The sequence below is a fragment of the Moorena sp. SIO2C4 genome (genome assembly GCF_010672485.1).
In the GTDB taxonomy this organism is placed as follows: Bacteria; Cyanobacteriota; Cyanobacteriia; order Cyanobacteriales; family Coleofasciculaceae; genus Moorena; species Moorena producens.
This window is the reverse complement of record NZ_JAAHGN010000002.1, coordinates 1-57671: the sequence shown is the minus strand read 5'-3', so window position 1 is coordinate 57671 and position 57671 is coordinate 1. Positions and strand designations below refer to the sequence as shown.

60 protein-coding genes, 1 tRNA gene and 3 pseudogenes (1 of these 64 running past the window's edge) are annotated in these 57671 nt (G+C 43.1%); 27 read left to right on the top strand and 37 right to left on the bottom strand.

Going from position 1 to position 57671, the window contains the following annotated elements:
- The 6 genes from lpdA to ftsE form a co-directional block, all read left to right on the top strand.
- On the top strand, window positions 1-1056 hold the 3' portion of the coding sequence (gene lpdA, locus F6K20_RS00430) for a dihydrolipoyl dehydrogenase (protein WP_287265420.1). The gene continues 375 nt to the left of window position 1, outside the view; 1056 of the gene's 1431 nt are visible here — the last part of the coding sequence; its start codon lies beyond the left edge, outside the window; its stop codon occupies window positions 1054-1056.
- Between the two features lie 140 nt (window positions 1057-1196).
- Window positions 1197-2084, top strand: a complete 888-nt coding sequence (gene trpC / locus F6K20_RS00425; protein ID WP_009149054.1) for an indole-3-glycerol phosphate synthase TrpC — start codon at window positions 1197-1199, stop codon at window positions 2082-2084.
- Window positions 2085-2150: 66 nt separating this feature from the next.
- A complete protein-coding gene (locus F6K20_RS00420) occupies window positions 2151-2435 on the top strand; it encodes a DUF5340 domain-containing protein (RefSeq protein ID WP_009149053.1) in 285 nt (94 codons plus the stop codon).
- Between the two features lie 411 nt (window positions 2436-2846).
- Window positions 2847-4001 carry a pyridoxal-phosphate-dependent aminotransferase family protein gene (locus F6K20_RS00415; protein ID WP_009149052.1) on the top strand — a complete coding sequence of 385 codons (1155 nt, stop codon included), beginning with the start codon at window positions 2847-2849 and terminating at the stop codon, window positions 3999-4001.
- Between the two features lie 517 nt (window positions 4002-4518).
- Window positions 4519-5298, top strand: a complete 780-nt coding sequence (locus F6K20_RS00410) for a WecB/TagA/CpsF family glycosyltransferase (RefSeq protein ID WP_044494355.1) — start codon at window positions 4519-4521, stop codon at window positions 5296-5298.
- 242 nt (window positions 5299-5540) lie between these two features.
- Window positions 5541-6212 carry a cell division ATP-binding protein FtsE gene (gene ftsE, locus F6K20_RS00405; RefSeq protein ID WP_009149044.1) on the top strand — a complete coding sequence of 224 codons (672 nt, stop codon included), beginning with the start codon at window positions 5541-5543 and terminating at the stop codon, window positions 6210-6212.
- Window positions 6213-6386: 174 nt separating this feature from the next.
- Here ftsE and F6K20_RS00400 read toward each other — a convergent pair whose 3' ends face one another.
- From F6K20_RS00400 to F6K20_RS00385, 4 genes and pseudogenes are all read right to left on the bottom strand, one after another.
- Window positions 6387-11615, bottom strand: a complete 5229-nt coding sequence (locus tag F6K20_RS00400; RefSeq protein ID WP_287293334.1) for a PAS domain S-box protein — start codon at window positions 11613-11615, stop codon at window positions 6387-6389.
- A gap of 488 nt (window positions 11616-12103) precedes the next feature.
- Complete coding sequence (locus F6K20_RS00395) at window positions 12104-12925, bottom strand: aminotransferase class IV (protein ID WP_009149041.1); 822 nt, start codon at window positions 12923-12925, stop codon at window positions 12104-12106.
- Window positions 12926-13082: 157 nt separating this feature from the next.
- On the bottom strand, window positions 13083-13304 hold the full coding sequence (nrtS, locus tag F6K20_RS00390; RefSeq protein WP_044494320.1) for a nitrate/nitrite transporter NrtS: 222 nt from the start codon (window positions 13302-13304) through the stop codon (window positions 13083-13085).
- Between the two features lie 205 nt (window positions 13305-13509).
- A pseudogene (locus F6K20_RS00385) lies at window positions 13510-14553 on the bottom strand (chloride channel protein); the annotation flags it as partial.
- Between F6K20_RS00385 and F6K20_RS00380 the strand changes: the two are divergent.
- Window positions 14515-15963 (top strand): thioesterase domain-containing protein, encoded by a 1449-nt coding sequence (locus F6K20_RS00380; RefSeq protein ID WP_287293330.1) that lies wholly within the window; start codon window positions 14515-14517, stop codon window positions 15961-15963. The pseudogene F6K20_RS00385 and the gene F6K20_RS00380 overlap by 39 nt on opposite strands.
- Window positions 15964-16230: 267 nt before the next feature.
- Here the strand turns inward: F6K20_RS00380 and F6K20_RS00375 are convergent, their stop codons facing one another.
- Together F6K20_RS00375 and F6K20_RS00370 are read right to left on the bottom strand one after the other, a co-directional pair.
- Window positions 16231-16437 carry a hypothetical protein gene (locus F6K20_RS00375; protein WP_071106566.1) on the bottom strand — a complete coding sequence of 69 codons (207 nt, stop codon included), beginning with the start codon at window positions 16435-16437 and terminating at the stop codon, window positions 16231-16233.
- A 4-nt stretch (window positions 16438-16441) separates the two neighbouring features.
- Complete coding sequence (locus F6K20_RS00370; protein WP_293019023.1) at window positions 16442-16819, bottom strand: GIY-YIG nuclease family protein; 378 nt, start codon at window positions 16817-16819, stop codon at window positions 16442-16444.
- A 399-nt stretch (window positions 16820-17218) separates the two neighbouring features.
- On the opposite strand from F6K20_RS00370, the gene F6K20_RS00365 reads away from it, so the two are divergent.
- From F6K20_RS00365 to F6K20_RS00355, 3 genes are read left to right on the top strand one after another with little or no spacing between them, the layout of a single operon-like run.
- On the top strand, window positions 17219-17473 hold the full coding sequence (locus F6K20_RS00365) for a type II toxin-antitoxin system Phd/YefM family antitoxin (protein WP_287293326.1): 255 nt from the start codon (window positions 17219-17221) through the stop codon (window positions 17471-17473).
- The gene (locus F6K20_RS00360) at window positions 17470-17730 is read left to right on the top strand and encodes a Txe/YoeB family addiction module toxin (protein WP_287293324.1); all 261 of its coding nucleotides are present in this window, start codon (window positions 17470-17472) and stop codon (window positions 17728-17730) included. The genes F6K20_RS00365 and F6K20_RS00360 overlap by 4 nt, the downstream gene beginning before the upstream one ends.
- Entirely contained in the window at window positions 17731-17886 is a 156-nt protein-coding gene (locus F6K20_RS00355; RefSeq protein ID WP_287293322.1) for a hypothetical protein, read from the top strand.
- 21 nt (window positions 17887-17907) lie between these two features.
- Here the strand turns inward: F6K20_RS00355 and F6K20_RS00350 are convergent, their stop codons facing one another.
- Complete coding sequence (locus F6K20_RS00350; protein WP_287293320.1) at window positions 17908-18444, bottom strand: Uma2 family endonuclease; 537 nt, start codon at window positions 18442-18444, stop codon at window positions 17908-17910.
- On the opposite strand from F6K20_RS00350, the gene F6K20_RS00345 reads away from it, so the two are divergent.
- From F6K20_RS00345 to F6K20_RS00335, 3 genes are all read left to right on the top strand, one after another.
- A complete protein-coding gene (locus F6K20_RS00345; protein WP_287293318.1) occupies window positions 18419-19402 on the top strand; it encodes an FAD-binding oxidoreductase in 984 nt (327 codons plus the stop codon). The two genes, F6K20_RS00350 and F6K20_RS00345, sit on opposite strands and share 26 nt — an antisense overlap.
- 279 nt (window positions 19403-19681) lie before the next feature.
- Window positions 19682-20497: an SDR family oxidoreductase gene (locus F6K20_RS00340; RefSeq protein ID WP_287265464.1), complete on the top strand. Its 816-nt coding sequence runs from the start codon at window positions 19682-19684 to the stop codon at window positions 20495-20497.
- Between the two features lie 87 nt (window positions 20498-20584).
- Window positions 20585-21112 carry a DNA-binding protein gene (locus F6K20_RS00335; protein WP_287293316.1) on the top strand — a complete coding sequence of 176 codons (528 nt, stop codon included), beginning with the start codon at window positions 20585-20587 and terminating at the stop codon, window positions 21110-21112.
- Window positions 21113-21361: 249 nt separating this feature from the next.
- Here the strand turns inward: F6K20_RS00335 and gltX are convergent, their stop codons facing one another.
- From gltX to F6K20_RS00320, 3 genes are all read right to left on the bottom strand, one after another.
- Complete coding sequence (gene gltX / locus F6K20_RS00330) at window positions 21362-22810, bottom strand: glutamate--tRNA ligase (protein WP_287293314.1); 1449 nt, start codon at window positions 22808-22810, stop codon at window positions 21362-21364.
- 130 nt (window positions 22811-22940) lie between these two features.
- Window positions 22941-23014, bottom strand: a tRNA-Asp gene (locus F6K20_RS00325).
- A 747-nt stretch (window positions 23015-23761) separates the two neighbouring features.
- Entirely contained in the window at window positions 23762-25306 is a 1545-nt protein-coding gene (locus F6K20_RS00320) for a TM0106 family RecB-like putative nuclease (RefSeq protein WP_287293357.1), read from the bottom strand.
- Window positions 25307-26140: 834 nt separating this feature from the next.
- Here F6K20_RS00320 and psaK point away from each other — a divergent pair.
- Window positions 26141-26410, top strand: coding sequence for a photosystem I reaction center subunit PsaK (gene psaK / locus F6K20_RS00315; RefSeq protein ID WP_044491752.1), 270 nt, complete (start codon window positions 26141-26143; stop codon window positions 26408-26410).
- A gap of 128 nt (window positions 26411-26538) precedes the next feature.
- Here psaK and F6K20_RS00310 read toward each other — a convergent pair whose 3' ends face one another.
- The 4 genes from F6K20_RS00310 to uvrA form a co-directional block, all read right to left on the bottom strand.
- Window positions 26539-27831, bottom strand: a complete 1293-nt coding sequence (locus F6K20_RS00310) for an FGGY-family carbohydrate kinase (RefSeq protein ID WP_287293312.1) — start codon at window positions 27829-27831, stop codon at window positions 26539-26541.
- 110 nt (window positions 27832-27941) lie between these two features.
- Window positions 27942-28280, bottom strand: coding sequence for a XisI protein (locus F6K20_RS00305; protein WP_008177547.1), 339 nt, complete (start codon window positions 28278-28280; stop codon window positions 27942-27944).
- Window positions 28265-28684, bottom strand: a complete 420-nt coding sequence (locus F6K20_RS00300) for an element excision factor XisH family protein (protein WP_008177549.1) — start codon at window positions 28682-28684, stop codon at window positions 28265-28267. Before F6K20_RS00300 ends, F6K20_RS00305 begins: the two co-directional genes overlap by 16 nt.
- Window positions 28685-28792: 108 nt before the next feature.
- The gene (gene uvrA / locus F6K20_RS00295; RefSeq protein WP_008177551.1) at window positions 28793-31777 is read right to left on the bottom strand and encodes an excinuclease ABC subunit UvrA; all 2985 of its coding nucleotides are present in this window, start codon (window positions 31775-31777) and stop codon (window positions 28793-28795) included.
- Here uvrA and F6K20_RS00290 point away from each other — a divergent pair.
- Together F6K20_RS00290 and F6K20_RS00285 are read left to right on the top strand one after the other, a co-directional pair.
- A complete protein-coding gene (locus F6K20_RS00290; protein WP_154659628.1) occupies window positions 31776-31913 on the top strand; it encodes a hypothetical protein in 138 nt (45 codons plus the stop codon). The genes uvrA and F6K20_RS00290 overlap by 2 nt on opposite strands.
- Before the next feature lie 230 nt (window positions 31914-32143).
- Window positions 32144-33145, top strand: a complete 1002-nt coding sequence (locus tag F6K20_RS00285) for a potassium channel family protein (protein ID WP_287262790.1) — start codon at window positions 32144-32146, stop codon at window positions 33143-33145.
- Between the two features lie 352 nt (window positions 33146-33497).
- On the opposite strand, the gene F6K20_RS00280 is transcribed toward F6K20_RS00285, so the two are convergent.
- Window positions 33498-33647 (bottom strand): hypothetical protein, encoded by a 150-nt coding sequence (locus F6K20_RS00280; protein WP_165691804.1) that lies wholly within the window; start codon window positions 33645-33647, stop codon window positions 33498-33500.
- Window positions 33648-33796: 149 nt separating this feature from the next.
- Here F6K20_RS00280 and F6K20_RS00275 point away from each other — a divergent pair, with 149 nt between their 5' ends.
- From F6K20_RS00275 to F6K20_RS00265, 3 genes are all read left to right on the top strand, one after another.
- A complete protein-coding gene (locus F6K20_RS00275) occupies window positions 33797-34609 on the top strand; it encodes a spondin domain-containing protein (RefSeq protein ID WP_044491755.1) in 813 nt (270 codons plus the stop codon).
- Between the two features lie 128 nt (window positions 34610-34737).
- Window positions 34738-34965 (top strand): hypothetical protein, encoded by a 228-nt coding sequence (locus tag F6K20_RS00270; protein WP_287293310.1) that lies wholly within the window; start codon window positions 34738-34740, stop codon window positions 34963-34965.
- Window positions 34966-34985: 20 nt separating this feature from the next.
- Window positions 34986-36761 carry an ABC1 kinase family protein gene (locus tag F6K20_RS00265; RefSeq protein WP_008177568.1) on the top strand — a complete coding sequence of 592 codons (1776 nt, stop codon included), beginning with the start codon at window positions 34986-34988 and terminating at the stop codon, window positions 36759-36761.
- Here the strand turns inward: F6K20_RS00265 and F6K20_RS00260 are convergent.
- The 10 genes from F6K20_RS00260 to F6K20_RS00220 form a co-directional block, all read right to left on the bottom strand.
- On the bottom strand, window positions 36756-37943 hold the full coding sequence (locus F6K20_RS00260) for a hybrid sensor histidine kinase/response regulator (RefSeq protein ID WP_008177570.1): 1188 nt from the start codon (window positions 37941-37943) through the stop codon (window positions 36756-36758). The two genes, F6K20_RS00265 and F6K20_RS00260, sit on opposite strands and share 6 nt — an antisense overlap.
- Window positions 37944-38052: 109 nt before the next feature.
- On the bottom strand, window positions 38053-39654 hold the full coding sequence (locus F6K20_RS40425; protein WP_502708798.1) for a baseplate wedge protein: 1602 nt from the start codon (window positions 39652-39654) through the stop codon (window positions 38053-38055).
- A gap of 221 nt (window positions 39655-39875) precedes the next feature.
- A complete protein-coding gene (locus F6K20_RS00255) occupies window positions 39876-40211 on the bottom strand; it encodes a DUF5615 family PIN-like protein (protein ID WP_009149585.1) in 336 nt (111 codons plus the stop codon).
- Window positions 40212-40214: 3 nt separating this feature from the next.
- Window positions 40215-40556 carry a DUF433 domain-containing protein gene (locus tag F6K20_RS00250; RefSeq protein ID WP_009149587.1) on the bottom strand — a complete coding sequence of 114 codons (342 nt, stop codon included), beginning with the start codon at window positions 40554-40556 and terminating at the stop codon, window positions 40215-40217.
- 198 nt (window positions 40557-40754) lie between these two features.
- The gene (locus F6K20_RS00245) at window positions 40755-40952 is read right to left on the bottom strand and encodes a hypothetical protein (RefSeq protein ID WP_044494489.1); all 198 of its coding nucleotides are present in this window, start codon (window positions 40950-40952) and stop codon (window positions 40755-40757) included.
- A gap of 124 nt (window positions 40953-41076) precedes the next feature.
- Complete coding sequence (locus F6K20_RS00240) at window positions 41077-41319, bottom strand: hypothetical protein (protein ID WP_009149589.1); 243 nt, start codon at window positions 41317-41319, stop codon at window positions 41077-41079.
- A gap of 244 nt (window positions 41320-41563) precedes the next feature.
- A complete protein-coding gene (locus F6K20_RS00235; protein WP_009149590.1) occupies window positions 41564-41860 on the bottom strand; it encodes a hypothetical protein in 297 nt (98 codons plus the stop codon).
- Window positions 41847-42152, bottom strand: coding sequence for a BrnT family toxin (locus F6K20_RS00230; RefSeq protein ID WP_009149592.1), 306 nt, complete (start codon window positions 42150-42152; stop codon window positions 41847-41849). Before F6K20_RS00230 ends, F6K20_RS00235 begins: the two co-directional genes overlap by 14 nt.
- 4 nt (window positions 42153-42156) lie before the next feature.
- Window positions 42157-42288, bottom strand: coding sequence for a hypothetical protein (locus tag F6K20_RS00225; RefSeq protein ID WP_009149594.1), 132 nt, complete (start codon window positions 42286-42288; stop codon window positions 42157-42159).
- A gap of 148 nt (window positions 42289-42436) precedes the next feature.
- Complete coding sequence (locus tag F6K20_RS00220; protein WP_009149596.1) at window positions 42437-43045, bottom strand: Uma2 family endonuclease; 609 nt, start codon at window positions 43043-43045, stop codon at window positions 42437-42439.
- Window positions 43046-43307: 262 nt separating this feature from the next.
- On the opposite strand from F6K20_RS00220, the gene F6K20_RS00215 reads away from it, so the two are divergent.
- The gene (locus F6K20_RS00215; RefSeq protein ID WP_154659889.1) at window positions 43308-43484 is read left to right on the top strand and encodes a hypothetical protein; all 177 of its coding nucleotides are present in this window, start codon (window positions 43308-43310) and stop codon (window positions 43482-43484) included.
- Between the two features lie 62 nt (window positions 43485-43546).
- Here the strand turns inward: F6K20_RS00215 and F6K20_RS00210 are convergent.
- The 9 genes and pseudogenes from F6K20_RS00210 to F6K20_RS00170 all read right to left on the bottom strand — a co-directional run bounded on the left by F6K20_RS00210 (window position 43547) and on the right by F6K20_RS00170 (window position 54087).
- A pseudogene (locus tag F6K20_RS00210) lies at window positions 43547-44224 on the bottom strand (Uma2 family endonuclease).
- Window positions 44225-44367: 143 nt separating this feature from the next.
- Entirely contained in the window at window positions 44368-44826 is a 459-nt protein-coding gene (locus tag F6K20_RS00205) for a type II toxin-antitoxin system VapC family toxin (protein WP_009149601.1), read from the bottom strand.
- A complete protein-coding gene (locus tag F6K20_RS00200) occupies window positions 44813-45052 on the bottom strand; it encodes a hypothetical protein (protein ID WP_009149603.1) in 240 nt (79 codons plus the stop codon). The genes F6K20_RS00205 and F6K20_RS00200 overlap by 14 nt, the downstream gene beginning before the upstream one ends.
- Before the next feature lie 233 nt (window positions 45053-45285).
- Window positions 45286-45837: a Uma2 family endonuclease gene (locus F6K20_RS00195; RefSeq protein ID WP_009149605.1), complete on the bottom strand. Its 552-nt coding sequence runs from the start codon at window positions 45835-45837 to the stop codon at window positions 45286-45288.
- Between the two features lie 190 nt (window positions 45838-46027).
- Window positions 46028-48919, bottom strand: coding sequence for a hypothetical protein (locus F6K20_RS00190; protein WP_009149607.1), 2892 nt, complete (start codon window positions 48917-48919; stop codon window positions 46028-46030).
- A 15-nt stretch (window positions 48920-48934) separates the two neighbouring features.
- On the bottom strand, window positions 48935-53098 hold the full coding sequence (locus F6K20_RS00185) for a baseplate J/gp47 family protein (RefSeq protein ID WP_287263410.1): 4164 nt from the start codon (window positions 53096-53098) through the stop codon (window positions 48935-48937).
- A gap of 165 nt (window positions 53099-53263) precedes the next feature.
- Complete coding sequence (locus F6K20_RS00180; RefSeq protein ID WP_154659890.1) at window positions 53264-53416, bottom strand: hypothetical protein; 153 nt, start codon at window positions 53414-53416, stop codon at window positions 53264-53266.
- Window positions 53417-53494: 78 nt separating this feature from the next.
- Window positions 53495-53776, bottom strand: coding sequence for a YgiT-type zinc finger protein (locus tag F6K20_RS00175; RefSeq protein ID WP_287264990.1), 282 nt, complete (start codon window positions 53774-53776; stop codon window positions 53495-53497).
- A 2-nt stretch (window positions 53777-53778) separates the two neighbouring features.
- Complete coding sequence (locus F6K20_RS00170; protein WP_287264988.1) at window positions 53779-54087, bottom strand: DUF4258 domain-containing protein; 309 nt, start codon at window positions 54085-54087, stop codon at window positions 53779-53781.
- 250 nt (window positions 54088-54337) lie between these two features.
- Between F6K20_RS00170 and F6K20_RS39765 the strand changes: the two are divergent.
- From F6K20_RS39765 to F6K20_RS00135, 6 genes and pseudogenes are all read left to right on the top strand, one after another.
- Window positions 54338-54753 (top strand): annotated as a pseudogene (locus F6K20_RS39765) (element excision factor XisH family protein).
- Window positions 54741-55076: a XisI protein gene (locus tag F6K20_RS00155; RefSeq protein WP_071102561.1), complete on the top strand. Its 336-nt coding sequence runs from the start codon at window positions 54741-54743 to the stop codon at window positions 55074-55076. Before F6K20_RS39765 ends, F6K20_RS00155 begins: the two are co-directional and overlap by 13 nt.
- Before the next feature lie 251 nt (window positions 55077-55327).
- Complete coding sequence (locus F6K20_RS00150) at window positions 55328-55645, top strand: DUF433 domain-containing protein (RefSeq protein ID WP_287264984.1); 318 nt, start codon at window positions 55328-55330, stop codon at window positions 55643-55645.
- Entirely contained in the window at window positions 55638-55811 is a 174-nt protein-coding gene (locus tag F6K20_RS00145) for a hypothetical protein (RefSeq protein WP_287251688.1), read from the top strand. The genes F6K20_RS00150 and F6K20_RS00145 overlap by 8 nt, the downstream gene beginning before the upstream one ends.
- Before the next feature lie 133 nt (window positions 55812-55944).
- Window positions 55945-56175: a hypothetical protein gene (locus F6K20_RS00140; protein WP_009149621.1), complete on the top strand. Its 231-nt coding sequence runs from the start codon at window positions 55945-55947 to the stop codon at window positions 56173-56175.
- Between the two features lie 29 nt (window positions 56176-56204).
- Window positions 56205-56327: a hypothetical protein gene (locus tag F6K20_RS00135; protein ID WP_267872082.1), complete on the top strand. Its 123-nt coding sequence runs from the start codon at window positions 56205-56207 to the stop codon at window positions 56325-56327.
- A 22-nt stretch (window positions 56328-56349) separates the two neighbouring features.
- On the opposite strand, the gene F6K20_RS00130 is transcribed toward F6K20_RS00135, so the two are convergent.
- From F6K20_RS00130 to F6K20_RS00120, 3 genes are read right to left on the bottom strand one after another with little or no spacing between them, the layout of a single operon-like run.
- Window positions 56350-56661, bottom strand: a complete 312-nt coding sequence (locus tag F6K20_RS00130) for a hypothetical protein (RefSeq protein WP_287263412.1) — start codon at window positions 56659-56661, stop codon at window positions 56350-56352.
- 59 nt (window positions 56662-56720) lie between these two features.
- A complete protein-coding gene (locus tag F6K20_RS00125) occupies window positions 56721-56981 on the bottom strand; it encodes a ParE family toxin-like protein (RefSeq protein WP_287251686.1) in 261 nt (86 codons plus the stop codon).
- The gene (locus F6K20_RS00120) at window positions 56978-57184 is read right to left on the bottom strand and encodes a hypothetical protein (RefSeq protein ID WP_008186276.1); all 207 of its coding nucleotides are present in this window, start codon (window positions 57182-57184) and stop codon (window positions 56978-56980) included. Before F6K20_RS00120 ends, F6K20_RS00125 begins: the two co-directional genes overlap by 4 nt.
- A gap of 11 nt (window positions 57185-57195) precedes the next feature.
- On the opposite strand from F6K20_RS00120, the gene F6K20_RS00115 reads away from it, so the two are divergent.
- A complete protein-coding gene (locus F6K20_RS00115; protein ID WP_287293304.1) occupies window positions 57196-57333 on the top strand; it encodes a hypothetical protein in 138 nt (45 codons plus the stop codon).
- The last annotated feature ends 338 nt before the right edge of the window (window positions 57334-57671 follow it).

Genomic DNA, 57671 nt, shown 5'->3' with positions numbered 1-57671 from the left:
AAAGTAACCGTTGTTACAGACAATGGTGAAAAAACGATCACAGCTAAAGACATTATGATATCCGCTGGTTCAATTCCCTTTGTACCCCCAGGAATTGAGATTGATGGCAAAACCGTATTTACCAGTGATGATGCCATAAAACTAGAATGGCTGCCAGATTGGGTAGCAATCGTGGGCAGTGGTTACATTGGTCTAGAGTTTGCCGATGTCTACACAGCACTAGGATGTGAAATCACCATGATCGAAGCCCTAGACAACCTGATGCCAACCTTTGACCCTGATATTGCCAAACTAGCCACACGAATACTGATCAAACCTCGGGACATTGAAACCCACACTGGGGTGCTAGCGATGAAAGTAACTCCCGGTTCCCCTGTGGTAATTGAACTAGCAGATGCCAAAACTAAGGAAGTAGTCGATGTGCTCGAAGTCGATGCTTGTCTGGTCGCTACAGGTCGGATTCCCGCCACCAAAGACCTAGGACTAGATGCCGTAGGTGTGGAAACAAACCGGCGCGGTTTTATTCCCGTAGATGACACCATGGCAGTACTTTCAGCAGGGGAACCCGTGCCCCATCTTTGGGCAATTGGTGATGCCACTGGGAAAATGATGTTAGCCCATGCCGCATCCGCTCAAGGTATTGTCGCAGTAGAGAATATCTGTGGACGTCAGCGCACCGTAGACTATCGCAGCATACCCGCAGCCGCCTTTACCCATCCAGAAATCAGCTACGTCGGCCTGAGCGAACCACAAGCCAAACAATTGGCCTCCGAAGAAGGCTTTGAAGTATCCGTTGTAAGATCTTACTTTAAGGGGAATTCTAAAGCGATCGCAGAAGGAGAAGCAGATGGGGTAGCGAAAGTGATCTACCGTAAAGATACCGGGGAAGTGCTAGGAGTCCACATCCTAGGTATCCACGCCTCCGACTTAATTCACGAAGCCTCAAATGCGATCGCAAACAGACAATCCGTCAACTCCCTCGCCTACCTAGTCCATGCTCACCCCACTCTCTCAGAAGTACTCGACGAAGCTTACAAACGAGCTGTAACTCATTAGTCATAATCCTTTGTTAATTGCTAATTAACAAAGGATTATGAAACTGACGCACTGAGGGACTGACGCACTGAGGGACTGACGCACTGAGAGACTGACGCACTGAGGGACTGACGCCAAACACGGACTATATAAAACTACTGATGCAAATTCGCCGACGCCCACCTAATCCAGCAGTTAAAATCCAAACCCTGCACTATCAAGTTGCATTACCAGACGATAAACCCCACCATATTCTCGAAGAAATTGTCTGGCACAAAGAGAAAGAAATTGACCAGATGCGGGAAAGTCTGCCCCTAGTGGAGTTGCGCAAGGGAGTACAAACAGCACCACCCCCCCGAGACTTTCTAGCAGCCCTAAAATCAGGAAAGACTAGCCCTGCCCTGATTGCAGAAATCAAAAAAGCATCTCCTAGCAAGGGGGTTATTCGAGAAGATTTTGACCCAGTAGCCATTGCTCAGTCATACTGCCAAGGTGGTGCTAGTGCGATCTCAGTGCTGACCGATCAAAAATTCTTTCAGGGTAGTTGGGAAAACCTGGCAAAAGTTCGTGCTGCTGTAGACATGCCTTTGCTGTGTAAGGAGTTCATCATCTATCCCTACCAAATGTACATGGCTCGTAGTCACGGAGCAGATGCAGTTTTATTGATTGCAGCCATCCTTTCCGATCAAGACCTGCAATACTTTATCAAAATTGCTAAGACTCTGTCGATCACCCCCTTGATCGAAGTCCATACCCAATCTGAATTAGATCGAGTATTATCTCTCGATGGCGTTACCCTAGTAGGTATAAACAATCGTAACTTGGAAGATTTTTCCGTCGATTTACAAACAACCTGTCAAATACTAGCAGCAAGGGGTAACCAACTACTCGAACGTGGCATTCTGGTAGTCAGTGAATCAGGGCTTCATACCAACGCTCACCTTGATCAGGTAGCATCTGCCGGAGCCACAGCCGTCCTGATTGGTGAGTCATTGGTAAAACAGCCAGACCCAGCAGTTGCTATTGCCAGCTTGTTTAGCCATCAGTGACCCATAGCCCAAAAAAATAGTCAATTGTGATGGCAGACTCAGACTCACCGAGGTACAGCAAATTTCATGGATCCAATTCCCCTTCCATCTTATATTCACTACGAACTGCTGCTCCAACTGCTAGAGCGCCAAACAGCATTTGCTACCAGTCAAAACCCCCAATTGCGAGAGCAGGTTCATGAATTGATCAGTACTCTGCGTAAAGCCCGAGCTCAACAGAAGCAATTAGAACAAAGCTGTCAGCGAGCCAACTTGCCCATGGAGTATCGCTGGTCTCTCAACAGCGTCAAGTTGGATGCCCATGATTCAACAAATGGTTTACCGGATTCAGCAGGAAGACTCCCCCATTAAATAGTCAACAAATTGTCAACTTCATAAAAAAAAACTAAGAAATTTAGTCAGAGTATCTCATTTGAGCCAATATATTTTGAGATTGTTACCTACTCCTGAGGAGCGTTACTCCCACTGTCGGCATCAATAACACATGCTCGCTATGGCTCCGAACTAAAGAGTGTCCTAACTGCAGGGTGTCAATATACAAAGACTTGAAGGCAAGTTTAAATCTAGCGCGGCTGGGTTGGTCGTGTAAGCATGGGTGGGGATAACCGCTCCCATGCTCCGGTGGTGAAACGCCAAATTAACCCCTAAATTAACCTTGAATTTCCGGTTTTGTCCGGTAAGATCCAAGACTTAATCGGTCACTTCAGAGTAACTAACCAATCATCAGATCACAACAACCCTAGATACCAAGACTAACTACAGATGGAAGACAAGCTCAAACTAATGATTCCTGGCCCGACGCCAGTACCAGAACAAGTATTACTGGCCATGGCCAAACACCCGATCGGACACCGTAGTCCCGAATTTAGCGAAATCATGGCAGAGGTCAATGAAAACCTCAAATGGCTACACCAGACCAAAAATGATGTCTTGACTGTAACCGCTAGCGGTACCGGAGTCATGGAAGCTGGCATTATTAACTTCCTCAGTGCAGGCGATCGCGTTTTAGTTGGTTCTAATGGTAAATTTGGCGATCGTTGGGGAAAAATCAGTACTGCTTTTGGTCTGGAAGTGGACACCATTACCGCCGAGTGGGGTAAGCCCTTAGATCCGGAGCAGTTTCGCGAAAAGCTAGAAGCTGATACCGAAAAGCAAATCAAAGCCGTAATCGTCACCCACTCTGAAACCTCTACTGGCGTTCTCAACGACTTAGAAACCATAAATCGTTACGTCAAAGACCACGGGGAAGCCCTAATTATTGTTGACGCAGTTACCAGTCTTGGAGCAGTCAATGTACCCATTGATGAGTGGGGTCTCGATGTAGTAGGCTCTGGTTCCCAGAAGGGATACATGATTCCCCCAGGACTAGGATTTGTCAGTGTTAGTCCTAAAGCTTGGGAAGCCTACAAAACGGCTACCCTGCCCAAGTTTTACCTAGATTTGGGGACTTACAAGAAATCTACTGCTAAAAACAGCAATCCCTTTACCCCGCCAGTGAACCTAGTCATTGCCCTACAAACTGCACTGGGCATGATGAAAAGAGAAGGGTTAGAATCAATATTTTCCCGTCACCAGCGTCTGATGGAAGCAACTCGTGCCGCCGTCAAAGCCCTATCATTACCTTTGTTTGGTTCTGATGAGTATGCTAGCCCAGCCGCAACTGCAGTGATTCCCACATCAGTAGAGTCCGAACAAATCCGTTCTGTGATGAAAAAACGCTATAACATTGCTCTAGCTGGGGGACAAGACAACTATAAAGGAAAAATATTCCGCATTGGTCACTTAGGTTTTGTCAGTGAGCAAGATATTCTTACTGTCATTGGTGCTCTCGAAGCCACCCTTCAGGAATTAGGACACCAATCCATGACACCAGGAGCAGGTATTGCTGCTGCTGCTAGTGTCTTTGCTAAGAGCTGATTAACAGTTTATGGTTGACGGTTGACGGTTGACTCTGTTCTGCGCTAAAAGGTCAACCGTTGGCCTACGGCCACGCTACGCGAACAACTCCTAATAGTGTTTTTAATTGTTAATGAAACTTCCGCCACCTAAGTTCAGCAAGGATGGGGGAATAATTCCTAATTGAGTTCAACAGCACCATCAAATCCCAATTCTCAATTAGGACCCAATCACATACCCAATTCCCAACCCAATTCCCAAGTTTTCCTGATCAGTACGAAATCCTAAGGAGTTAATTAAAGAAGTTTTGGCTCTGCCATAAGAGATCATCCTAAATAACCGCCCAAATCTGTTATGCCCTGACTGGGAAAAAAAATTTGACTTGATCAAAAGTTTTTTAACTCTCAAAGCAATGCCCAGTAATGATTTCAGCATCAGTTAAATTCCAATTACCATAACAAGTTCGGAAGAGCCGAAGGGTTTAACTGGTCTTACGTAGAATAAAATACATGGGTGATGTGAGGGTATGCAAAAGCCAATGTTTGAAACAGCTGAACAATTTCCTGTCTTGGGGTTACCCGTTCACCTTTTAGACAACTATAGTCATTACTTAGATGATCGTCTCACCAAAGGTCTAGGTAGTCATGTGGTAACTCTAAATGCTGAAATGGCAATCCAGGGAGAGCGCAACCCTGAGCTAGCTGCCGTTATCAAGCAGGCAGAACTAGTGATTCCTGATGGGGCAGGTATTATATTTTACTTACGACTCCACGGAAAAAAAAAGCAGCGCTGTCCAGGAATTGAACTAGCTCAGTCTTTACTGGTCAAGGCTGGACAATACGGAGAATCTTGCCCAGTGTTCTTCTATGGGGCAGCCCCTGATGTAGTCCAAAAAACAGCTAGGGTTTGGCAGAAGAGAGTTCCAAAATTAGCGATCGCAGGAATTAGTCATGGCTACCTCAGTGCAGAAGCAGAGGAAGAATTAAAGCTGACCTTAAAACAACAGCAGCCCAAAATCATATTAGTCGGCTTAGGTGTACCACGTCAAGAATTTTGGATTGCCCAGAATCGCCACCTGTGTCCCCAATCCACTTGGATTGGTGTTGGTGGTAGCTTTGATATCTGGTCAGGGGCTAAAACCCGTGCGCCAGCCTGGTTCCGGAACAATAATCTTGAATGGTTATATCGGTTGTATCAAGAACCCCACCGTTGGCGGCGAATGATGGTTCTGCCTCAGTTTGCTCTCAAAGCCTTAGCTCAAAGAATAATGGTTTTCCCTCAGTTTGCTCTCAAAGCCTTAGGTCAAAGGTTGGCATAACCTAATCCCTATCCCTGATCAATAGACCTCAAAGGATTAGTTCGCACCATTAGTATTGTTTCGTATTGTTTTTATGCGATCGCTAATGGGGATCGGCTGTGTGCTCAAGCTTGCGTCCGCAGCTTATTAGCCCCGTGGAAGGCCAGTTGTTCATCTGACTCCCGATCTCCCCATCTCCGGATCTCCCCATCTCCCCACACCTCCCACACCTCCCACACTTCCCTATCTTTCCCTAATCCCTAATGACCCAGAAAGCGATAATCAAATTACAAGGAGTAACAACAACCTATCCCAACAACCGAGGTTTGTTTAACGTCAATCTAGAAGTCAAGTCAGGAGACTTTTTATTTATCACAGGGCCTTCTGGTGCTGGTAAATCCACATTGCTAAAGTTACTCTATGGTGAACAGCGCCCCACCCAAGGGAAAGTATTTGTCGATCAATTCAATGTTGGGCAATTACGAGGCGATCGCTTGTCATTCCTACGCCGTCGCCTGGGGATTGTTTTTCAGGACTACAAACTAATTCCCAAGCGAACTGTGTCAGAGAATATCGCTTTTGTTCTGTGGGCACAGAGTTTCACTCGCAAAGAAATTAAGCGACGCCTAACACCAACCCTTAAATTAGTCGGTTTGCAACACAAAGCCAACTGTTTTCCAGAGCAACTTTCAGGAGGAGAACAACAACGGGTAAGCCTGGCTCGTGCCATTGTTAGTACACCGCCCTTGATATTAGCTGATGAACCAACAGGTAACCTCGATCCCGACAATTCTTGGCAGGTATTAAACATTCTCAGGAAACTCAATCACCTAGGCACTACAGTTATTGTCACAACTCATGATGAAAACTTAGTCAGAATCTCCAATCAGCCAGTAGTACAGCTGCGAGAAGGACGTTTGTCTTGTCCTTTTTAGAAGCAATAGTTTACGATTACGATTTGTTTGCTGGTTTCCCTAACCTTACCCCATAATTTTTAATTATACATTAGACTTCGCGGCAGTTGTCGGTAACAGCGGATATGGTAACAGGAAACAGTGGACAATAATTGACGCAAACACTATTCTAAAAAGACTTTTGCAAGAGGTCTATTAGAGCACTGGACTCAAGGATTGTTCTTCAATTTTCTTAGCACTCTTAGTCAGTCCTACTCTGAGTTGTTGGTATTCAGACTCAAGCTGCGCAAAAATTTCCGCTGCTCCAGTGATGGTTTCCGACCTGCCCAGACTTTCCAGTTCGTGACACAGTTTGGAGAGATTTATACCCCCTAGGGTAGCGCTACTAGACTTTAATGTGTGAGCCGCAATTTCCATGGCTTTTGGCTCTTCTTCACTAATTGCTTGAGCCATGTTTTGCACTAACCTCGGAGTATCTTTTAAGTAAATTTCAATCAAACCAAGCAAGCATTCGGCCCCCCGTTCTCCGATACTGTCGATCAAGGATTGCAAAACCGAAAAGTCAACAGCTTGATCAGCTACTACTGGGTTGGAAGGTTGACGATAGTGCGGACATTGACTCAAGGCACGGACTAACTCTGGTACCTGGATAGGCTTGCTAATGTAATCATCCATTCCTGCACTCAGGCACATTTCTCGATCCCCTTCCATGGCATTAGCAGTCATGGCAATAATCCAGGGGCGTAAATGAGCTGGCCATTGTTCACAAATGCGTTGCGTCGCAGTTAAGCCATCCATTTCCGGCATCTGGACATCCATCAAAACCAAGTCATAGGGCTGACGACTAAGAGCTTGGAGTACTTCTAATCCATTCCCCGCGACATCAGCCCGGTAACCCATCCGTTTCAACAATTGCAGGGCTAACTGCTGGTTAACGATATTATCTTCAGCCAACAAAATCCGCAAAGGATGCTTTTGAGCCATTTCGGTGTCAAGTTTTAGGTGTTGAGCAGGTGTTCGCTTAATCTTGATCGGCTGTCCGCTCATCACCTGGGTCAAAACATCGTGAAGCTGAGATTGCTTAATAGGCTTGTTTAAGACAGCTGCAATATCTAGCTGACTCTGATGATGCTTTGTATCTGATTGATTCATTGAGCTCAGCATTACCAAGGGCAAGGCTTGACCCTCAGACTGCTGGCGGATTTTCGTTGCTAGGGTAAAACCATCCATCTCAGGCATATACCCATCCAGAATGGCAATGTCAAATTTATCCCCCTGACTGAGCCAATCGAGAGCTTCTCTACCTGATGCTGCTGTCTGGGTAAGCATACCCCAAGACTTAGCTTGCTCGGAGATAATCGTGCGGTTGGTCGCACTATCATCTACAATCAACAGCCGCTTTCCTTCTAACAATGGCTGAGATACTGGCAGCTTAGGTTCCTCGATCGGATCAGGCTGTTTAGCCAATACAGTGAAATAAAATTTAGAGCCTTGACCAACTTGACTTTCTACCCAAATTTTCCCACCCATCATGGTGGTGAGCCGTTGACAAATGGCCAAACCAAGACCTGTGCCTCCATATTGGCGAGATGTGGAGGAATCCACCTGAGAGAAGGACTGGAAGAGGCGGTCGATCCGATCCTCAGGAATGCCAATCCCAGTATCCTTGACCACAAATTGGATTTCGTAGATCGAAGATTGAGTAGAGGCGGAACGAAATCTGGCAGTGTGAGGGTTGCGGGAAGAAATCTGGGGGTGAGGCGGTGAAAATACTCTCGTGTTGTCTCTGGTATTGTTCTGTGTTCCTTTAGCTCCCCTGACCCCGTTGATATAGCCCGTCTGGTCAAATCCTCCTTGTAGAGTGTAGTCCTTTCCATTGGCTAGAGTAGGGAAACTCAAAGAGTAATGTTTTCCGTAGTCAGGAGCAGAGGCCAACGGGTAGGAGTAGTTAGCAGTATTACTGTGTTCTGTTTCTTTGCCATCAACCAATTCCCCTATGCTAAGTTCTCGGGCAGTTACAGAAACTAACACTTCCCCGATATGGGTAAATTTAATCGCATTCCCCAACAAATTGACTAGAATTTGGCGCAGCCGAGTCACATCTCCCACAATCATGGGTGGAGTGTTGGGATGGAATAGATAGGCTAACTCCAATTTTTTCTCAGCTGCTTTTGCCGCCAACAAATCTAAGGATTCCTCAATGCAAGTGATCAGATTAAACGGTTGTTCTTCTAACTCCAGCTTTCCAGATTCAATTTTTGAAAAATCGAGAATATCATTAATGATGGTGAGTAAACTATCCCCACTATTGCGGATAGTTTCCACAAAGTCTCGTTGCTGGGAGGTTAGGTCTGTATCCAGTAGCAAACCCGTCATGCCAATCACGGCATTCATAGGAGTGCGGATTTCATGGCTCATGGTTGCCAGAAATTCGCTTTTTGCCTGAGTGGCCGCTTCGGCAGTTCTTCTAGCTTGCTCTAGGGCGAAATTTTGCTCAGTCAATTGCTCTCGTTGGCGGGTTTCTTGCTCAAGCAGGTGAGCCTGAGCAATAGCAATCCCTACTTGGTCAGCGACGGCTTCGAGTAACTCAATTTCATCCAGACTCCACTGACGAAATTCATCACACTGATGTATTCCAATCACACCATTCGGTTCCCCCTGATAGGAAGTACGAATTACCAACATGGATTTGACTCCAATCTGCCGACTTATTGGGATCATCGGTTTCAGAAGGGGGTCTTCGTAAACATTAGGGGAACTGATGGCTCGGTCTTGGACTAACAACTGCTCTAAATGAGGATTCCCCAGAATCGGAATTTCTAAATCCAGTATCGATAGATAACCCTTTTCTAAATACTCAGCAACTGTAGGAATGCGAGGATAAGGTTGGGAAACATAGGTATGAATGGTGCAACGGTTCACCTGAAACACTTGACCAATTTGTGTGGCGGTGGTCTGAAAAATTTGTTTAGTCTTTAAACTTTGGCGGATTTCTTGGGTCACCTGTTTGAGTAGCATCACACGAGTCAGTTGCTGGTGTAATGCTTCCTCGGCTTGCTTTTGCTCAGATATATCAATCGATACGCTTAATACCGCTGGCATGTGGGCAATTGCTAAGGAGAAGGGAATTTTGGTAGTTTGGATGATAAGCTTTTCTCCATCAGGATAGATGATCGTCTCTTCTGGAAGGTGTGTCGGTTCTCCACTCTCCAATACCTGCAAATCCGCCTCTCTAAACTCGAAGGATTTTAGGAAGGATTGAGCAAAATCTTCATCCCGATGGTATAGTAAATCATCTACTGTCGTACCATAAGCTTCCGCAACTGCTTTGTTGGCTAGAAGAAACTCTCCATCTCGGTTCTTGGCGTAAATGAAATGAGGCACTAAATCAATAACTTGACGCAGTTGTCTCTCACTTTCTTTCAGATGTGACTCGGTTAATTTACGATTTGTAATATCTCGGATAGTACCAGAGGTACCTGTGATATTACTGTCAGGATCTAGGGTTAATTGCGCATGAATTTCGAGCCAGCCCGAGCCGCCATCCTTGGTAATATACCTTAGTTCCTGCTGATAATACTCCTGTTTTTGGGTAATTAGAGATTGAAACAGTTCTATGTTAGTTTGACGGTCATCAGGATGGAGATAATCAATAAAGTTAGTACCAATGCTATCTGCTACAGAAAAGCCCGTCATTTCTGTCCAAGTTGGATTGAGAAAGGTCAATACCCCAACCCCATCGGTTTGGAAAATAACCTCTTGCACATTTTCCACCACTGACCGATACTGCTCCTCTCTCTCCAGCAAGGCGAGTTCAACTCGCTTGCGTTCGGTAATGTCTTCCACAGAGCCTTCGTAGTAGAGCAAATTCCCATTAGTGTCTCGGACAGGGCGCACATTTTCCAAAATCGAGATTACACTACCATCTTTGCGATAAGCCTGAGCCTCAATGGATGATAAAGCGCCATTGTCCGCTAGCAAGTTAGTAAACTCGTTACGAGCCTCAGTGTCCACGTAAATTTGCTTTGAAACGTTCGTAATCGACTCCACTAGTTCTTCTGGAGAAGAATAGCCATAAATTCGCGCTAAGGCTGGATTGGCACTAATAAAGCGTCCATCCGGTGTAATCTGATAGATGCCCTCTACTGAATTCTCAAAGATGCTACGGTAATTCGCTTCAGCTTGTCGCAGCGCTTCCTCGGCTCGCTTGCGATTGGTGATATCACTAAAGGTACAAATGACTTGCTCTACTAATCCATCCACCCCCACCTGGGGATCGGCATTCACTAGTAACCATACCCAATCTTCAGTAGCTTGATTATGGACACCCATTACCACGTTTCTTACCAGTCTACGGGTGCTTATTGCCTGTTGGATAGGACGACTTTCAGTGGGGAATGGAGTGGTGTCTTCGTGAATGATATTCCAATCTGAACCAAAAGGACTTTTATCCAACAATTCACTTTCGGTGAAGCCCAATATATCGAGAGCCGCTTGATTAAAGAGCATGAATTCGGTTTTTGCCTCGAATAGCAATACCCCGACCTGCATTTCTCGAATCACGGTTCGGAATAGCCTTTCGCTCTCTTGCAATGCTTCTTGTCTAAGAGCTTGCAGTGCTTTACTCGTTTTCTGCTCGTAATATGAGGCAAGTAAGGTGAGGCTGAAGATGATTAGGTTAGTTATCCCTATGGTGCTTGTTACTACCGAAGTATTTAATGTCGGAGAAAACCCAGTGTCTAATGGTGGAGTAACGGTGAACTTGGCTGCCATCATGGTTGTATAGTTTACAGCGGTAATGGCTAATCCCAGGAGCACTGCCCAGCAAAGCTTCCACCCATGAAGGAATTTTCCGGTTCCTACCCCCACATCAAAAGATAGCCACAAGATGAAAAAGGATGTCAAGCTGGCTATAACAACGGATAGGGCAACTAAAAGGAGGTTGTAGTGAATGAGCCCTGGTATTCCCATGGCAGCGATCAGCAGGTAGGGTACGGATGCGATCGCTAATCCCATTACCACACTGCCCACCATTAACTGTCTGAGGTTGGTGATGGGGCTGACACTATAGAGTACGGCACCAGAGATTAGCACTGCTACCCAGTAAGAAAGCAGTACCATGGGCGTATCATAAGTGATGGGGATCGGAAACCGGAATGCTAGCATTCCCAAAAAGTGTATTGACCAAATCCCAACTCCCATGATCATTGCCCCACCAATCAGCCAACCTTTACGGGTAGGCTTTTGTGAGGTTTTTACTTGTCCAGCTAAAATCAGCACCCTATAGGTCACAATCGAGGCGATAGCAATGGATAGAACAACTAACTGTAGGTCATAGATACCACTCATTGCTCTATCTGTATCGCTAATTGGAACAGTTTTTATGATAAAATTTAGCCAGACAAAAACCATTGAGTAGGGCATACCGAGATATTATCTCCCAGACCCTCTAGGGGCCATTTCGATATATTTATTACGAAAATTGTCTTGTAATTCTGAATAGATGTATTGAATTTACACAATTTTGATAAATTAATTTACCGTATAAATACGGATTTTTACTATAGCTATATCCTGAAATTTACCGAATCTAATCTATTGGTTGAATCAGAAAGCACCAAATTTAAAACTTGGTAATTGTAATTGCAGAGATTTTTTTAGCTACAAAAAAATGGTCAACAGATAGCAGGATAAGTAGATTTATCCATACCTAATTAAATTATTGATAATAATCATTGGGTGTATACCGTAAAAACAACTACTTTGAACGTCTGAAGCTTAGACTAAAGGTAAGCAGTCAGCTAATGCGCTAGGCGCACGCTACGCTAACAGCATTGAGCTATCAGCTAATGTAAGGCAACCCCTGATCAATAAACAGAGTACGAATTTTTTCGTCAATTAAAAGTTAATAGTTAATACTTACGTAAGTCTTGGAAAACTGGGTGTAGTGGGTCATAAACTCGTTCAGAATTTTCTTGAATGACCCGGTGAATGGGAACAACCTCCACCACGCAGTTAGTGTATGCGATCGCATCCAACTGTCCTACCAACTCGGGTGACCAAGGTTCCTCACGAACTCTCTGATTTTGGCAAGTCAGCCACTTAATTAAATGCGATCGCATCACACCTGGTAAAATTCCAGCTTCCACTGGTGGTGTCCACCACTGACCATCTCTCCATCCCCATAAGTTACCTGTGCTAGTTTCCAGCCAATTCCCGTGATTATCTACCAGAATTGCTTCCTGTGCTCCCATATTTTGCGCCATTTGCTTCGCCAGCCATGGAGATAGATAATTCCCGGTCTTGTGAGTGGGTAAGCAGCGATGAAATTTTACCGAAGAGGACTCAGCTACCCAAGCAGTGATGCCTTGTTCTTGCCACTGAGCTAAATTGGCTGGCAGAGGACGACCCATAATCAATTCTCGTCCATCGGGGAATAGGGTAATTCTCAGCACTGGGTAAAGGGTGATCAGTGATTGTGCTCCTTGGCGCAATTGCTCCCAATCCGGCTGTTGCCAACCAAATGCTTGTAAACTCGATTGGAGGCGATGGCAATGATTAGTCCAATGGGTTAGTGGGTGATCTAATGACTGATGGTAAACTCGTAGGGTGGTAAAAACTGTAGCGCCATAGATAAATCCTGGCTCATCAATGGTCAGGCTCAGGGAGTTGCCCTCAATTAGCTGACCATTGTACCAGAAGCAGGGTTTTGACATCACTCTAGCGTTTTCCATACTTATGAGGTACACAAAATTTTTTCAAATCCCCCCCCTCAACGCGCCTGGGTTTCCTATTCCCCATACTCTTACCTCTACTCCATGCTCCCTGCTCACTGCTCCCTAAAACCCCAGACGAAAGTACCTCACCCAATTGATAAATGCTATATCGTAATCAACCAGAATTGCGATTATAATCTGCTTTTCCTCTTCGAGCGGTTTGCCTAGAACGCATGGTGTACTGACCATGAATGTTGACCAAGTAGGGAACTATATAGGTTAAACCCCCTGAAATCCATCGCTGTTGAGTCATCTGTCCTTGTAGGAGAGCAGAACCATGATTGATCACAAACAGAACTGAGCCAACGACCAAAGCCACCCTCAGCGCAGTTGGCATCAATTCGAGATCAACAACACTTAGACAGAACTCTTTTAAAGATTTCACCCTGTACCTATCTAGGAAGCTGTTAACGATACAATTTTACCTAACTGATGGTTTTTTTTGGCGGTTGACTCTTAATTACCCAATTAGCTAACTTCTCAACAAAAAAACTGATTTTGTTGACTGACTAAATCCTTGACTAACTCAGACTTAAGTCTTCTTAAGCCATTACTGGTATACCCTCCTGACTACGCGATCGCTGAGTTTTCAGCAAAGAAATATTAGTAGTTAACAAGAAACTGGCAAAGCTAGCAATAGCAATAATTGGAAGAATCGATGTATCAGACAGAACGCTAAGAATAACCGTGCTACTGACCGGTGTTTTGGTGACAGCCACATTCACCGCTGCCATCAGGCAAAGCATAGCAATGGTGGGATGAATTTCGGGTAAGGCGATGGAGATAGCTAAACCCAGATTGGCACCGATGAAAAATAGAGGAAAGATAAATCCGCCTCTAAACCCACCGTGGAGGGTAAAACTGATCGCAAACATTTTTGCCAAGGCAATCCCCAGTAACATGGTTACCCCCAAAGTGGGACCTTGTTCAATCACTGTTTCAATTTGCTCCTCACTAAAAAATAGGGTTTGGGGAAAGAATACAGCAATCAACCCAATAGATAATCCGCCTAGTGTAGCTAGCAAAATATGGCGATGTTCAATAGATTTAATCCAAGACTTGGTAAAGCGAAAGATATAGATAAACACGATAGCAGCTAATCCACCAGCAACCCCGAGTAATCCACCCTCAATTAAATTTAGCCAGGACAGAGTAGGTAATGTATCAAAAAGGTTAAAGCGGTAAATTCCTCCCACATTTAACCCAGTACCAAAGCGGAAAACAGAGAAGCTAAAAATTGACGCGACAATGGCTGGTACGATGGCTTCATAGTATTCCAGACTCCGGCGGTGGGGAATTTCTAGGGCAAACAATGCCCCCCCGATCGGCGCACCAAAAAAGGCACCAAGAGCAGCACTCATCCCGCAGAAGGTCAATATCCGGATATGGCTGATTGCCAGTTTAAGCTTGACTCCTAGCCAGCTACCTAAGCTACCATTAATCTGTACCAAAGGTGCTTCTGGTCCAGCACTCCCGCCAGCGGTGATGGAAATTAGAGAGGTCACAATCATGCCAGGAGTTTGACGAGGCTCCATCCTACCTGGATCGTGAACTTTTTCGATCACCAACGCCATTTCANTCATCAAGTAAAAATTCGAGGTTTCCGCATCGAACTCGGAGAAATTGAAGCAGTACTTGCCCAACATTCCAAGGTGCGAGAAGCTGTAGTCATTGCCCGCGAAGACATTCCAGGAGACCAACGCCTGGTTGCTTATTTAATTACCAATGACGCAAAAACTACGATCAATGATTTGCGTTCCTTCCTCAAGACTAAGCTACCCGAGTACATGATTCCTGCTGCTTTTGTCTTTCTCGAAGCAATGCCCCTGACTCCTAACGGTAAAGTCAATCGTCGTGGTTTACCTGTCCCCGATGCTTCAAGTTTGGTTCCAGAAAGCAGTTTTGTTGCTCCCCGGGACTCGGTGGAATTACAACTAGCCCAAATTTGGTCAGAGATTCTCGGTGTTTCTCCCATCGGAGTCCGAGACAACTTCTTTGACTTGGGTGGTCATTCTATCTTAGCAGTGCGTTTAATGGCTGAGATTGAGAAAGAATTTGGCAAAAATTTATCTTTAGCCGCCCTTTTCCAAGGCGCTACCGTAGAACAATTAGCCATTCTACTGCGTCAAAAAACTGATACTCAGTCTTGGTCTCCCTTAGTTGCTATTCAACCCCAAGGAAATCAACTACCTTTCTTCTGTATGCCTGGTTCTGGTGGCAATGTGGTCTACTTCCACCAACTCGCCCGTCATCTGGGAAATGATCGACCTTTTTATGCTTTGCAACCTCCTAGTTTAGATGGGGTGTCGGAACCCTTTAGTAGTGTTGAACAAATAGCTGCCTATTACCTGAAAGCTATCCAAACCATTCAACCCTCTGGTCCGTACTTCCTGGGCGGTCATTCCTTTGGGGTTCTGGTTGCTTTTGAAATGGCACAACAACTACAAAAAAAGGGAGAAACAGTTGCCCTCCTAGCCCTATTAGACCTTCCCGCCCGACTTCCTGGTAGCGCCCCCAAACAGCTAGATTGGGATGATACCCGATGGCTAACGAATATTGCCCATATCCTAGAAATGTTATCTGGGAAAAATCTAGAGATTTCTTATGAATCCCTAAAACCTCTTACTCCATTAGCACAATTAAACTATCTCAAACAACAGATGGAAACCGTCAATCTGTTGCCACCTAATTCAGGAATTGAACGAGTGCGTGGGATTGTTCAAACGATTAAAGCTGACGAATTTGCTTTTATGAGTTATCTCCCACAAGAAGGCTATCAAGGTGAGATTACCCTGTTCCGCACCAGCGAAGTTTATCAGGATGAATTGGGAATGCTTGGTGAAATTCCTACGGATCTAACTTGGGGATGGAACCAGTTTTCTACTCAACCTGTAGAGGTTCATGTAATTCCTGGAAATCATACTACTATGTTGAGTGAACCTCACGTTAAGGTATTAGCTGAAAAACTTAAATTTTGTCTAGCTAGCGTTTGCTGAAAAAGTCTACAAAGGCTGGGGGAGCTTACATTCCCTTTGATCTGGGCTATCCTCAAGAACGTTTAGCCTATATGTTGTCTGATTCTCAAGTGTCGGTGGTTTTGACGAGTAATACCAAATCTGGTTTAGCCAGACCACAAACAAGTCAATTAGAATCCATATATATCAAAATTTTCTCAATAATATATGTGTCCTATAGTAACCGGATTTGGTATAAGACCTCAGCCCTAGCCAAGCCATGCTGCAACCGATGATAACTGGCTGGAGTTATTGTCCACGCCCCGGTTTACAGTCTACAAAACTTAATGCTTCGGTATCGAGAAAGCTGGCAATTGCCATTTCAATAACTGCTTCAATTGGATACTCAATTTCAGCAGCACGCTCAACGAGAGCAGCCTGAATATGTTCGGGCAGGCGTTCCAAGATGACCTTTGCATCAGTGGAGGAGATTCGGCCCAAAAGTTCTACCTGCATAAGTTTACTGCTCCATTGGGATTTGGACATTATAGGGAGGTTCGGTAGCCCTCAAGATGATAGCTTCTAGCTCCAATAGTAGCGCAGGGTTTTGCCAGTAGGAAATTGTCTGCATAGCAATACGAACATCTTCGTCGCTATATTTGTCGAGCCATGCCCACAAAAAAGCTTTGTGTCCACCACTGAAGCGACCTCGCAAGCTCTTGGTCTTACCAATGTAAAGCAGTCCATCAGTTTTATGCCTGATGGCATAGATGCCAGGACGAGCAGGGATGTGGCTAAAATCACGGTTCAAGAGTTGGCATTGGTCAAAGGGAGTGAAGGCTATTGCGTCCAAGATTCTTCGTGCTTGGTCTTTTACTTCAGAGTTATTCTTTGGCATGGAAACATCGGAGCTATTTGCACAGATGCCATGCTCCCACAGATTATGTAATGGTTGCCAGCTTTTTGCGTACACACTGGTGCCGTAGGCAATCCCTCGCTACTAGTAACTTGAGGTGGGCAAAAATGGGCAATCTATCAGTTCAATTGTTAAAGATATTTGTTTTGCCCACCCTACAAGGTCTGCTACCATGCTTGGTGAACCTCACGTAATGGTATTAGCTGAAAAACTTTTGATTATGCTAAACAAACAATAAGGCATGAAATTACACTACTACGGGAATATGTTAGGATTTCAGAAGAAAGAACCACAGAGCCACACCAGGACACAAATAGAATCTATAGCTCTGTGCTATCGTATATGTTACTTTATAGTATATACAACTCTGAGTAGTTAAAAATGAAAGCAATTACGAGTAATCAAGCCAAACAACAATTAGATGAACTAATTGAGCGGGTCATTCTTGACGTCGAACCAACTATTGTATGTAATGATCAAGGAAAACAAGCTGTTTTAATGTCTTTAGATGAATTTAACTCTTGGCAAGAAACACTATATTTATTATCCAATCCTACTAATGCCGAACATCTATTAAAATCAATTGAACAAGCTAAATCAGGGAAAAAGTTAATTAAAGAATTAATTGATGAATGAAAATAACTTTTACTGAAGCATCTTGGTCTGACTATATTTGGCTACAAGAGAATGATAAAAGGCTATTAAAAAGAGTCAAATTATTAGTTATAGACATCATCAGAAATCCATTTGATGGCATTGGCAAACCAGAGCCTCTCAAGGCAAATTTATCAGGATATTGGTCAAGGCGGATCAATTCTGAACATCGTTTAGTTTATGAAATTACTGACGAAGAATTAACAATTATTTCTTGTAGATTTCACTATCAAAAATAAATGATTAGCGATGCTCCTTGGCCTTGGCCAAAAGGCCACGCTACGCGAATGGGCCACGCTACGCGAAGGTCGCCGCTACGCGAACGCATTATCTTGTCGGTTGGATTTCACCAAGCTCAACCCAACATCATCGATATCGGGCAAGAAATAGCATAAAATTAGGTAAGGGGCAACGATCTATGATCGCCGAGTCATAGCCATTACCTTGTTGACCGTAAGTTCGGGTAGAATTCCTAAGCTTGGTAGAATGTTTTCTCCTGAACAGACTATGGGTAGGTCATCTCCCTGCCAGACCCAAATCTGCTGACGAGCAAAATCGATTAACCAGGCTAATTGTGTTCCATTACTGAGGCAATGAAGAATTTTGTTTTGCAAGTTTAAACTGCTTTGGTCAGGGGAACGAATTTCAATCAGCCAATCGGGTGCTCCATCAAGGGGTCCGTCTTGATCACGAAGATGATCCCAGGCAACGATAGCAATATCTGGTACTGGGGAGTAGGGAGGTATGATGCAGCGTAGCTCCTGTACCGCTTCAAATCCATTGGTTCGATCATTGATGTAATTAACCAGATTGCGTTGTAGGCGGGAGTGAAAGAGGGTTGGCATTGGTTTTTGGACTGCTCGCCCATCAATTAATTCCCATGCCGGAGAAGCATCAATATTGGGTTGAGTGAGAAATTCTCGGAGGATGGAGATTGATGGCAAACCAGTCAAGCGTTCCTACTCTATCTCTTCGGCCCCCTCACGTCCTTATACTTTGGAAATTACTGTCAAGCGAGTGCCAGCACCAGCCGATGCTCCTGATGTACCTGCGGGTTTGGTGTCTAACTGGTTGCACGACAACATCAAAGTCGGGTCCGAGGTCAGATTAAATGGCCCAATGGGGAAATTTACCTGTGCTGACCATTCTGCTAATAAACTGCTGTTCATTTCAGCAGGTAGCGGGATTACTCCGATGATGTCCATGTCTGAGTGGCTTTGTGACATTGGGGCTGATGTGGATGTGGTTTTTGTCCACAGCGCTCGTAGCCCAAAAGATATCATCTTCCGTCAGAAATTAGAGTTGATGGCGGCTTTGCACCCCAACTTTAAGCCTGCTATTACCACCACTCGTCCAGAACTAGACCAAGCTTGGTGGGGTTATATCGGAAGACTTAATCAAGCCATGCTGGAAGAGATGGCTCCTGATTTTCGCGATCGCATTATTTATGTCTGTGGTCCGAATCCCTTTATGGCAGGGGTGAAAGAGATGCTAGCCGGTCTAGACTTCCCGATGGAGAACTACTATGAAGAGAGTTTTGGTGGCAAAAAGCCCTCAAAAAAGACAGCAGCAGCACCGACTCCTGAACCAGTCAAAGCGGAAGGTCCTCCTAAACTACAGTTAGTGAAATCACCGTCAACCTGTTCAGAACCAACTGTAGTCTTTGCTAAGTCTGGGAAAGAAGTCACCTGTGATGCAGAGGATGTGATCCTAGATGTGGCGGAACAAGAAGGGGTGGCATTACCAAGCGGTTGCCGCATGGGAGCCTGTGGTGCTTGTAAGCAAAAGCTTCTAAAAGGGAAAGTAGAGTATGACGAGGAACCTGATGCTCTCGAAGAGGATGAACGGAAGGAAGGCATGATTTTGACTTGTGTGGCTCATCCTGTCGGACAAGTGGTAGTTAGCGCTTGAGCTATAGCAGTTCTCAATTCGGTGAGGTACTTTCGTCCTAGGTTTTAGGGAGTCGGGAGTCGGGAGTCGGGAGTACCTTATACATTATCTGTCTTTTACAACAGTCATCTTTTCGCTTTTTGTCACATAACGTGAATAATTTTTGATTGGCGCACGTTGCATGTAGTTTGGCGTAACTTGCTAGTGAAATTTCCCCCTTCGTTAGTATAGGATCAAACTGAATCGACATTCAAGCATGAATTGTCATAGTCAAATAACAAAAATTAGTTTGAATCCAAAATGAGTAAGACAATTTTAATTACAGGAGCAAGCAGCGGTATTGGAAAAGCAACTGCAAAATTGTTCCAGGAAAAAGGTTGGAACGTGGTTGCAACCATGAGAAGTCCAGAAAAGGAAACAGAACTAACCACCCTTGATAATGTATTGGTGACAAGACTAGATGTTTTAGACCAAAATTCAATTACAAAAGCCATTCAGCTAGGTATTGAAAAGTTCGCTAAAATTGATGTTTTGGTAAATAATGCTGGTTATGGTGCTTTTGGCCCTTTAGAAGCAACCCCCAGGGAAAAGATAAAAAGACAATTTGATGTTAATGTTATTGGGCTGTTAGATGTAACCAAAGCAATCCTACCCCATTTCAGACAAAATAAAGATGGTATATTAATTAATATTTCATCGATTGGTGGCAAAATGACCTTTCCATTATTTTCATTATATAACGGGACTAAATTTGCTGTTGAGGGGATTTCCGAAGGTCTGAGTTTTGAAATGGAAGCAATTGGCTGCAAAGTGAAAATTATTGAGCCAGGCATTATCAACACTGATTTTGCTGGCCGCTCCCTTGATATGAGCAACGATGAAAGCCTAACTGAGTATCAAGAATTAATTGGTAAGCTGTTCAATTCGATGGAATCTTTCCCTGATCAGGCTTCTGAGCCTATTGTTGTCGCTAACGTGATTTATGAAGCAGCGACAGACGGCACTGATAAATTGCGATATACTGCTGGCGAAGATGCCAGTATGATGGTTGCTAATCGAAAAGAATTGGATGATAAGACGTTTATCCAAGGTATTAAAGAGCAATTTGGCATCTAGTTCAAATAGAGGGTTTATCCTGAAGGGGCGACGAAACAACCTGAAATGCTTGGTATGTAAAGTTGCGTAGGGATTGAGGTGGGAACCATGATTAAAAATCAAAGACAGTATGACTACAGCCAAGAATTAGTTCGTCAATTTGAATCTGACTTATCTGTTTATGACGCTCAAGATGAAGAGCTCAAAAAAAATGATTGTTGGTGGAAGATTAAGCGCGATTCATTACAAAGTCATCTTAATGCTTTAAAAACCGAAGTTGCTGAATACGAAACCCTCATCAACCATGACAATCGTACTCCAATTGTTCTGAAGCTTGATGATATTAAAAATCTACCACAACTTCTTATCAAAGCTCGTATAGCTGCTAATCTAAGCCAAAAACAACTGGCGGATATCGCTGGTTTAACCGAGGAAAAAATCATAGAATATGAGGCTAAAGACTACCAAACAGCGAGCCTTATAGATTTTTTGTTTGTCCTTGATGCCCTGGATATTAAGCTCCAACAAGGTGAGTTTTTATTTCCTCTAGATACTCTCAGAATAACCCCAATTACCGCAGAAGAATTGATGGGTAATACGTCTAGTGAAACCTCTCAATCAATTGGGTGCATCTGATCTTTGTAAAAACATTATCGATAAATAATCCTATTTACAGCGACGCTGATATTTATCACTACCATGGGGTAAGGGCGAAAGAAACAAAGGAAATGTTTCTTAACCGTAGCTCGTTTTACCCACTAAACTGCCCCGCAATTGTCGGGAAATTCGGACAAGGGAACTTCGGATCAGGATAAAACAATAGACTTAAACAGGATCAGAAATGGGTTACCGATAGATAACCGATCGGTAACCCATCCCTTGGGATCATGCCACCTGAAGTAATGACTCCTTCAAGCGAGTTTGGTCAAATCCTCGCTGATGAAGCAATACCCAGGATTCGATCAAATCAGGACCATTGACATCCCCAGTTAGTGCAGCACGAAGCGATCGCATAACCAATCCTTTCTTGACCTTTTGCGCTTTTGTGACTTGGTTAATAATCTGCTTAGCTTCCTCTGGACTCAGCTGTTGGTAATTACCGAGTTGGTCAAGAATAGCTTGCACCACCTCACTAGCACCAGGTTTTCTCAGCTGCTCTACTGCCTGCTCCGTGTACTCAACTGACTCAGTAAAGAACATCCGAGTCATATCTACTGCTTCTGGCAAGCGAGTCAAACTTGGTCCAATCATAGCAGTCAACCGTTCCAGCCAAGGGCGATTTGCCACAGGATCACAGTTGTAGCCAGCATTTTCCCAGTAGGGAATCAACAAGTCCAGTAATTCAGATGCACTGATCTGGTGGACATATTGACTATTAATCCAATCCAGCTTAGCCCAGTCAAACTTTGCCCCAGCTTGGTTCACCCGTTCAAAACCGAACTTTTGAGCGGCTTGAGCCAAAGTAAAGATTTCCTGAGTGGAGTCAGGGGGAGACCATCCCAGCAATGTCATATAATTAACCATCGCCTCAGGGGTAAAGCCCATGGCTTTGAAGTCAAAAATAGAGGTTACACCATCGCGCTTGGATAGCTTCCGTCCCTCATGGTTAAGAATCAGAGGTGTATGGGAAAATTCTGGGACTACGCTCCCTAGGGCTTCATAGAGCAAAATCTGTTTAGCAGTATTCGCAATATGGTCTTCACCGCGAATGACATGGGTAATTTGCATATCAATGTCATCCACCACCACAGCTAGGTTGTACAGAGGCTGACCGATATCATTCTCTTCAGATGCCCTAGCAATCACCATATCACCCCCAAGGTCACTCCCTTTCCAGGTGACTTTACCTCGGACTAGATCATTCCAGACAATCTCGCGGTCATTATCAATCATAAAGCGGATCACCGGCTTGCGCCCTTCCGCCTCAAATGCTGTTTGTTGTTCTGGTGTCAGATTGCGATGGCGATTGTCATAGCGGGGGGCTTCTTTTCTAGCCTTTTGAGCTTCTCGCAGTTGCTCTAGTTCCTCAGCTTTAGTGTAGCAGCGATAAGCCAATCCCTGGTCTAAGAGTTGTTGAATAGCAGCACTATAAAGGTCAAGACGTTGGGATTGGAAAAATGGTCCTTCGTCCCACTCCAGTCCCAGCCAAGTTAAACCATCGAGGATGTTTTGGGTATATTCCTCTCGCGATCGCGTTTGATCGGTGTCTTCAATGCGCAGAATAAACTTACCGCTGTGGCGACGGGCAAATAGCCAGTTAAATACAGCGGTTCTAGCGGTACCAATGTGTAAATTTCCGGTTGGACTTGGGGCAATACGGACTCTAACTGTCACAGCTGATTGCTAAGAACCTAATTACTATAGTCTTTTCGTCTCTATTGTACCTGCAACAATCAACTACTCCGACTAGATCATGTTTAGGATCATCTTTAGGAGGAGCCGATAGTATCCTACATTTGTTCTACGGGACTGACGGGGCTCGAACCCGCAACTTCCGCCGTGACAGGGCGGTGCTCTAACCAATTGAACTACAGTCCCAATCTCCGAGCCATTTACTATTATTATCTATGACTGGTGTATTTGTCAAGGCTTTTTTTGAAAAAAACCGAAAAATACTTTTATAAGTCACCTTAGAGCTCTGAGCTCTCAGCCGATTTGCCTTGAGCTTACCCTCGACCAATGATCGAAGGCTTAGTTTATGGCTATAACCAGTATAACCTATCCCAGCGCTCACGCAATAGGGTGGGCTAATCACCCACCCTAGGACTCACTATTGTTTTTTCAAGACCAAAAACCTTATGTACTGCTATGGCAGAATCACCGTTCTCTTTTAGTGTTGGAGACTTTTGAGATTAAGATTGCCTCTGAAGCCGTTCTGCTGAATGGATAAAATCGTTCCAGGCTAAGAATTAATAGGAGCATCAAAACCTGTACTGGCCAAGGTGCCATAGCAAAACCAAATATTAGACAGACAATGCTACTGCCTACTCCCAATAGGCGAGGGATTTCGTGAGAGACTCTCAACGATATCAAGATGCTCCCTAGGGCAGTTACGAGAAGAATTAGAAAAAGTGGAAGCATATTAATCACCTGCTATAAAAGAAATTCTAGACCTCAATAATTTCCAGACCTCTAAATTCCAGACCTCTAAAAATTGTTTAGAGGGCTCTCCTCCATCCTAATGATGGCGAAAGCCCCCTTTAGATTTAATTTAGCATCTAGCTATAGATTGTGTGTGTCAGCTAGATTACAAAATATAATAACTTAAGAAATTGTTGCATAACTTCATGCTAAGTTCTGAAAGTTAATCGTATTGGGCAAAGTGTTGGACAAAGTGTTGGACAAAAAGTTGACTAGCCACTCCTTGAGGTGATATGTAGCGCGGCAGTCATCTTCATTGTAGCGCTGGATCATTTCGAGAATAGAGTGATTGCCTGTTTTTAACCACTGGTCATACAAACACACAGATTGGGAGCCAGTCATATCGGGATCCCGCCACTCAAAGCCCAAGCATCTAGCCAGATTTTTAAGAGAATAACTCTCCACTGGCATGGTGACAGTATCAATAACTATTTGATGAACATCCACGAAACGATCTAACAGGGGTCTAACTATCTGTCGTGGAGTTTGGTAAAGGGTTGCTAAGCGCTTGACCGTGTCAACTTCATACTTTGAAAAATGGAAGATTGGGGCATCTGGATAACGCTCAACTAAGTCTAAAAATTGTAGCCAAATAAATCCTTCTTGCCAAGAATGTTCTGCGAATAGGTTATGGAAAGTCTCAGTTTCAGTGCGTCGATCAATCACCAACACCCCTAGCAAATACTCTAGGGGCAAATCAGGCTGTGCTTCAATATCAAAATAAAGCTCAACAGATGCTGTAGGTAAAGAGTCTTGATTCGGGAGATCTACCGAGATTTTGGCATTACCATTCCCTCGCTCTAGTTGTTCGTATTCAAGTATACTAAAGTAGTGTTTGGGATAAATCAGCACCCGGTTTTGTACCTGAGATTGGGCTTGCTGGACCAGCTGGAAAGCTACTGAGCTACCAAAACTTGGCTCTAATTCACTAATCTTGGACGTGGCTAAGGATTCGATTGTGGTTACTCCCAAAGCCTTCAAATCCCCATAGCGGCTGGGTGTTACTCCAGGCAATAGGGAAATGTGCTCCACAGATTTAGCGATCGCATAACAACTGTGATACCAACAGCAAAGACTACACCGCTGACGGGAAATGAACACCTCTGGTTCTTGTCGCTGCAATAGAGTCTCAATACATTCCGATAGCAGTTGTTCCATCAGTGGCACCCATCGTTCTATTACCACGGTGTAGCACTTTTGGTTACGCAAAATTAATGAGCCAGTGGTGGGCCAATGTCCTTGTACTGCTGCTAACAGCTGAGCACGAAAAGCAGTAAGGATTTTATACTCTGGCTTGGGTCGTTTGCTGAGCTTAATGGTGGTGGGAACATAGATCCAATCACCAAAATTAGAACGTCCCGGCTGTTTGACCAGCAAATCAGGAAAACATAGCAATGTCACCCCGTCACCAGTTGGCATCAACAGTACCCCTCCAGAAATGTACTCCGTCCCTTGTTGCATCAGTTTCAAGGTGGCCTGTGCAGCAGCGTGCCAATCTGTTCTGGGGTAGCGGGGTGAGTGGTGGGGCACAGTAGCCAGAATCTGTTGTTTATGGTCTCGGCTTTTCTGTTGCAGTTTCAGCAGAAAATCTGAGGGTAGGTCTTGCTCTGTGGGGTCTCCATAAATGTCCAAAAACGCTCGACGCCGACAGCGTTTGTAATCTAAAAGTAATGCGTCCGTCAGCAGCATAATTATAGTTTCAGGTGACATACTCCCACACTCACCTTGTCAGGTTGAGTGTGGGCTTCTTACCAACACCAGCCATCGCTATCGGCTTTCGCCGACGCGGGGCGCGTTCGGTTACTCGGTAAGCTTTATTAACGATACGGGATGCCCCTCCGCACCGGAACAATTAAAAAAAGTTCTTTTTTTTACTTAGCAGGTGGCGGTTAGCTCTTAATTTGTTTTCCCTACTATTTTCAGTATAACGTTTTTCAGGCTGTTTATCAGAGTTCCTGTCCGGGATTCATCCCTGGAGACGAAACCTTAGGATAGTGGAGCCAAAATCGGCAAAGTTTTAACCCTTTTACGCATAACCGACTAACCATAAAGGCGACCCTATCCTTACGGTAACTTTAAACACTCATGGCGTAGCATTGAGGTGTGGGGCATAAGAGCGGAGGAAGCTAACCCCCCATGGCTAGTGATACTCGCCGCTAGGCGTAAGATATCACCAGCCATGCAGGATGAATTAATCCGGTCAACCCGGATTGATTGATCAATCCAGGGTTTATCCCGCTTTTATTAATTTATGTAAATTTACCGAAACATTGACTGAGCAACCAGGGATTACTTAACAATTATTTACATAAAGGCTTGATTTAATTTTACCGAATCCCACCGCCCAAAAGTCTAGTAATCACGGGCTTTCGCTCTCTAATCAAGGGTAATCAAAGCAAGACTGGCAACGGAATCGACTTTTCCAAAAAAATTAATTATGAGACCGTGCTGGTAAAATCTTTATAAAAGATTAAATCTTTAAGAGATCACTGTAAGAGTCTATCAAAAACAGGAGAACACAAATTGACTTACTCAATCTTGCTTGCTGCTGCATCTGCCGTTCCCAACACCCTGGAATGGAGCCCGACAGTCGGAATCATCATGATTGTCTGCAATGTCCTAGCGATTGCCTTCGGAAAAGCTACTATCCAGAATCCTAGCGCAGGTCCGGCATTGCCTATGCCTGAGTTCTTCGGTGGCATGGGTCTTCCCGCCCTACTGGCAACCACCAGCTTCGGTCACATCCTAGGACTAGGCACTATCTTAGGATTGGCTAACATGGGGATTATCTAGAGCTTAGGAGCTCTAGGGTATAGGGCGAACTGGGATAGTGATGATGGTCAGGTTGATCCAGGGCTGATAATTCACAGCAGATTCTCACCCAGTCACTCGGTCATGCAGTAATCCTAGACACAATTACCCTATACCCGATCTCCTAACAGGCATCCCTGCTTTGCTAATAGTGCTGTACCATAAGCAGCCGCTGTGTGAAGGGATGTCAACATCGGTACCATGAGCTGACGCTCTCGAATCCTTGTCCAGGTAGGATTTTTGGCACCACCACCAGCAGTATAGACACCGGTTAAGGGACTTGCTCCGAGCTGTTGCAACAAGCTATATCCCCTAGCTTCAATTCGCGCTATGCTTTCGAGCATTCCTTGGAGAAATTCCACGGAATTATCGGGTTTGGGTTCCAATCTTGGCCGGAGATCAGGGTCATTAATGGGAAAGCGATCGCCTGGTCTAAGTAAGGGATAATAATCCAAGGCACTTTCTTGCTCCGGGTCGATTTGAGAGCTGAGACTTTCTAATTCTCTGTCACTGAAAAAGTGGCGTAGTACTGCTCCACCCGTGTTGGATGCGCCACCGGTAAGCCATAAATTTCCCAATCGATGACTGTAAATCCCAAATTTGGCGTCTTCTAGAGGAGTTGTACTCAATAGTTTCAATACCACGGTAGACCCAAGGGAGGTTACCGCTTCACCTGGTTGTTTGGCACCACTAGCGATAAATGCGGCAATACTATCGGTGGTACCTGTACAGACTAGACAATCTGGTGATAATCCCAAGCCGTGAGCTACCTCAGGGGTTACAACTCCTACTGGTGTACCGGGAGCCAAGACGTTGGGTAGCATGGGTGACACCGGTAGCTGTTTGAGCCAGTCAGGATAGCAAAGATTTTCAGGATTATAACCGAGCTTTAAGGCATTGTGATAATCACTTATGCCTAGTTTTCCATGCAATAGAAAGGCTAACCAGTCCGCTTGATGGAGGAAGTATAGGGGATTAGTTTCAGCAGAGCTTTTGCTGATCAGATCTGTACAGTCATACCACCAGAGAAGTTTGGCAAGGCTGGAGGTAGCACTTAAAACGACATGGTTGGGAGGAGCAATGGTTCTAAGTTGTTCCATCACAGCTACTCCTCGTGGATCGTTGTAAAGGATGGGTGCATCTACAGGTTGACCGATGCGATCGCATAACAAAACTGTTGCGGAGGTGCCATTAATTGCGATCGCATTAATTTCACCCTTGATTGACTGGGGAATTTGCTCAATCAGGGAAAATAATACCTTCTCCCAGTGTGTTGCGGTATCGATGGTGATAGCTTGGATTGGAAAGGGATATTGAGTCTCGGCAAAGATAGTACCAACAGAGTCGATCACTACTGCCCGTGCGCCAGAAGTTCCGAAATCGATGCCTAGATAGACAGTCATTAGGGATTAGGGATTAGGGAATTTAGAATTTAGAATTTAGAATATTAGAATTTATATTTTGGAATTTTACCTCATTCTACATTCTGCATTCTACATTCTGCATTCCACCTTTAGCCTACTGCAAAACCTGTATATTGTCTTACTTGAGGATGGCGGAAACCAAGTACAATATCGTTTGCGGGAATACCTGCTTCCAGTAAATCGGTAGCAATCCCCTCTTCCGTATCATCGTATTGAATCCAGATTTTGTCACCAATTAAATCTAGGTGAATGGGTGTAGCGTGTAGGTACTGGTCATCATTCCAACCTATGTCTAATACTAAATAGTGTCCTCGCTGATCATCGAAAAGCACTTTAGAGTCATAGCTGTCAGGTAGGGAAGCACGATACTCAGCGTGTTCCATTAATACTTTTTTGATGATGTCTTGGTAGTTTAATCTGGTATCCATTGAATCAGCGTTTCACTATCGTGATCAAAAACAATTAATTTAATAATTTGGTTCCTTAGCAATACCTTTCCCAATTCTATGGTAAACACGTTTTTAAAGGTCAGTCTAGAAACGGCAAGATAAAGACAGCGCTCTACACCCATTTCATCCAGGACTTGACGATACAGGATATACTGCCCTAAAGCCTGCTCTAAATCTTTTACATCAGACTTTCCTACAAAACTCTTGACTTCAACAACAATTTTTTGTATTCCTTTTTCAGCACTAATTAGACGTTCCGCACCAAGATCAGCAGATAAGCGTTTGTGGCCTATCTGTAGGGGAAATGGATCATGGGTAATTGTCCAGCCATCCTTTTGTAAGGCACGCTTAACCGTATTGTGGTATATGTCTCGCCTTGCCATCTCAATCTCTTCCCTCTAGCATCATCCTCAACTAGGATGGAAACTCAAATAGCGATCGCATCAGAAAAGCCATCCCTGAAACATGCCCTATAACTGACCCACTAAGCACTAAGCACTTAGCAGTCCTTCCTGTCGCGGGTACTCCTGCAAAACCTCCTTCAAATACTGCCCTGTATAGGAATTAGGATGCTCTGCTACCTCCTCTGGTGTTCCAGAGGCAATTACTTCTCCCCCTTTATCCCCACCTTCTGGTCCTAAGTCTATTACCCAATCAGCACAGCGAATCACATCTAAATTGTGTTCAATCACCAAAACAGAATTTCCTTTATCTACCAACCGCTGCAATACATTTAACAAGTGATGAACATCATAAAATGACAATCCTGTTGTCGGTTCATCGATTAAATACAATGTCTTTCCCGTTGCCCGACGTGACAATTCTGTTGCCAACTTCACCCGCTGTGCTTCTCCACCAGATAATGTCGGTGCTGGTTGCCCTAAGTGAATATATCCTAACCCCACATCTACTAAGGTTTGTAACCGAGATGCTGCTCTTGGAATATTCTTAAATACCTCCAACGCTTCTTCCACTGGCATATTTAAAATATCAGCAATGGAATATCCTTTATACTTCACTTGCAACGTTTCTCTATTATATCTCGCTCCCTTACAAACATCGCATTGTACATAGACATCGGGCAAAAAGTTCATCTCAATGATATTCACCCCCTGTCCCGAACAAGCTTCGCAACGTCCTCCTTTGACATTAAATGAAAATTGGCCTGGCTTGTAACCTCTAGCTTTAGCTTCAATAGTTTTAGAAAATACCTCTCGAATGGTATCAAATACTCCTGTATAGGTAGCAGTATTAGACCGAGGAGTGCGACCAATGGGAGATTGATCGATTACGATTGCTTTATTAATAGCGTTGAGTCCCTCAACTTGATCCAATTGTTTGGGAAAGGGTACTTTACGAGTCAGATGATGTTGTAATGCTGGGTAAAGTAATTCGTTTACTAACGTAGATTTACCAGAACCAGATACACCTGTAATGCTGACTAATTTCCCTAGTGGTATCTCTACTTCAATGTGTTTGAGATTGTTACGATGAGCATTTTTAATCACAAATGAACGACCATTTCCCTCTCGACGTTGACTAGGAGTTTCAATTACTTGGCGTTTTGATAAATACGCTCCCGTCAGGGAATTTTCACTTTTTATTATAGTTTCTAAATCCCCTTGAGCAACAATTTCTCCCCCATGAATTCCAGCTTTCGGACCAATATCGACAATATGATCGGCAGTGCGAATGGTTTCTTCATCATGTTCTACAACAATCAAGGTATTCCCCAAATCTCGCAATTTGATCAGGGTAGTGAGTAACCGTCCATTATCTCTTTGGTGCAATCCAATACTCGGTTCATCTAATACATACAAAACTCCAGTCAAGCCTGCTCCAATCTGAGTCGCTAGGCGAATCCGTTGAGCTTCTCCACCAGAAAGGGTCATGGCTGGACGGTCAAGGGTAAGATAATCTAATCCTACATCAAGCAGAAATTGTAATCGGGCTTTAATTTCTTTGAGGGCAAGGTCACCAATTTGAGCTTGGCGGGGGGAGAGTTGTAAGTTATCAATCCGTTGACGACATTGGCGAATTGAGACACTAGTTAAATCATCAATATGATATTGTCCTAACCGCACCGATAGTGCTTCTGGTTTGAGCCGTTTACCATGACACTCTGGACAGGGTTGATAAATTAAATACTGCTCTAGTTTGTGTTTTGATGCTTCAGAGCTAGTGTCTTTGTACTGTTTTTCGAGGATCGGGATAATGCCAGCATAGCGCTTGTAGTACCCTTTTTCTTTGCCATAAGCAGAATTATTTTGAATGTAGATTTTTTCGTCGGTGCCGTAGAGCAGGATGTCTTGTTGTTCAGAGGTTAGCTGATTCCAGGGAGTTTGGATTTCAAAACCATAGGCTTGTCCTACGCTATAGAGTAGGGAGATGTAGTAGGTGTTGTCTTTTTCTGACCAGGGGGCAATAGCACTATATAAGGGTTGAGTAGGGTCAGGTACTACTAGTTCTGGAGAAAAGGTTTGTAAATTACCGATACCGTGACAAAATGGACAAGCGCCGTAGGGGGAGTTAAAGGAAAATAATCGGGGAGATAATTCTTCCATTACTGCCCCATGTTCTGGGCAAGCAAAGTTTTCTGAAAAGACGATTTCTTGGGGAAGGTCTTGGTCAGATGAACTACCCTTTTTGCGAGCCGTACGTTTATAATTATGATCAGATTTGACCTCTGCTGGCTGTGCTGATGTATTATCTAAAACTTGGATAACTGCAATTCCAGTAGAACGTTTTAGGCAAGTAGCAAGGGAATCGGTAATCCGTTCTTGAATACTAGGCTTTTTGATGAGACGGTCAACCACCACTTCAATGTTGTGGGTATAATTTTTATCCAATTCGATGGTATCGGAGAGGTCAAAGGTTTCACCATCGACTCTGACTCGCACAAATCCTTCGGTGGCTAAGCTGGATAATAGTTTCTTGTGAGTGCCTTTTTTGCCTCGGATAACGGGAGCCAGGATATGGAAGCGAGTCCGGTCAGGGAGTTCCATAATGCGATCGCACATCTGGTCGATGGTCTGGGGAGCAATATTGCGATCGCATCGGGGACAATAGGGTTCACCAGCCCTTCCAAACAGTAATCGCAGGTAATCGTAAATCTCTGTAACTGTACCAACGGTGGAACGGGGGTTATGGGATGTAGATTTCTGGTCAATGGAGATAGCGGGGCTTAAGCCTTCGATGGCATCCACATCCGGTTTATCCAGTTGTCCCAGGAATTGACGAGCATAGGCACTAAGGGATTCTACATAACGGCGTTGTCCTTCCGCAAAGATAGTGTCGAATGCCAGGGAGGATTTGCCGGAACCGGAAACACCAGTAAAGACAATAATGCGATCGCGTGGCAGTTCCAGATCAATATTTTTCAGGTTATGCTGTCTAGCCCCCCGAATCCGAATGGTGTTTTGAGCAGAGTTAGGGGTGTGGTCTTGGGTGTGGTTGGGGTTAGAGGATTTTGGCATGACCGACAGCGGCTTTAAACTCCTTAACAATAGTAGCGCTATCCGTTCCTATAGTAATGTTAAACCTAAGCATTCAGACCTTTGCCGAACGCCCTCTAGCTTTCAGCTTGAGCGATCGCAGATTGAAATTGTATAGTTTTTGTATAGTTTTCAGTAAACTTGAAACACTCCAAACCCCACTCCCGAGCTCCTGAGCCCCCCTGCACCCTTGCCGATTCAATCTATAAATTAGATGCACCCGCAGCTTAGCCATTACCCGAGAATAGATCCCCGTGAAGGGATATTATAGTTACTTAAACCGACATGATCTAACCATTACCTCTAAGTCAAATGATCTTACTATGGAATCGAAAATTCTGGAATTTTTTGCGCAGTGAAAACCTTGATAAAGTAATGATTATTATTATTATAATTATTACTATTAACACCATCACTATATCATGGCTGGAACCAGATATCTCAAAAGCAGATGCTTTCTGGTGGAGCATCGTCACCCTAACAACTGTTGGCTATGGTGATATCACACCTGTCACAGTTGGTGGTCGCTTTATTGCTATTCTCGATATGTTTGTGGGGATTGGATTCTTAGCCATCTTCACCGCTACCCTCGCTGGTATTTTTGTCGATCAAAAAATTAAAAATGATCTAGGTATGGGGTCTTATAAATTTAACAATCACTTGATTATTTCCGAATGGAATTCTAGAGCACAATTTATTATAAATGAGTTGCGAAAGTTTCCTAAAACTCAAGATGATAAAATTATTTTAATTGCCAATATAGACCGGAAGCCTATCGAAGACAATAATTTGTTTTTTATTAAGGGCAACGTATGTGATGAAACCTTGAATCGAGCCAACTTGATCCAGGCTAGAACTGTTATAATTTTAGGGGATGACAGCATAGATGAAACAGCTCGCGACGCCAAAGTTATACTATCTACCCTGACAGTAGAAAGTATTAATCCCAACGCTTACACAGTTGTGGAGCTGGTAGATGAAACTCATGTTAAATCCTGTCAGCGGGCTAAGGTTGACGAAATAATCGTTAGCAGTGAGTTAAGTAGCATGCTCATTTCCCAAGCTGCTCTTAACCATGGAATTACCAAAGTTGTCTCTGAAATATTAAGTACTCAAAGTGGCAACAAGCTTTATAAAATTGCGATACCTGAATCTCGGGTGGGTAGTTCCTTTATGGAAGTATTTACGTATATGAAGCAAGCCTATCAAAGTATTGTCCTAGCAGTACAAAAAGGAATTGAAGGAGATGTTATCTCCAATCCACCGACAGATTATAAACTTGAGAATGGTGACTATTTAATTGTCGTTGCTCAAGATGAACCACGACCGCTACAGAAATCTTCAACGTAAGTGTGATATGTCACCTGTAATGTGTTAATTAACCATTGTAAATGGTTAATTTTAAATGGTTAATTTTAATTAAATTAACGAACACCCTTCCAGCATAAGTAGTCAACCCTAGATAATATCACGTCATGAGACAAGGCTGAGAGAGGCGGAAAATTATCAGTAAATTATCAGCAAATTTTCAGCCTCTATTCAGCAACAATTAAACCAAGAAACCAATAATTCTAGTCAAGCTACTAACCTAGGATTAACCACTTGATACGGTGCCAGCAAAATCAGTTTTGAACACTAAGTTTTGAACACTTAGCTGATTAACTCTACGGTAAGCATTCAGCTATCAGCCGTCAGTCGTCAGCTAATCAACGGTCGGTAGTAAACAAGCTGGGGCTGCTGATACGGCTGCTTGAAAATCCCTGCTTGTTTTACTCATCCAACCCCGAGCAGTTAAAGCATCTAATAGCTGTTCGCGTAGCGTGGCCATTCGCGTAGCGTGGCCAACGGCCAAGGCCTTTAGCTGTTCGCGTAGCGTGCGCGTAGCGCATTAGCTGATAGCTGAATACTTACACTCTACGGATAATGATGTAGCTGTATAGATAGTTGAGCAACACACTCATTGACAAATCTACCATATTGATCTCATTGATCAGAATCACCATGAAGCATTCAATTATTAAATCACTCAAAATCGTGACCATGGTTACGGTAACCTCTACACTAGCCATGGCATCTAGGGCAACAGCAGCCACCCTTAAGGTGACAATTGAAAGCCTGGCACCGGAAAACGGCACGTTATTGACTCCAGTCTGGGTTGGTTTTCATAATGGTTTGTTTGATATTTATGATCGGGGTGAGGCAGCTTCACCAGGACTTGAGCGGATTGCAGAGGATGGCAATGCAGCAGTGCTTAGTCAAGAGTTTTTTGCTAGTGGTGCGGGTTCAGTTGATGGGGTAATTCCTGGTCCAAATGGTCCAGTTGCTTCTGGGGATATTGCCCAAGCCACATTTACTGTAGATTCTACTAGCCGTTACTTCAGCTACGCAGCAATGATTCTTCCCAGTAATGATGCTTTCATTGCTAATGGCAACCCCTTGGCTTTTGAGATTTTTGATGAAGAAGGTAATTTCACTGGAGCTGACTTTACCGTTCTCGGTTCTCAAGTTCTGGATGCAGGTACGGAAGTTAACGACGAGCAGCAGACGACTACTGCCTTCTTCGGTCAAACTATTCCTGATACCGGTACACCAGAAAACGGAGTTGTCACCCTGCATCCAGGTTTTATCCCAGGTGGACCGATTTTATCAACTGAGACATTTGCTCAAGGTGACTTCACAGTGGATGGCTACCAGATAGCACGTATTAAAGTCGAGAAAGTGCCAGAATCTTCTACTACTGGAGGATTACTTGCTATCGGTGGGTTGTTATGGCTGGGTAGCCGCTGGCGTCAGAGTCTTAACAGATTCGCGTAAATCCCTTTGGCAATTGACCATTGAAAATTTTCAATTTTCCCTTCTTGATTAACAACAGTATAAAAATAACTAGTTCACTAGACTCAAGATACATGCGATCGCTTACATGTCAGGCTTGACTTGGCATAGTGCGATCGCTTTTTTTAGACCAGTCTAGGGAAACTCAACACTGGCACGGCATCCATCAATATTTCCCGCTCTTGACGACACCCGACACCCGACACCCGACACCCGACACCCGACACCCGACACCCGACACCCGACTCCCTACTCCCTACTCCCTACTCCCTACTCCCTACTCCCGACCCCTTGACCAACCGCAAAGTTCAAGAGATAATTTTCTTGTAATTATTTAACAAATCTTAAAATACTAACCTTGCAGTACGAGCCAAGAACCATTTCTGACTACTACCGCCAGCGTTCTCGGCTAGTCTGGGGGCGCAGGATAGCTTTAGTAGGGGCACTGATTACCTTTAGCATCAGGCTAGCGTGGGATTTCGTCACCGGTAGCCTTACCCAAAATCAGCCTCAACGAGCCTGGGAATTTCGCGAAAAGCTGACTGAACTTGGTCCAACCTTCATTAAATTGGGACAAATCCTTTCCTGTCGTCCGGATATTGTTCCTCCTATTTATTTAGAGGAACTCACTAAATTACAAGACCAATTACCTCCTTTCCCTAATCACATTGCCTATCAGTTAATTCAAGAAGAATTAGGGGATAACTATAACAACATCTATGGCTCACTGAGCGACAAACCCGTAGCTGCTGCTTCCCTAGGACAAGTGTACAAAGGGACACTCAAAACTGGTGAAATGGTAGCAGTAAAGGTGCAACGCCCTGGTCTGGTAGAGTGTATTTCCCTAGATATCTATATCCTGCGGAAAATAGCAGCATGGGCGCAAGAATCAATATCCTTTGTTCACAGCGACCTAGTAGCACTTATCGACGAACTAGCTATTTGCTTGTTTGAAGAAATGGACTATACCCAGGAAGGTCGCAATGCGGAAAGATTTGCCCAACTTTACGGTGACATTAATAATATCGCTGTACCACGTATATACTGGCAATACTCGGGGCGGCGGGTGTTAACCATGGAGTGGATCACTGGGACTAAATTGACGGAACTAGAAACCATTAAAGCCCAGGGATTAGACCCGAATACCCTGATTGATGTGGGATTTCAGTGTTGCTTGCGGCAACTTTTAGAAGAAGGTTACTTCCATGCTGACCCTCACCCTGGCAATTTATTGGCTACCCCTGATGGGAAATTGGCTTATCTTGACTTTGGCATGATGAGCTCAGTAGAACCGTCTTATCGGTATCGGTTACTCGAATCCGTTGTCCATATGATTACTGGTGATTTTGAAGGTTTAGCACAAGACTATAAGAAACTCGACTTTTTGCCACCGGAGACAGATGTGACCTCGCTGATTCCTGAACTCACTGATATTTTTGGTGGGGTGATGGAAGCTACTGTGTCAACATTCGGCTTTAATCGTATTATTCGGAAGCTATCCCCGTTACTTTATAAATATCCATTTAAATTACCCACTTACTACCTCCTGATTTTCCGCAGTGCCGCTACCTTAGAAGGGATAGCAATTAAGCTCAATCCTAATTTTCAGCCCTTCAATCAAACGTATCCCTATGTTGCTCAACGGCTGTTAACGGATTCATCCCCTGAATTAAGGACTTGTTTACAGGAGATTGTCTATCAGGATGATGAAATTCAATGGCATGTTTTGGAGGAGTTATTAGGTCAGGTGCGCACCAGTAGGAAGTTTGATATTAGTGCGCTCTTACACCAGGGTTTAGAATTTCTCTACTCCGAGCAAGGGAGTATATTGCGTAATGCTCTGGTTGAAGAGATGGTTACCAGTTTAGAGAATCTCTCATACAAGACTCTTGGCCAGATAACTGCATCGGTGGGCTTGGCGGTTAATGTAACTGGAAAATTAGAGTCTCCTAACCTGGAGCGGATGGAAAAGATTGGGGCTATGATTATTGAATCCTCTAGGTTTGACCTAGAATCGGTACCGAAGATGCTGGAACTTTTGTTAAAGCAGGAAACTCAACGGCTAGGTCAACAAATTGCTTCCGAAATTGCCAGGCGAATGTTTCGCTTGAGCGAAGAATCCCCGTCCTTATAGGCCGGGGAGTGTCAACATGATTAACGGTAAACTAACGGTAAATGTAGTACCATCTCCCAACTGACTCTTGAGAGAAATCTCACCACCATGAGCTTCCACACACTGTTGAACAATAGCTAGTCCTAAGCCACTACCAGGAATTGTGCCAACATTGCTAGCACGATGGAAAGGCTGAAACAGTTGCTGTTGGTCTTCTGGAGGAATGCCCATCCCCTGGTCTTGAATCCGGAAGATAACACATTCTGTCTGAGCAATCAGTTCAAACTGAACTGTTCCCCCTGTGGGTGAGTACTTAATAGCGTTGGTGAGCAAATTGCTAAAAATGTGTCGCAGCAATCGTTCATCCCATAGGGCTTCCCTCAATTCCCCTTGACTGGTAAAAACTAGCTGATGGTTGTTGTTGGTACTGATTTGTAACTCTTCCACTAATTGGTGACAAAACCGTTTCAAATCCAACCGAGTAGGTTGACACAGGAGTCTACCGGAATCAGCTTTACTGATTAATGAAACCTCATCCAACAACTGGGCCATGTTTTTGATGGCCGAGCGAATTAGCCGCAAATGAACCAGTTTTTTTTCTTGAGGTAATTGTTCCTCTTTGTCTTGGAGCAATCCAGAACAAAGGAGGATTGTATTTAAGGGATTACGAAAGTCGTGAGAGAGCATGGAAACAAATTCAGCTTTGCGCTGGTTGACTTCTTTGGCTCTAACCAACTCAGCGGTTTGTTCCTGAACCTGACTTTCTAGGGCTTGATTTTCTTGTCGTAATGCAACTGCTGCCTGCTTACGTTCAATAGCATAGCGCAAGGAACGAACCAGCATTTTTGCCTTGACTTGCCGCTTGACTAGATAATCTTGTGCTCCTTGACGAACTGCTTCAATCGCTAATTCATCATCATTGGTATTGGTTAGCACTACAATCGGTAAACTAGGCGCTTGCTTCATCAAGGGTCCGAGGGATGCTAGTCCGTGGCTGTCCGGTAGAGTCAGATCTAATAAGATCACATCGTAGGGAATTGAGATTGCTCTAGCCTCAGCGATTTCCTGGAGTGCATCCCGCAACCGCTTGACATGAACTAGACTAAAGTGCCTGAACTGAGCTTCTTTCAAAAACTCTTGTAACAATCTGGCTTCTGCCAGGTTGTCCTCAATTAACAAGATTTTTACTGAGCCTTCAGGCATTACCTTTGAGTATTTCTTCCTGCAAGTTTCTGTTAGTCAACCCTGATGTCTCAGCCCTAGGGCGTGTTTTCAAAGTTTTCCGCAAGATTATGATCCCCCCCAGCCCCCCTTAAAAAAGGGGGGAGCCATACTCAAAGTCCNAAATATGTTCGACTATATGGAATCCTTCGGTTTCATCCAATTCATTGCAGAGAGCCAAAGTTTTTCGATGGTAAGGAATTCCTAGTAAACTACAAATTCTTTGTTTTAGTCCCGATACGTTTTCTGTATCCCAAACCTGACTGGAATCAGTGTAATTAAAGGCTTTACCCCTCCCAGCGCTAATTTGGGGATAATTTTGTAAGAAACTAATTTTATCATCAATCAGTTCTTCTTCCAGGATTGAATCATATAAAAGTAAGGAATAATCTGTGAACTTTTCACAAAACTGTGCCATTAAATGATCCAGAAAACGGTTTCTTCTTGCTAAATCAGTTTCATTCCATTTATCTGTTGGTGAATTGGACTCTGGATTTAGGACTTCTGCCGCACCTGGGAGGTTAGAAAGATCCTGGGAAAAGTAGGTTGTCTTGTTCTTAGTTTGAAAAGAGAATAAATCTTTAGCATGGTCTAATTGAGCAAAATAGTCAGCTAAAAGTTTATCAAAAAACATTAAATAAGCTTGCAGTTGTTTGGCTTGAGCCTTGCGTTTGGGAGATGCGGAAGCTGGTAAACCTATTTCTCCAATACCGTAAGTAGCAGGAAAATCGTTTTGGATTGATTCATAGTCAGATAATTCCCGGTATTGTCCCACTGGGATGGGGATATCTTTTGTTTGTTTTATTGATGGTGTTTTGGTGTTTTGCTGTTGTAAGGATTCCAGATGACTTTTAGCTTTAGCCAGGTTCAGATTGCACGAAATTTGTCCTTTATAAAAGGTAATGTTACTTGTCAAGCCATCTATATCTTTGAGTTGGGGTGTTAGATTAGGCTCTAATGCTAACGCCCATTCTTCTGATTCTGATGACTTGTCGCTTGAAATAGTAATGCTTCTAACAGTTTTTATCCCTGGAATATCTAAAATAATCCGAATTAGGTCAGAGGTGTGCAGTTGGTCTTTCTTGATAAAACTATCAAGTTGTTCGTTGTCAATGAAGCCATGTTCCAGGGGAACACCATCAAAGATTGCTTCAGGAGTTTTGCCTTGATCCAGTAGTTCTTTGACAGTGAAAAATTCTAGGTGAGGAGAAATAAAGTTATCTAAGCCCAAATATATCTGTGCCATTAATTCATTCACATCAAATCCTTCTTCAATCTCGATATCGGCTTTGATGGTGATTTCTTCAATGGGTAAGATTTCGACTGAAGCAAAATCTTCACACAGATTCCGATGCTGATTAAGTTTAGATTTTACTTTTTCTATGAGACTCGCTTCGTCAGAGACATTTTTGTCTTTTTCGATTAGTACCCGATAAAGTCCATTTAAGTTTACTTGCTGAGTGCGTTTAGAAGCTTCAAAAGTTAAGGTATGAAGAAGCGAATCGTAATAAATTGGTGGTTCTGAATTCTTAATTGGTTTAACCCATGCATTTTTCACACCATCAATGTCGATTAGAAGTTTGCGATAATCATTAATAGTGAGGGGATTAACGGTGAGGATTTCTCTGGCGGTGAAAAACTGCTTGTTGTTTATTTCTACATCTCCAGGAGCAGGTGCAAGCAAGTCTTTCATCTCGAAGTCAAGGCGGTAGCTCAAGTCCGTGATGGCATAGCAGAGTTGTTCTAGGATAGTAATACCAGGATCGTGGGTATTGTAGTCTGTCCACAGTTTCCCCCCTAGGCGTTCGATGTGCTTGATACCTTCTTGTCGCAATAAGGCGAAATTCATGCCAGGATGTTCTGGGGGGGCGTTGGAGATGGTAAGGTTTTCAGTCATGTTAAGTTATTTGTAATTTATTGCTGTGGACGGTTTACTCGAATTAATTTATTGGTCAAGGATTCTTCTTTAGAAATTGCTTGATTGATACGTTGAGCTAGACTTTTTATATCTCGATCGTCCGTACATACGATAATGCCATTATGGTTTGGTTGTTCAAGATGAAGTCTAATGAAATGACGACGATTTTGAGTTAAAATTGCTCTGTTGTTGTTTACGGCAAAAGCTAAAACTTCTGCATCAGAATCCCCAGCTTTTTCGGCTTCTTGAACGGTTAACACATTATGACCGAAATCTCGGAGAACTTGCACAACTGGTAAGGGAAATTGTTCGTCGGCATAAAGACGTGCCATAGATTATATTGTAGACTCCATTGCTTTTTTTTCCTCTCGAATAGCTGTTTCAATTTCTTCTGGATATGCCTTAGCATAAGCCCAAGCATTAACTAAATCAACAGCACGAAGTTGAGGATAAAATGCCAGTAATTCAGCATCAGTTGAACCCTGATCGCGTAAACTGACTAACAGCCACACAGGAATACGAGTATGTTCAATACAAGCATCCCCACCACATACCCCAGGGGTTTTGGTAATTCTCGAAGAACTATTGTTAATAACTTTGGTTAGTATTTCCATTGCTTCAGCTTGTTCAGTAGGGGTTAAGGCTAAGAGTTGAGTTTTTAATTCTTTAAGAGTCATGGTAATTACCTCATTATTTTTGCTAAGGAGGTTCGGTTTAAATTTGTAGATGGTGCGTTACGCTACCGCTAACCCACCCTACAAGATCGGTGTACGCACTTTGGTAAGGAGGTTCCGTTTAAATTTGTAGATGGTGCGTTACGCTACCGCTAACGCACCCTACAAGATCTACAATATCGGCGTACGCACTATGCTTTCCTATCGGATAGAGCGTGAGCCTTCTTGGGACATTAAAGGTAAATCCGGTCGTCTAAGGGGTTTGGAAATAATTTTTCTGTTGCTTGCCGTTTGTCGCTTCCGTAAGTCATCACAGATGGCTTTCAAATCGTAATTGAAACTTCTAGCGTGTTCCTCTCGAATTCTGTAGATCTCTTCTAGAATTTCATCTCTCCACATTTTTATTCTCCCATTAATTCATAAGGTGTACAAATAGTGGGCAACTCCTATTATACTGGTTTCAATGTAGACGGTTTCGCTCACAGAAATCTCTAAAATCTCTTCATCCCTGATCCTAAAGCATTTAATCCTTGTTCTGAAGGTGTGTTGCTAAAGCCTCGGTTTCTAATCCTTGCAAATTGTCTGGTTCAGATGCAGCACCATTATGTTTAGTTAACTCTTCTTCTAATACCTGAATTGCTCCTTGGATCCGGAGTAAGGTTTCACGGACATTGGCTTGTTTGGCTTCTAAATCGGCGAGTACTTTTTGTCCTGATTCAAATTCGGCTTTGAGTTGGGTTAGGCGTTGTTCGAGTTGTTCTTTCATGTTCCTTGTTGAATATGATGGGTTACAATAGTAATAATAGGTTGTTTAACTCGGCGGTAATTGGGAATAAAATCTTGATTTTATTAGGGGGCGTGTTTGGGTTTGGGTTGGGATACAAAACCTGGGATTAGTATATTATAGCGTTGATCGCACCGTTGCTTTGGTAAGGAGGTTCGGTTGAAATTTGTAGATGGTGCGTTACGCTACCGCTAACGCACCCTACAAGAGCGGCGATCGCTCTTACTTAACGGCTTGTTTCAGTGCGAATTTCTTGTAGGATATCCGATATTTCTGCTTCTGAGTCAATATGCTTGGCTAAAACCTGTGCTGTTGCTTCTAGTACGCGGTTAGAAAATGATTTGGCTAAATCCTCTCTTAGCCCTTGTCCAATATACAGTTTTAGTAATGCCTCACAAGACATATCTCGACTAGCAGCTACTTTTTTGAGGGATGCTAAGGTATCCGTTGGAATATCCAGGGATACTTTTTCTTGAGGACGGGGGTGCAGTTTAATGGTAAATTCTTCTTCAGGCTTGTTCATAGAGTTTCCTTTCATTTCGAGTAGCTTGACGAGCGGAAATTATCCGGTTTCGCCTTCCTCTTTCCACATAGACAACTAACAAAAGGCGTTGTTCTAAAGAATAGCCCAGAATAAACTCACGTTGCTCACCATTGGCTATATTATTGGGAGTTGCTTCTCCCTCTTGGTAAAAGGGATCAAAAAAAGCTTCTGTCGCTTCCTCAAAGCTAATACCATGTTTTTCCAGGTTACTCTGGGCTTTATTGCTATCCCACTCAAATTCAACGCCTTGTCGTTGATAGACAATATTCATGGGTTCATTCTACTTGGATGCGGAGTAAGGTTTCACGGACATTTGCTTGTTTGGCTTCTAAATCGGCGAGGACTTTTTGTCCTGATTCAAATTCGGCTTTGAGTTGGGTTAGGCGTTGTTCGAGTTGTTCTTTCATGTTTCTTGTTGAATATGATGGGTTACATTAGTAAGAAAAGGTTGTTTAACTCGGCGGTAATTGGGAATAAAATCAAGATTTTATTAGGGTGCGTGTTTGGGTTTGGGTTCGGATACAAAACCTGATCTTAGTACGCACTAGTTAATCCTCACCTTTGAGCCTGAAAAATCTGTTCGGCAGTTAACTTGAGTTCTGGGAATGTAGGTGACTCAATCACCTCGCTTCCCCTCAACTGCTGTACTTGGTATTCCCCATCCACAAGCTGATAGAGAGAGAGAGTCGGTTGTTTGGGATGACCAATAAAGCGCACTCCACCCACACCTAGATAATCCACAATCCAATATTCACGAATGCCCATCGCTTCGTAGTCAATGAGCTTGTAGCCATAATCGTCGCGCCAATTGGTGCTGACAACCTCGATAATTAGAGGGATGGATTCTCCATGAATCACCGTTGATTTTTTCTGCCATAAAGGCTCAGATGCCAGATGGGAACGATCAATGAGTAGCAAGTCTGGATTATAGCCAGTCTCCTTGTCCTTTGGTTTGACCAATGCTTTTTGAGGAATGCGATAGGGTAGCTGCATTTTTGTGTATTCCAGGGTCAATTCTTGGGTAAGAAATCCTGTAATATCTTCATGCTTTCCTGTGGGTTGCATCTCTACGATCTTTCCATCATGTAATTCGTAGCGCCTAGTCTCTGGCAGCCATTCAAGAAATTCATCAAAGGTTAGTAGTTTTGGTGATAATTGAATCATGGTGGATGGTAATAAAATAATGTTACTAATAGGGATGGTGTTACCGACTTGTTTCAGTGCGAATTTCTGGTAGGATATCCGATATTTCTGCTTCTGAGTCAATTTGGGTTGGGATACAAAACCTGAACTTAGTATATTATAAGGTCAGCTATCAGCTATCAGCTATCAGCTAATGCGCTACGCGCACGCTACGCGAACAGCTTATGGGCTATGGGCACGCTACGGGAACAGCTTTTGAATAAGCGATGCAGAGGTGCGACCCGTGGCGAATTTAATTCGCCTACGGAAAACGCACCATTACGGTCTTGGGGAGGCAGCGCGGTCTTGGGGGTTTCCCCCACTCGCTATTGCCGTGGTTTCCCCCACTCGCTATTGCATCAAGACAACAGGTAAACATTCGTTTAATCTCTGTTACGGAAAGCTCACGGCTGACCGCTGACCGCTGACCGCTGAATGCTTACATTATAAGCCCTAACGCACCCTACAAGAGCGGCGTTTGCACTACAAAGCCAGAGCGAAAATCTGCTGTGCAGATAAGTTGAACTGGGGAAAGGTCGGGGAAACAATGGTCGTTTTTTCCGTAAATGGATTCATCTGATATTCTCCATCTACCAAAGTACAAACAAACAGTGTGGGTTGCTTAGGGTTACCGATAAACTTTCTCGCCCCCAATGCTGCGTAATCGACAATCCAATATTCTTCAATACCCATCTCCTCATAATCTCTTAGGTGCGCTTGACCTTGGCGAATTTAATTCGCCACGGGTCGCACCTGAAGTTTATTGTAGTAATCGTCACGCCAATTAGTTGAAACAACCTCGACGATTAATTTGACCGAATCAGGATTTTGGATAATCGATTCGCTTTCCCATCGCGGTTCTGCCCCAAGAACTTCTTGGTTCAAAACGATGATGTCCGGCTCATAACCTGATTGTTGGCGTTTGGGTTTGACAATCGATTCTCTAGGAATAGTCCAAATGCCGCCTTTGCCCATCTGCCTGATAATTATTAATAGTTGCTCGATCAGGGCACCGGTTAGATTTGAATGTTTTCCCTTTGGCTTGGGCATTTCGATAATTACTCCATCATGGAGTTCGTACCGGACTTGGGAGTTTTCGGGATACCAGCTTATAAATTCATCAAAGCTGTATAGTTTGGGTTCGGCTTGGGCTTGAATCATAGGTCTTTTTTAGATTATTTGGCAACGGGTGACAGGGAACATAAAAATGATGTTGCCGGAGCTTCTGTGTTGTCTTATCTATCTGTTTTGGCAAGTTCTTATTCTAATACCTGAATTGCTCCTTGGATGGGGAGTATTATTAGTTAATAACTTGGCACAATCACCTCAATTTCAGGATGCCAATTAAAATCATCTTCATTAAACGTATAAATACTGGTTACTCCATGGGATATCATAATTGCCAGGTGCATTAAATCAAATACTCTAGCACCCTTTACAGGGTGTGTTTTGAGCAATTCAAACCATTGCTTAAAGATATTATCTGACATGGAGAGAAGTTCTATATTGGGCATTTGCAGAAATCTTTCAATCCGCATTATTGTCTCTTGAGTAGTCAGAGGATTGGCTACAGATTTGGAACTGGTAACAACAGCATAAAACTCGGCAATCACCTGAGAAGACAGACAGATAACTTCTATTTGACTAGGTCTTAAAATTTCTAAAGCTGCCCGATGTTTTTGCCTATTATCCTTACTTAAATCAATTGAATATACCAGAATTTTAGTGTCTAAATACCGTTTTATTTTATTATTCGATGCCATAGACATTACTTCTAGTAAGTGGTTCTTTTACACCAAGGTCAGCAACCAACCAATCAAACTCTTGATGAAGTTGCTTCAAGTCTTCTTTCTCTTTGTCTTCTTTTTCACTTATATCTTGTGAAAAAATATTCTGTTGAGAAACCGCCTTAAAAGCAGCAATAATTTCTTCAAGCATAGCAATCTGTTTCGGACTTAGATCTGTCACATCTATGACTTTATTTTTCATTACAATCTTCCTCGTTTACTATTAGGTGTTTTGATTATAGCATGAGCGTACGCACTTCTAGGGATAAGTTGTTTAATGCGATCGCACTTTAAGGTGTTGGTGGGCATTGCATAGGATAATATTCAACCTATTTCCTTATTTGTCGGCAATGCCCACCCTACAAGCTGTTCCCTGTTCTCTGTTCCCTACAATCCATAAATTGTATACCTCATAGCTATGATAATTGCTATATCTCAGATAGTTTTTGATATTAACTTTTCCACTGACACTTCAACATGGGGAAAGGCAACAAGGGAGAGACTTCCTTGGCTATAGGTTTGTTTGATTTGATAACTATCCCCTGATGGTTGCTGAAACACGATCAGTTGTTGAGCTTTCAAATCTACAACCCAATATTCTAAAATGCCAGCATGAGCATAGGCGATTCGCTTCTGTTCCAAGTCTTTTACCAAGGTAGTGTCAGATATTTCTATCAATAAGTAAATTTCCTCGGCAGAAGGGTGACGATGGTCATACAAGGAAACTGGCAATTTAACAACAGCAATATCTGGTTCGGGTTCAGAATCAGGAAGGGTAACTGGATGTGCTTCGTAGATTTTGGCGCAACCTCGGAGCTTTTCCCGTAAATAGTCTGCCATAGAATCGTTGATTTTCCGATGCAATGGTCCCTCTGGTGACATTTCAATAATTTTTCCCTCTAGTAATTCCACATGACGCTCACTGAGGATACCTGCTGCAATCATGTGATGATAGTCTTCAATTGACCATTTAGCTAAGGTAATCATTTTTATACACTAATTAAAGATGGCTCTTTTGGAATTTGTAGATGGTGCGTTACGCTACCGCTAACGCACCCTACAAGATCGGCGATCGCACTTTCTAGACATTGTATGCATTTATGTCTTTATTTTAATCCTCGGAGAGTGACACAAGAGGGATTAGAGCGGGTTTGGTTGTCAAATGACTAATGATTTCCTAAACACCTATTATTGGTAAGTAAAATGCCATGACCACAAGTGTTCTTCCGCCACCGAAGCCATCTAGGCATGATGGGTTGCTATTCCACCTTGCCACATTGTCGCCAACTTTCTTCCACTGGAGCTTAACGGTATGCTCACCTGTCTCAAGCGGCAAGACGAGATTGCCATTCAAATTCACATTAGGATGATTAGGGCTATGGGCTTGAAAGTGCGAACCAGATTGGGGACAGCCATTACCGTCCACGACTAGCCTTGTTGCAATGAGATTACGACCTTTACAATTCCCATTTGGTTGGACATTAATGGAATAGGTACAAAAAATTATTGCTTTTCTATCTAGCTTGAAAGGAACTGATGTATCGGAAACATCTTCCCACCCCGCGCATGTGATAGAAACATCAGTATTTGGTTGGGCTGCCCATATTCCAGCCAAAACCCCGCCACCTTTAATTTGTCCTGACACATCCAGCTTTGCCTCTGGACTATCCGTACCAATCCCCACATTGCCCTTTCCAGGCATTAAGGCAATATGATCGTCACAATGATTAGATGTTCCAATCTCCAGTGTCCTTGCCTCTGGTTCGCATCCTCGACGGTAATATCTGATCCAGGCAGCATCACCACAACTTAGTTGTATCGCTCCAGTTACAGTTAGGTTTTTTACTGAAAGCTCCTGACTCTGAGAACCAGAAAAACGTGTTTTTGTGTCTACATAGGTTTTAATTGCTTTCTCCGTTGGTATTACACAATCGCTATTACCTTCGAGAGTACCATCACAAGAAAATTCATTCACCGCTACTCCCTGTAGTAGCTTGAGATTGCCGTTCACTTCTAGTTTTGCCCCTGGATTTGTCCTCCCAATCCCCACATTACCATCTTTGGTGAGGTTGAATACATCACACGCTTCTGCTGTAGAAAAGCTCAATCGCCCACCAGGTTTATTGGCAATTTCTACCCGATTATTCAATCCTTCGTTGGTGGAAAGTTCTAAGACGGCTAGGTTAGTGCAAGATTGAAATAAGCCTACTGCATCTGATCCTAGGACATGAAACTTGTGAGTTGGATTGCTCGTCCCAATCCCCACATTGCCTTTTCCAGGCATTAAAACAATATGATCGTGACAATGATTAGATGTTCCAATCTCCAGTGTCCTTGCTTCTGGTTCACCTCCTCTACGGTAATATCTGATCCAGGCAGCATCACCACAACTTAGTTGGATCGCTCCATTTACAGTTAGGTTTTTTGCTGAAAAATTCTGACTCACAGAACCATGGAGAAGCGCTTTAGTATCGGCATAGGTTTTAATTGCTTTCTCCGTTGGTATTGCACAATCGCTATTATCTTCGAGAGTACAATCACAAGAAAATTCATTCACCGCTACTCCCTGTTGTAGCTTGAGATTGCCCTTCACTTCTAGTTTTGCCCCTGGATCTATCGTCCCAATCCCCACATGGCAATCTTTGATAACCATCTGTGCTATTCCGTCAGTACCAGGGTTCAGTTCATTGTTATCATGAGTACCACCTTTGTACCAAGCAAAATTATTGTCAGTGCGGAAATATTGAGTGCCATCCTGTATCCCTATCCCGTAATTATTATTACACATGTTAATTATCTGTCTTGTGGGTGTATCAAAGCTAAGACTTCCTGAGACAGATAATTCATTTGTGGTTGTACAGCCATCTACCCGTAGGTTTTTATCCCCTGGATCGGAATCACCACCAACGTGCAAACCGCCATTTATAGAGAGTTTAGCCCTTGGATTTGTCGTCCCAATCCCCACATTGCCCTTTCGAGGCATTAAGGCAATATGATCGTCACAATCATTAGATGTTCCAATCTCCAGTGTCGTATTTTCTCCTGAATTTCCACAACGGTAATACCTGATCCAGGCAGCATCTTTACTACCATAACCCGGTTCTTTAGTAAAGAAAATACCCTTGTTTTCTCTATTACCCGCACTTGGTTTTATTACTCCATTTACAGTTAGGTTGTTTGCTGAAAAATCCTCACTCGGAGAACCATTGAGAAGTGCTTTAGTATCGGCATAGGTTTTAATTGCTTTCTCCGTTGGTATTGCACAATCGCTATTATCTTCGAGAGTACCATCACAAGAAAATGCATTCACCGCTACTCCGTACTCTAGCTTTAAATTTCCGTTAACTTCTAGTTTGGCATCTGGACAGGTCGTCCCAATCCCCACATTGCCTGATTCACTTACAATGGTTAAATGTTGTTCTTTTGAAACGCATTCGCTATAGCTTTCTATATATAATTTTTTTTCTGAACTGCCAATGTACTTAAGGTCAAAACCCCCGTTTGCTGCGGTCGATTCTCGCAATTGAATGGTTGCATTATTTTGACCCCAAATCTTCAGGACAGGTTCATCTCCTTTAATTTCCAGCTTTGCATCTGGACTATCCGTCCCAATCCCCACATTGCCATTTTTATTAATCAGAAAAATCGTATTCTTTAACTCATCATCAATCCGTAAAGCATCTTCATGACACGTCTGGCGAATATGGAGTTTCGCCTTCGGCGGATCATCGATACTCAGTCCCACATTCCCGTTACTGCTGTCAATAAAAAGCTTACTATCTCCAGAAGAATTAGAGATATTTAAAGCTGGCTTATTTCCTAATTTTTGATTAATACTCCAAGTGTTCGTGTCACCCGCATAAAAATCCAACAGTTTCTCATCCGTACCTTGGGCGGTAATCTTGATGGGGGCGGTAATCTTGAGGGGAGTATCTGCCCCAGCCGGGTTTTCTATGCCATCATCTTTTATATTGAGGGTGGAATCAATAAAGTCGGCAAAATCCTGTTGAGAAGGCTTTTTACCTGTCTTGAATAATTCTTTTAGTTGACTTCTCTTCTTTTGAGCCATGCTCTTTAACTCCTTTTAACTAACTTCAAAATCATTAACAATACTCATATAATCAATCCCCTCAAAATCCTCTTCATCATAAGAATTTTCTGTGCCCATCAGGCAGATAATATGTTGAGGGGCAGAAACCAAAATTGAATCCGGGTGTTGCACTTGGGCGAGATTATACGGATTCACCGGATAATCGGTATCTGACTTACCTTGAGAACCAGCTTTGATGGGGACTTGCTCAATTAATTTGAGATAGCCAACATCATCTACATAATGTCTTTTCTCAATAAAATGGATCACTGAGGAATTATGGATTGAACTACCAAAGGTAATATCTGCTTGTTCTTCATAAGCCCACGGGGACAAAAAGCATTTAATATCTTCATTGAGTTGATTCAGATAGTCCCCCTGGTCATATCCAGCGAGAAAACGGATACCCACTTTGTATTGAATGGGTTTGTAGCGGGGATTTTTCACCACGATTTGCACAAATGGTGAGGTATAGTTTTGCAGGTATGCCTGGATTTCCTTTAGTAAGTAGGAAGGTGCTTTGGGTTCCAGGGGAAAGAAAGGCGCAGTATTAGAGATGTCGGGAATTACCACCACTGTCACCTTGGCATCACCAGGATTGTGGTTGCCAGCAGCAGAGGTGATACATTTCACCTTATAGATTTGGGGGAAATGTTCCAGTACCAGGCGTTCGTAATCCCAGGCGGTTATAGCCCTCTGTTTATGGCGCAGTCTTTCACTCACCCGCATGGTGAAGGCGCGATTGTCTTCTTTTGGTTTACCTCCAAAGGAACTATAGGGCTGTTGTACTGTGTTGATGGCGGGTTCTCGTGTGACAAATCCTTGAATAGAATTAGCTGCGAGGGGTTTACTTAAATGGTCGGCTGCATTCCCCTGATTCACAAAGGTCGCCCTGACTGCTTGGGTTTTGATGTCGAGAGTATCAGGAATTGCAGCAGCATTTTCGGTGACGGTAGCTCGTAGCCAATGTAAACCACTGGGTAACAAGTTATGCTGACTGGTGGCTCCCTCAGGGATACTCAAGCGGATAATCCCCGAATCGACTAACCCGTTGGTACTATCGGAAAGCATCTCTGTGTCTTTAAATTCTCGCCAAGCATTACCACTCAAGTAACTCCAGTGAATCTGTGGTGGAGTTAGTTCCCCATTACCACTGCCCGGTATCATTTGGAAGAGGATGGAAATGTTTTGGGGTGGTTGCAGATTGCGGATACCGATGTATAAAGTGCCTTCTTCTTGATAGTTCGGTAGGAGATAATATTGGTTGTCTTGATTGAGAGTTTGGATATCGGCATAGCCAAAGGGATTAAGTTGGAATATTTTACTAGGTTCCTGCTCGCTTTGGGAGGCTTGCAAGTCAATCTCTACTGAGGCGGTATAGTCGAGGGAGATGGCTTTCACTTCCGGGGTGTAAGGGAGATAAACTGGCAGGGATTTGATTTTTGTTGATGTATCATTTCCTTCGTTATCTTTAACAAAGTCTGTATCCGTTGACAAAGCCACCTTAGTTGATACTACTGGATGTAAATCATGGGCAAAATCTGGGCTTTCTAATTCCAGTTGAAAATACCTGTTTTGTTCAAAAGGATCGTCTGTATCGGTTTCATAGGAATAAGTATCCAAAGAATAGCCTGGAATTTGATAATTGAGGTGAATTGGATTACTTAAAGTATTGTCTTCTTGGGTAAAGATGGATTTGGGACCTTCAATATCCACCCAGCTTCTGTTATTGAGAAGTTTCAAACTGGCTTGAAAGCTGTTATTAGTAATTGCCTCCGGAATTATCTTGGTGCTATTGTATGCCTGATAATGGGTAGCAAAGTCTTGAGGAAGTCCCATCCATTCCATCTTGATGGCAATACTATCTAACTTTTTGGTGCTAATTTCTCGATTGGCGAAGTAAAAACCCGAACCTACTTTAGGATTATTGCCAAAGGGTTTAAAAGGAGTTTTGGGATTTAGTACTAAGTTATCGTTCCGCAGTTGGACATCTTGAATATTTTCTACTTTAACTTGTATATTGACTTTTTCTAAGGATACTGATTTGAATTGATCGTAATAGATAAGTGTTTCCTGGGTATTTTCTGATGGTGATATTTCTTTCAACAGAATTTTTACAATCGGATAGGAAGTTGCGATGAAAAAAGTTGACTCATCTGGTTTTGGTGGCAAGATAGCTGGTAGGGTAGAATCGAGTTTTAACTGAAACTGTAAACTGTTAAGGTAAATAGCAGAAGAACGATAGAGGTTAATCTTGTCAGTACTAACAGCATCTTGAGGGAAATTACCGATACCAATTTGCTGTATATTAGCTTCATTATTATTAACTAATCCTGTAATCTGGAATATCTTACCGTCATTCCAAACCAGAAGTTGCTTCACGTTGCTAGCAGAAAAGGTATGTTCAGAGCCTTCAATAAAATAAACACTTGTAAAGTTATCGTTGTCCGAAGCAGTGGAACTCAGAGATAGTTCTGTACTGCTATAAGATACTAGTGGATCTTCTACAATAAAAACGCCAATTTCATATTCAAAGGATTCCGGTTGTATCCATTGCGCTTCACTACTCAAGTAAATTTCAAAAGGGCCATTTTCACTACTTAGTATTGCCTGGAACTTATCCCGATTCAAAGTCCTTTCTTCACCGGTGAAGGTAAGGGTAATATTACATGTTCCTTCTTGTAACAACAAGACGGGAGAAGTAACGGCAAAACCGATGGAATTTTGTGAGGTTTGAGTAATGTTGCCAAAAGTATTAAAACGTTGTGCTTTAGTTGCTTGTACCTCTTCGGCGTCAACTAGTGAACTTCCATGGATATTTTTAATTTCGGTTTTTCCAATAGGAGGGTAAGTAAAGTTTCTTTTCTTGGTTTGGGCTTTCTCAACGAGGCGATAGACTTCTTCCCAATCAGGATTTTCTGTAGTAGCTTGGATTTCCATAATCTTCCGGAAATCTGCCACACTCAGATAAAGTTCTTTTTTGACATATCTAATAACTAGCTCTTGGTCAAGATGAGCAAATATCTCTTGGAGAGTTGTATAACCATTAGGCATTTTCGGCAAAGGATCGCCAGGATTAGGTGACCCAAGAGCCAATTCCATCATGCTCTTGAAAGCCAATTGTTCTCGCTCTTCTTGTTCTCGCTTTTCTTTTAAGGCATTACGCCTCCCCATGGTAATTTTTTTTCTGTAAGCTTTTTCTAGTATTTTATAAACTTCGTTCCATTCTAATTCTGTAGGTTCTTCTTTATCTGCTTGGGCCTTATTTATTTGCCTATCATGGATATCAAAGCAATACTTAAAATCTTCCGTATTGAGGAAAAATAATTGTTCTGTAATATAAGAGGTTATGTTATCATCTGTTGGTTGATTATCTTGAATCGCTTGATAAATATTGTCTTTGAGATAATCAATATCAACAGTTTCTTCACCAAAATCAGGAAGTTGGTCTCCTTGGTTGGGTCTGCCAACTGCCCAGCGCAGCATATTTTCAAAACTTTGATCGCTCTTATTATCTTGATTATGAATTTCTTCTAAACCAATAGAATTTTTTTCTATAAATAACGTTTTGATGCTGGCTACTTGAGCTTGATTAACAACTATATCTTCATCGGTGGCATAGTTAATATTAACCCCTTGACTATCTTGTCCAGCACTGAGCAAAGTACCCTTGTTAATAAGATGGGCTTCTTCTCCTTGCCCCAGCTCAAAAATTACATTAACTTTGTCTGGAACTTCCTCTTTTGTCCTTAACTGCAGTACCTCTTTATAATAAAAATCGAGATATCTTTGGGTCAGTGCCTTGAACTGTTGCTGAGGATAGCGTAATAATTGTAAAAACGTGAACAACAAAACTAGATGAGGTTGAGCTAATTGCCTTTGTGTCGATGGATCGTCGGCAAAACTTTCCGGGTTCTTAATGTAAGCAAGCATTTGCTCAACATCTCCCCCAAAGAAACTCGACCAATCCCCATTTATCCGATTGGACTCATCGTAATAGTTTAGTTTTGTGGCATACTCTTGTACGAAGGTGAGTAAATCAGAAACATCGCGCTCATCTACGGAAACATAATCTGGTTCGAGTTCCCTTAGCAAGCGTCCGCGCTGACTAACGCCATCACGAAAAATATGATGTATAATTTTCTTGTTTGTATTCATAACTAAATTCTATATCATTGATCAGGAGGGCGGATGTAAACTTTATTAACAAGCCAATCTCAAATAAAGTAATAAATCTTCATATCAGGAAGGAAAATAAAATTTGGTGTAAGCATTTAGTTATCAGCCATTAGCGATCAGCGATCAGCGATCAGCGATCAGCGATCAGCCATTGGCCGTAGGCCACGCTACTTGAGGTGCTATCAGCTTTTGAATAAAAGCTGACGGCTGACGGCTGTTCGCGTTCGCGAAGCGTCGGCTTTGCCGAAAGCGTGGCCAACGGCCTTTAGCTGTTCGCGCAGCGTGCGCGTAGCGCATATGCTTACTTTAAAAAGCTATTTGCCCACCCGACAAGAATAGGTAGGGTGGGCAAAATTCAAGCGGTTGTCGGTTTGATTAGAAATCATGGCTAATTTGCCCACCCGACAAGAGCGGCGATCCCACCCTAAACGATTGTCCGATTAATTCAAAGTCTTTGGTTTCTTGATTTTTAAGTTTGGCTCGAATCTGAGCAAATTGTCTAACAACATTGGGGTTATATAATCGTTCGCCACAATGTAAACAGACTTCGGCTTCTACTTGAACAATGGCTGTATTTCCCCCACCTTTGAGGAGTTTTTTAACTTGTTTGGTGGTCAATTCTCCTTGACAATTAGGACATTTTTTATGGGTTTTCATCACTATCTCCTTATTTGGCCATTAATCCACTTTTTCGGATCAGGTCGATATACAGTAACTAAAATAGCTGTGTTTGTTTCTTGATCATAATCCCAGACGCTATGAATTGGCTCAGTTGCAAAGTTTTCGCCATAGATTAGGCAGCGCGGATAAGGTTGATGATTAGTATAGTCTTCTATGATTTCACCATACAGAACAGAATGATAAATTTCATCAAAAGACAATTGATATTCTTCTGCTTCTTCGTCAGCATGATCGGTAATCCAAAATCGATAATCAAGAATTGCATCACTAATTTGCTTTATATTCATTCATTTTAGCTTACATCTGATTAAGGATAGCTGTATTGTACTATTTTAATCGATAAAGCACCGAATATTACCAGATAGATGGTGCGTTACATTTCATGCTTCGCACCCTACAAGAGTAGCGATCGCACTATCTTTTTAGATCACAAATGGTTACACTCTTTGCCTATCAATCGTTTCAAGCAATATCGTCCCCCCATATGCCCCACATCACTTGTATAATTGAGTTAATTTCAGTTCTGATCTGCACAAGATGCCTAACCGCGATCGCTTCCATTATGGTGTTCGCCGTGCCCTAGAAAAAGACGGGTGGTTGATTACTGATGATCCCCTTCGCCTGCGTTGGGGTAAGCAAGATATGTACGTTGATCTAGCAGCCGAAAAACTGCTCCTAGCGGTCAAAGATGAGCAGCAGATTGCTGTTGAGATTAAAACCTTTGGTGGTCCGAGCTCAATTGCTGATGCTCAAAAATCCCTAGGTCAATATTTTATTATCTCTCTGTGATTAAACGCTTAGAACCTCAACGCAAGCTTTATCTAGCACTCCACGAAGAAGTATATGAAGATTTCTTTACAGAACCCCTGGGAGAAATCATTCTCAGTGATTACAACGTGCCTATTATTGTCTTTGACCCCGATCGGGAGGTTATTATCCGATGGATAGATTAACTAATTACCGCAAACTAATTCGAGAAATTATCACAAATCATACAAAAGTGCCCTATAAGCATGGAGACATTAAGTTTGAGACGGTCTTTGATCGGGAATCCGATCGCTACCTGCTGATGATTTTAGGCCGTCAGAATAAGCACTATGAGCATGGTTGTTTAATCCATGTTGATATTATCGATGGAAAAATCTGGATTCAACGAGATGGCACAGAAGTTGGAGTGGCTAACGAATTCGTTGAAGCTGGTGTCCCAAAAGAGCAAATTGTTTTGGGTTTTAAGTCACCTGAACGCAGGAAAGATACGGAATTTGCTGTTGCGTAGAGCGTACCCTATTAGTCGTAGGGTGGGCAAATTCTGAGAGTTTGACAATTTGATCACGAATCATGTCCATTTGCCCACCTATTAGTGGTAGGGTGGGCAAATTCTGAGAGTTTGACAATTTGATTAGGAATTATGTCCATTTGCCCACCCTACAAAAGCGATCGCGTAGCGTGGCCTACGGCCAATCGCACTTTGTACAACACCTAATTGAAAACTGCTATAATTGAATTAAAAGGATATCTAATCAAAAAATGACTAGGACACAAGTAAGTACAGAACATATTAGTATTAATCCCGAAATTCGCTTCGGTAAACCTTGCATTATGGGAACAAGGATAGCTGTTATTGATATTGTCAATTGCTATCTAAAACTGTCAGAATCTCTTGAAGATATTGCTCAAAATTATAATTTATCTCTAGCTTCGGTTCATGCGGCAATGGCCTATTATTACGATCATCGAGAAGAACTGGAAATTCGTAGGGCAGAAGGTGAAGCATTTGCTCAGGATTTTGCTAAAAATAACCCTTCTTTATTACAGGAAAAACTTAGGAATTTAAAGGGTGAGTAAAAGGATTCGTTATCATTTGGATGAGCATATTAAATCGGTAATTGCCCGGGAATTACGCCATCGTGGAATTGATGTAACAACTACGGTTGAGGTACAGTTGAGAACTAAAAGTGATGAGTCTCAATACTCCCTACTCCCTACTCCCTACTCCCTTTGCTATAGCTGATAACTGATAGCTGATAGCTATCGATCGCATTTATTTACATTCTCCCTCAAAAAAAAAATTATAAAAACCCTTGACAAATTAAATTATAATCATTACGATTATATATGTAAACAAAAAGCAAAAGGTTACCCTTATGCCATCAGAATTTCCAACTAATAATCCAGACAACAATCCAGAGGATTCTTCCAACAAAAAAATCCGTGTTCAGCACATTTTAAAGGGCGACCGCAAGGCAGTAACTAATACCATGCATGCCCTGTATGCAATGGGCTACGCCCAAATATCCGAGTGGAGTCCTCTGCAGCGGACGGATGTTCCCGGAGAATTCATAACAATTATGACCAAGTACTTCAGGCTCCGTTAAAACGTTAAAGCGATGCAGAGGTGCGACCCGTGGCGAATTTAATTCGCCTACGGAAAACGCACCATTACGGTCTTGGGGGTTTCCCCCATGAGCGACTGCATCAAGACATTGCTGGGGGGTTTTCCCCCTGGCCAAACCATCCGGTCCAATAACATAGGAGCACGTCTGGATAGGTTATAAAACTGAATGACATAAGGTAACATTCCTAGCCGTGGATAGTATTTCTGCGGCTATTTTTTTTAAGGTTGGGATGTTGAAGGTTGAAGGTTGGGATGTTGAAGGTTGGGATGTTGAAGGTTGAAGGTTAGTTGGTTGAAGGTTGAAGGTTGGGATGTTGAAGGTTGAAGGTTGGGATGTTGAAGGTTGGGATGTTGAAGGTTGAAGGTTGGGATGTTGAAGGTTGAAGGTTGGGATGTTGAAGGTTGAAGGTTGGGATATTGAAGGTTGAAAGCACTGTAGGGTGGGCAAATTCTGAGAGTTTGACAATTTGATAAAGAATCATGTCCATTTGCCCACCCGACAAGAGCGATCGCACCAGGCGATCGCTACTTTGAGCCTAATATTTTGTCATATTCGGCGTGTGTTCCAATCCAAAACCAAGCTAGATCATTATCCTTTTCTACCGCAATCGCTCTGTAGTGTAAACCCACTCGAACTGACCAAAACCGACCTACTTTCTTGAAATGTAGTGAGGGATATCGAGGATCCTGTTTGAGCAACTCGTAACATCTATCGGCAAGTTCTTGGATTTCCGATGGTAGCTGTCGATAATAATACCCAAAATCTGGTGTAGCAAGATGTTTCACAAATCAGTACAATTTCCTTGTTGTAAATCTTTCAGTGCTTTGTCTGCTAGTGCATCTAGCCTACCAGCCGCAACATCTGCTTCAAATTGTCGATCCCAATTTGCTGCATCAAATTCTGCAAACCAAGTCCGAAATTTGGCGAGATCCTCACTAGACAGTTGACTGACAGCACGTTCAATTTCTCCTAAGTCACTCTTATTCATAAGCCCTAATTTTGTACAGATCTATTCAAATTATACCGGGGACTACTTATTTGTTTACATTTAATGGTTTGCACCCAAAAAGAGCGATCGCACTGAGTTATCGCGCAAGCATTCAGCCATCAGCGGTTAGCTGTCAGCCGTCAGCCTAATGTTTAAAATAAATCTCAAATGAGAGATATTTCTACTCCCTACTCCCTACTCCCTACTCCCTACTCCCTACTCCCAGATCCGCTGTTCCCTTTGCTAAAGCTGATAGTGTGTTCGCATTCGGTTGGGTAGGGTGGGCAAATTCTGTAGCGAAGGCAATAATATCAACAATCCTGTCGATTTGCCCACCCTACTTTATCGGCTAAAGCTGATAGCTGAATACTTACATTATCGCTGTCGGGTCATGCCAATTATTGCGTCTACGGTAAAGTCTGAGATAGTGTCAAGGGTGGGGAGTATATCAGTTCCGGCAAACACCAGGAGCTACCACTGGTGTTTG

Bases quoted from the DNA above. Each gene is read 5' to 3' on its own strand.
- F6K20_RS00170 (WP_287264988.1), bottom strand. From the start codon at position 54,087: ATGAATATAAAGCAAATTAGTGATGCAATTCTTGATTATCGATTTTGG.
- F6K20_RS00140 (WP_009149621.1), top strand. From the start codon at position 55,945: ATGCCATCAGAATTTCCAACTAATAATCCAGACAACAATCCAGAGGAT.
- F6K20_RS00195 (WP_009149605.1), bottom strand. From the start codon at position 45,837: ATGATTACCTTAGCTAAATGGTCAATTGAAGACTATCATCACATGATT.
- F6K20_RS00245 (WP_044494489.1), bottom strand. From the start codon at position 40,952: ATGTGGAGAGATGAAATTCTAGAAGAGATCTACAGAATTCGAGAGGAA.
- F6K20_RS00375 (WP_071106566.1), bottom strand. From the start codon at position 16,437: ATGCAGGTAGAACTTTTGGGCCGAATCTCCTCCACTGATGCAAAGGTC.
- F6K20_RS00240 (WP_009149589.1), bottom strand. From the start codon at position 41,319: ATGAAAGAACAACTCGAACAACGCCTAACCCAACTCAAAGCCGAATTT.
- F6K20_RS00205 (WP_009149601.1), bottom strand. From the start codon at position 44,826: ATGGCATCGAATAATAAAATAAAACGGTATTTAGACACTAAAATTCTG.
- F6K20_RS00185 (WP_287263410.1), bottom strand. From the start codon at position 53,098: ATGAATACAAACAAGAAAATTATACATCATATTTTTCGTGATGGCGTT.
- F6K20_RS00420 (WP_009149053.1), top strand. From the start codon at position 2,151: ATGGATCCAATTCCCCTTCCATCTTATATTCACTACGAACTGCTGCTC.
- F6K20_RS00370 (WP_293019023.1), bottom strand. From the start codon at position 16,819: ATGCCAAAGAATAACTCTGAAGTAAAAGACCAAGCACGAAGAATCTTG.
- F6K20_RS00415 (WP_009149052.1), top strand. From the start codon at position 2,847: ATGGAAGACAAGCTCAAACTAATGATTCCTGGCCCGACGCCAGTACCA.
- F6K20_RS00290 (WP_154659628.1), top strand. From the start codon at position 31,776: ATGACCGACAGCGGCTTTAAACTCCTTAACAATAGTAGCGCTATCCGT.
- F6K20_RS00190 (WP_009149607.1), bottom strand. From the start codon at position 48,919: ATGGCTCAAAAGAAGAGAAGTCAACTAAAAGAATTATTCAAGACAGGT.
- uvrA (WP_008177551.1), bottom strand. From the start codon at position 31,777: ATGCCAAAATCCTCTAACCCCAACCACACCCAAGACCACACCCCTAAC.
- F6K20_RS00235 (WP_009149590.1), bottom strand. From the start codon at position 41,860: ATGAACAAGCCTGAAGAAGAATTTACCATTAAACTGCACCCCCGTCCT.
- F6K20_RS00400 (WP_287293334.1), bottom strand. From the start codon at position 11,615: ATGCCCTACTCAATGGTTTTTGTCTGGCTAAATTTTATCATAAAAACT.
- F6K20_RS00345 (WP_287293318.1), top strand. From the start codon at position 18,419: ATGGAGATTGATGGCAAACCAGTCAAGCGTTCCTACTCTATCTCTTCG.
- F6K20_RS00410 (WP_044494355.1), top strand. From the start codon at position 4,519: ATGTTTGAAACAGCTGAACAATTTCCTGTCTTGGGGTTACCCGTTCAC.
- F6K20_RS00310 (WP_287293312.1), bottom strand. From the start codon at position 27,831: ATGACTGTCTATCTAGGCATCGATTTCGGAACTTCTGGCGCACGGGCA.
- F6K20_RS00155 (WP_071102561.1), top strand. From the start codon at position 54,741: ATGGATAGATTAACTAATTACCGCAAACTAATTCGAGAAATTATCACA.
- F6K20_RS00250 (WP_009149587.1), bottom strand. From the start codon at position 40,556: ATGACTCTTAAAGAATTAAAAACTCAACTCTTAGCCTTAACCCCTACT.
- F6K20_RS00395 (WP_009149041.1), bottom strand. From the start codon at position 12,925: ATGGAAAACGCTAGAGTGATGTCAAAACCCTGCTTCTGGTACAATGGT.
- F6K20_RS00230 (WP_009149592.1), bottom strand. From the start codon at position 42,152: ATGAATATTGTCTATCAACGACAAGGCGTTGAATTTGAGTGGGATAGC.
- F6K20_RS00305 (WP_008177547.1), bottom strand. From the start codon at position 28,280: ATGGATACCAGATTAAACTACCAAGACATCATCAAAAAAGTATTAATG.
- F6K20_RS00200 (WP_009149603.1), bottom strand. From the start codon at position 45,052: ATGAAAAATAAAGTCATAGATGTGACAGATCTAAGTCCGAAACAGATT.
- F6K20_RS00360 (WP_287293324.1), top strand. From the start codon at position 17,470: ATGAAAATAACTTTTACTGAAGCATCTTGGTCTGACTATATTTGGCTA.
- F6K20_RS00260 (WP_008177570.1), bottom strand. From the start codon at position 37,943: ATGCCTGAAGGCTCAGTAAAAATCTTGTTAATTGAGGACAACCTGGCA.
- F6K20_RS00120 (WP_008186276.1), bottom strand. From the start codon at position 57,184: ATGAATAAGAGTGACTTAGGAGAAATTGAACGTGCTGTCAGTCAACTG.
- ftsE (WP_009149044.1), top strand. From the start codon at position 5,541: ATGACCCAGAAAGCGATAATCAAATTACAAGGAGTAACAACAACCTAT.
- F6K20_RS00175 (WP_287264990.1), bottom strand. From the start codon at position 53,776: ATGAAAACCCATAAAAAATGTCCTAATTGTCAAGGAGAATTGACCACC.
- F6K20_RS00365 (WP_287293326.1), top strand. From the start codon at position 17,219: ATGAAAGCAATTACGAGTAATCAAGCCAAACAACAATTAGATGAACTA.
- F6K20_RS00255 (WP_009149585.1), bottom strand. From the start codon at position 40,211: ATGGCACGTCTTTATGCCGACGAACAATTTCCCTTACCAGTTGTGCAA.
- F6K20_RS00180 (WP_154659890.1), bottom strand. From the start codon at position 53,416: ATGCGCTACGCGCACGCTGCGCGAACAGCTAAAGGCCGTTGGCCACGC.
- F6K20_RS00275 (WP_044491755.1), top strand. From the start codon at position 33,797: ATGAAGCATTCAATTATTAAATCACTCAAAATCGTGACCATGGTTACG.
- F6K20_RS00320 (WP_287293357.1), bottom strand. From the start codon at position 25,306: ATGCTGCTGACGGACGCATTACTTTTAGATTACAAACGCTGTCGGCGT.
- F6K20_RS00355 (WP_287293322.1), top strand. From the start codon at position 17,731: ATGATTAGCGATGCTCCTTGGCCTTGGCCAAAAGGCCACGCTACGCGA.
- F6K20_RS00150 (WP_287264984.1), top strand. From the start codon at position 55,328: ATGACTAGGACACAAGTAAGTACAGAACATATTAGTATTAATCCCGAA.
- F6K20_RS00340 (WP_287265464.1), top strand. From the start codon at position 19,682: ATGAGTAAGACAATTTTAATTACAGGAGCAAGCAGCGGTATTGGAAAA.
- F6K20_RS00225 (WP_009149594.1), bottom strand. From the start codon at position 42,288: ATGAAAGAACAACTCGAACAACGCCTAACCCAACTCAAAGCCGAATTT.
- trpC (WP_009149054.1), top strand. From the start codon at position 1,197: ATGCAAATTCGCCGACGCCCACCTAATCCAGCAGTTAAAATCCAAACC.
- F6K20_RS00300 (WP_008177549.1), bottom strand. From the start codon at position 28,684: ATGGCAAGGCGAGACATATACCACAATACGGTTAAGCGTGCCTTACAA.
- nrtS (WP_044494320.1), bottom strand. From the start codon at position 13,304: ATGCCAACTGCGCTGAGGGTGGCTTTGGTCGTTGGCTCAGTTCTGTTT.
- F6K20_RS00335 (WP_287293316.1), top strand. From the start codon at position 20,585: ATGATTAAAAATCAAAGACAGTATGACTACAGCCAAGAATTAGTTCGT.
- F6K20_RS00220 (WP_009149596.1), bottom strand. From the start codon at position 43,045: ATGATTCAATTATCACCAAAACTACTAACCTTTGATGAATTTCTTGAA.